Below are 57,671 nucleotides of genomic sequence, written 5' to 3' on the forward strand. Positions count from 1 at the left end.
TTCGCGGTGTTCTGGCGGTACGAGTCCGGGCTCGCCCGGCGCGGCGGCGACCCGCTGATCGCGCCCCGGGTGCTGCGCCACCCCGGCATGGGCCTCGCCGTGCTGCGGATCCTGGCCGCCATGGCGGTCAACGGGGGCTTCCTGTTCGTGCTCACGCTGCACGTCCAGGGCGGCCTCGGCTACAGCGCCCTGCGCGCCGGACTCACCTTCGCGCCGACCGCGGTCGTCTTCGGGGTGGTCGGACTGACCTGGCGGCGCTGGCCCGCCGCATGGCAGCGCGCCCTGACCCCGACCGGGTTCCTGCTCACCGCGGCGGCCGTGGCCGGGGTCGGCCTGGCGCTCGACGGCGGCGGCGACGGCGGAGCGTGGGTGTACGTGTCGTACGCCGGGGTGGGCGTCGGGCTCGCGCTCGCCTTCAGCCCCACCCTGACCCGGGCGCTGGCCACGGTGCGGCCGGAGGACGCGGCGGACGCCAGCGGGCTGCTCGCCACGGTCACCCAGCTCGGCCAGCTGACCGGTGTCGCCGCGTTCGGCACACTGTTCTTGAACCGGCTTGAGTCACTCGGGGCCTTGGAGGCGTATACCTCTGCGGAGGCGCTGTCGGCGTGCATGTTCGCGCTGGCCGGAACGGCAGCCCTGGGGGCCGTGTCCGGACTGGTACTGAGGCGTCGCTGACCGTATTGGTCCGGCCGTGGCAGAATCAAACGGCCGGAAGGGAGCGCGGCCCGACGGGAGGGAGCAGTGATGCCTGCGAGCATCCTCAAGGAGGTCGGCCACCTCCTTGAAGCAGCGTCGACACGGGACACGGTCACCCGGCTCACCTGCCCTTCCTGCGGTTCCCTGCATGTCGCCCAAGTCCTCGGTGACAACGGTGGAATCTCCTACGTGTGCACGGCCTGCGGCCACAGCTGGAGCTGATCGATGGGTGCACACAGGCGAAAGTGCGATTGGTGCGGCAGCGGGACGCCGATCGTCCGTGACATGGAGCCGCTCAATCCCGACTACCAGTACTGGTGCGAGGAATGCGCGCGGGCGCTGATCATAAAGGGCGACCCGATCGAGACGTACCGCGAACTCGAGGGTGAGCCGATCTACGGTCGACTCCTCGAGGAGCACTGCACACTCAAGCGTTTCTACTCGTTCGTAACGGCTTGACCGGTTCGTCCGGTGGGGGTCGGAAACGATTTGGTGTTCCGCCCCGGGGCCGGTTAATGTTGGCGTCGTCGCCGGGGAGAAACCCCCGGGAGACACCGAGCAAGGGGCTATAGCTCAGTTGGTAGAGCGCCTGCATGGCATGCAGGAGGTCAGGAGTTCAATTCTCCTTAGCTCCACAGAGAGATCCCGCCGGGTCATCGCGACCCGGCGGGATTCTTGCGTTTCCAGGGGCAGTTGTCCTCGTGCTCCACGAACGACGAAGGGGCCGCCCTATCGGGCGGCCCCTTCGTGCTGTCGGCTCAGCGGCCCAGCGCCCGGCGGCCGCGGCCCTGGGAGAGGACCGGGAGGTTGCGGGACTGGCCGTTGTCGCGGGGGGCCGACTCCTCCAGGCGCAGGGCGAGGGCGGGGCAGCGGCGCACCGCGCGCAGGGCCTTCGCCTCGGCGTAGCGGGGGACCTGGGCCTGGGCGACCGTGGGGAAGCCGTCGGCGCCGAGCTCGAAGACCTCGGGGAGGATGTCGGCGCACAGACCGTGGCCGCGGCACAGCGTCCAGTCGACGTAGATCTTCTGACGGCTGGGGCCGTTCTCCTCGGCCTCGCCGCCGCCGGGGATACCCACCGGGGTCTTGCCGCCCTCGAAGAGCGGCAGAACGCCCTCCACGGGCCGTCCGCAGCCGTTTCCGAGGACGTGGGCGGCGAGGTCGTCGGTGAACGCCTTGATGGTCGACTCCAGGAACATCGCGGAGCCGTCCGGGTGCGAGCACGCGCCGCGCCGCTTCACGTTCTTGGCGACCTGCTTGAGCGCCTCCAGGGCGGCCGGGCCGCCGCCGTTGAGGATGTCCTCCATGCCGCGCGCGGCGGCCGGCAGTCCGAGGTAGCAGGGGCCGCACTGGCCCGCGCTCTCCTCGGCCAGCCACTTGGCCACCATCAGGGACTCGCCCAGCGGGCAGGTGTCCTGGCTGATCGGCAGGATCGCGCCCGCGCCGAGCGAACCGCCCACCGCGTCCAGGGAGTTGCGGGAGACGATCGCCTCGTTGACCGTCGCCGCGTCGATCCACTTGCCGTGGTAGCCGCCGGTCAGCACACCCTGCGGGACCGGCGGGGCGCCGGCGAGCTGGAGGACGTAGCGCAGCGGCACGCCCGTGGGGACCTCGATGACCATGGGGCGGGCGACCGCGCCGGAGACCGTGAGCATGACGGTGCCGGGCTCGTCGTACAGGCCGGTGTTGCCGTAGCGCTCGGGGCCGATGCGGGCGGCGATCGCCAGCTGGGCGAAGGTCTCGGCGTTCGACAGCAGGGTCGGGGCGCCGCCGACGCCGTTCTGGGAGGCGCTGACCTTGCGGCCGGGCGGGATCGCCGGGCCGCCGTCGATGGAGCGGATCAGCGAGGCCGCGGCTCCGGTGACCATACGGACGGGATTGCGCTGCACGCGCGCGCGGAGAGCCGATCTGCGGCCGTTGCTCAGCCCGCGTTCGGCGAGCGCGGCCTCCATGGAACGCTGCGTGGACTCCCGGGTGACCCCCACCACGAGCGTGCGGGCACCCAGGGCCTCGGCGGCCAGCAGGGCGCCGTCCAGGATGAGGTGCGGGGCACGGTTGATGAGCACCGTGTCCTTGCGGCACGCCGGTTCGTCCTCGCTGCCGTTGACGACGACGACGGGCCGTACCCCGCGCTTGATGGCCGCCTCGGCGACCGAGCGCAGCTTCTTGTGGAAGGGGAAGCCCGCGCCGCCGCGGCCCTTCAGGTTGATGTTCTCGGCGAGCTTCGCGAGTTGCTCGCCGCCCAGGGGTTCGAGCGGCCCGTGCACCTTCAGGTGCATGGGCAGATCGAGTCTTTCGACAAGGTCGAAGCCCGACGTGAGCTGGGGAAGACCGACCACGCGGACTTCTGGGACGTCGGGCAGGGCCTCGTTCACCTATAGCCTCCGGAAGGCATGTTCCAAGGTTCGCCCGAGCCCGGTGCGCCGAAGTCGTAGGGCTCACCGGGCGGTGGATCAGTGGCGGGACCGCTGTTGTACGTGTCGTTCGAGTAGTACGCGCCGGAAACGGTGTTCGACTCACCGGTGTCGTACACGTCACTCGTGCCGTATCCGGGTGTGTCCGTATTGCGGTAGGTCGGGATGTTGTATCCGGTGTCCTGGAGCGGGTCGTAGGCGGACGGGGGCGCCTCGCCGACCGGGGGCGGGGACGGGATCGGCCAGCTGCCCGAGGTGCTGCCGCCGCTGTCGTAGCGGGGCATGGCCTCCGTGGTCTGAAGATCCAGCGGCAGGTCCATGCGGGCGGTCTGGTCGGCGGCGCCGTAGGACGGCTGCTGCGGGATGCGCGAGGTCGGGGTGACGGCCCGGTAGGCGGCCGCGAAGCCGTTCGCGGGTTCCGGGGCCGGGGCGGGGGCGTCGTAGGGGGGTGCCGTGCGCGGCTGTGCGGCGCGGGCGTTCTCGTAGCCGGGCAGCGCGGAGGTGGAGGCCTCGGCGACCCGGGCCCGGCTCGCGTCCAGCTCCTCGCGGCCCGGCCGCTCCTCGGTGCCCAGGATCGCCTGGATGCGGTCGGCGACCTTGCGCTTGACCGGGCGGGGCGCCGAGCGCAGGGCGAGCGCGGCCATGACGCCGGCCAGGGAGAGGCCGTAGAGGATCACGAAGATCGGCTTCGCCTGGCGACCCGCGTAGAGGCCGTGGATCAGGGCGAAGCACCAGGCCGGGTAGGCCAGCATGTGCATGGCGCGCCAGCGGGCCGCGACCGGTGCCGGGGAGGCGAACTGGTTGCGCAGGGCGCCGGTGATGCCCACGAAGATCATCAGCAGGCCGGCCAGCGAGCCGAGGCCGATCAGGCCTCCGATGCCGGTGACGCCGAGCGAGAACGGGATGAGCGCGCCGATCAGCTGCGTGTGGTCGAGGGCGACCTTCGTGGTGATGTGCAGCAGCAGGAAGGCGATCGAGCCGACGGCGGTCGTGCGGTGCACGGCCTGGCCGATGATCCGCTGTTTGGGGTTGAGGAAGATCCGGTCCTGGGCGACCAGACCCCAGATCACCGAGCAGCTGAGGGAGACGAGGGACAGCACGCCCGCGCCGAAGTTCAGGAAGTCACGGACCGTGTCACCTCCTACCAGCACGAACACGGGTATGAAGAGCAGAGCGACAGCCGTCGCCATGCCGTAGGCCGAGCGGCCGGGCCTGGGAAGCGAGCTGTTACTTCGACGAGGGTTCATGGGGGCAACTCCGAGCAGTTCGGGTAGGCGGTCCCGCTGCCGCACTCTAAGTGGAGCCATACCGATCGGTACGGGATTTGAGTTATTGCGCTGTTACCAAAAGGCCGTGGGGTCGTTGTGTTGTCCCTTTAGGGGGCGTTACGCGAAGTAACTTTTGACGTTTGTTCAGTTCGGTACCCGATGTCCGGGGCCATAGGAGGCATACGTACGTGCGTCGCAGCTTGCTCAATGGCTGCGGTACCCTGACGCCATGCGTGCCGTACGCCTTCTGCTTAGCGAGCCGCGCTGATCAGTCCCGACCGCCGGACGAGCCGGCCGGTCGGAGTCAGCGCGGCGTCCCCTCCTGTGCGAGGGGATTTTTCGTTTCCGGAACGAGACAGCCGCTGGCAGAGACGATCGATGGAGCTTGAGGATCATGAGCGAGACGAACCCCGCCGCTGCCGCCGAGGTGGCCGCGCCGCACCGCTACACGGCCGCCGTCGCGGCCGAGATCGAGGCACGCTGGCAGGACTTCTGGGACGCCGAGGGTACGTACGCCGCACCGAACCCCAAGGGTGACCTGGCGGGCGATCCGGAGCTGGTCGCCAAGCCCAAGAAGTTCATCATGGACATGTTCCCGTACCCCTCCGGTGCGGGCCTGCACGTCGGCCACCCGCTGGGCTACATCGCCACCGACGTCTTCGCCCGCTTCCAGCGGATGACCGGCCACAACGTCCTGCACACCCTGGGCTTCGACGCCTTCGGCCTGCCCGCCGAGCAGTACGCGGTGCAGACCGGCACGCACCCGCGGGTCTCCACCGAGGCCAACATCGAGAACATGAAGACCCAGCTGCGCCGGCTGGGCCTGGGCCACGACAAGCGCCGGTCGTTCGCCACGATCGACCCCGAGTACTACAAGTGGACCCAGTGGATCTTCCTGCAGATCTTCAACTCCTGGTACGACGACGAGGCCAGGAAGGCCCGCCCGATCGCCGAGCTGGTCGCCCAGTTCGAGTCCGGTGAGCGCGCCGTACCGGGGCACACGCGCGCGTGGAACGAGCTGACCGCCGCCGAGCGTGCCGACGTCCTGGGCGAGTTCCGCCTGGCCTACGCCTCCGACGCGCCCGTCAACTGGTGTCCCGGCCTGGGCACCGTGCTGGCCAACGAGGAGGTCACCGCCGACGGCCGTTCCGAGCGCGGCAACTTCCCCGTCTTCAAGGCCAAGCTGCGGCAGTGGAACATGCGGATCACCGCCTACGCCGACCGGCTGCTGGACGACCTGGACGCCCTGGACTGGCCCGAGGCGATCAAGCTGCAGCAGCGCAACTGGATCGGCCGCTCCGAGGGCGCCCGCGTCGACTTCCCGATCGACGGCGAGAAGATCACCGTCTTCACCACCCGCCCCGACACCCTGTTCGGCGCGACCTACATGGTGCTGGCCCCCGAGCACCCGCTGGTCGAGAAGTTCACCCCGGCCGCCTGGCCCGAGGGCACCCGTGACGTGTGGACCGGCGGTCACGCCACCCCGGCCGAGGCCGTCGCCGCGTACCGCGCGCAGGCCGCCTCCAAGTCCGACGTGGAGCGGCAGGCCGAGGCCAAGGACAAGACCGGCGTCTTCATCGGCTCGTACGCCACCAACCCCGTGAACGGCGAGCAGATCCCCGTCTTCATCGCCGACTACGTGCTGATGGGCTACGGCACCGGCGCGATCATGGCCGTCCCGGCGGGTGACCAGCGCGACTTCGAGTTCGCGCGCGCCTTCGAGCTGCCGATCACCTGCATCGTCGAGCCCACCGACGGCCGCGGCACGGACACCTCCACGTGGGAGGACGCCTTCGCCTCGTACGACGCGAAGATCATCAACTCCTCCGGCGAGGGCGTCTCCCTGGACGGCCTGCCGGTCGCCGAGGCCAAGGCGCGCATCACCGAGTGGCTGGAGCGGACCGGCGTCGGCGAGGGCACCGTCAACTTCCGGCTGCGCGACTGGCTGTTCAGCCGGCAGCGCTACTGGGGCGAGCCCTTCCCGATCGTCTACGACGAGGACGGCATCGCGCACTCGCTGCCCGAGTCGATGCTGCCGCTGGAGCTGCCCGAGGTCGAGGACTACTCGCCCCGCACCTTCGACCCGGAGGACGCGGACACCTCCCCGGAGACCCCGCTGTCCCGCAACGAGGACTGGGTCAACGTCACCCTGGACCTGGGCGACGGACCGAAGAAGTACCGCCGCGAGACCAACACCATGCCCAACTGGGCCGGTTCCTGCTGGTACGAGCTGCGCTACCTGGACCCGCACAACGACCAGAAGCTGGTCGACCCCGAGATCGAGCAGTACTGGATGGGCCCGCGCGCGGGTCAGCCGCACGGCGGTGTCGACCTGTACGTGGGTGGCGCCGAGCACGCCGTGCTGCACCTGCTGTACGCGCGCTTCTGGTCCAAGGTGCTGTTCGACCTGGGCCACGTCTCCTCCGCGGAGCCGTTCCACAAGCTGTTCAACCAGGGCATGATCCAGGCCTTCGTCTACCGCGACAGCCGTGGCTTCCCGGTGCCCGCCGAGGAGGTGGAGGAGCGCGACGGCGCCTTCTACCACCAGGGCGAGAAGGTCACCAAGCTGCTGGGCAAGATGGGCAAGTCCCTGAAGAACGCGGTCACGCCCGAGTCCATCTGCGAGGACTACGGCGCCGACACCCTGCGCCTGTACGAGATGGCCATGGGCCCGCTGGACGTCTCCCGGCCGTGGGACACGCGCGCGGTGGTCGGCCAGTTCCGGCTGCTGCAGCGGCTGTGGCGCAACGTCGTCGACGAGACGACCGGTGAGGTGACCGTCGTCGACACCGAGGCCGACGAGGACACCCTGCGGGCGCTGCACAAGGCCATCGACGGCGTACGGCAGGACCTGGAGGGCATGCGGTTCAACACCGCCATCGCCAAGGTCACCGAGCTGAACAACCACCTGACCAAGGCGGGCGGCGCGGTGCCGCGCTCGGTCGCCGAGTCGCTGGTGCTGCTGGTCGCCCCGCTGGCCCCGCACATCGCCGAGGAGCTGTGGCGCAAGCTGGGGCACACCGACTCGGTGGTCCACCGGGACTTCCCGGTCGCCGACCCGGCGTACGTCGTGGACGAGACCGTGACCTGCGTCGTGCAGATCAAGGGCAAGGTCAAGGCCCGTCTGGAGGTCTCGCCGGCCATCTCCGACGAGGAGCTGGAGAAGGTGGCGCTGGCCGACGACAAGGTCGTGGCGGCGCTGGACGGGGCGGGCATTCGCAAGGTGATCGTGCGGGCGCCGAAGCTGGTGAACATCGTTCCGGCGTAAGACCCCTTAAGGGTCGGGTACGGGCAGGTTCGGGGTTCTTCTGGAACTTCGGGCCTGCCCGTCGCGTTTACCGTTGAAGAGAGGCGCGGAGCCTCGCGCCCGGTCGGAGGAGGAGCGCTGTGGAGGCACTGTTGACGGTCGTCGCTCTGCTTTTCGTATTCCTCCTGGTGCTGGGCGCCTACGCCACCGTGAAGGCCGTCGGCGCCGCCAAGCGGGGCGTGGACCGCACGATCACCCAGGCCCGGCGCACCGTCGAGGACCACACCCTGCGCGCCAAGTCCATGGTGCAGCCCGGCCCGGCGGGCCAGGTCGCCCAACTGCGGCTGAAACTGCGCACCTCCATGCGCGCGACCCAGGACGCGCTGCACGCGGGTGTGGCCGAGGACGAGTCCCTCAGGGAGTCCCTCGCCCTGTTCGAGCGGCTGAGCGCGCACGGCCACGAACTGGACGCCGAACTGCGCCGGCTGGAGTCCGAACCGGACCGCGCGACCCTCGCCGAGCGGCTGCCCGCCCTGCGCGAGCGCACCGAGACCATCACCCGGTCCGCGGACTCCCTGCGCTGGGCCGCGCGTGACCGGGCCCGCCGTTTCGCGGACGACGACCTGGACTCGCTGAGCACCCAGATCGACATGGAGGCCGGCGCGCTGCGGCACTGGACCACGAGCGAGCCGTCGGACCCCGCCACCGCGCAGTCCTCGCCGCCCTGGCCCGAGGCCCCCGCTGACGGCTCCAGCTCCCAGCAGACCTGGCCGCAGACCCCCCGGTCCCGTACGGCCGAGGAACCGACACAGGCCGCCGCCATCACTCCACCGACCACCCGCCCCACCTACCCCTGGCAGAAGAAGCCCCGCCCCGAGAGCACGACTTGATCCGGCCACGACCCTCCCGGCCGGGAGGGGTCGGACTGCCGCCCGGGCGCTACGCCAGGTAACCTCCAGCTCATGTCCCGCCATGTCGCGATCGTCACCGATTCAACGGCCTACCTGCCGCCGCGGACGATGGAGCGTCACGGCATCACGGCGGTGCCGCTGACCGTGGTCCTCGGCGACCAGGCACTCGAAGAGGGCACCGAGATCTCGACCCGGTCCCTGGCCCAGGCGCTCCAGAAGCGGCGACCGGTCACCACCTCCCGCCCGAGCCCGCAGCTCTTCGCGGAGACCTATCGCAGGGTGGCCGAGACCGGTGCCACCGGAGTCGTCTCCCTCCACCTCTCCGCCGAACTCTCCGGCACCTACGACGCGGCCGTTCTCGCGGCCCGTGAGGCGCCGGTGCCGGTGCGGGTCGTGGACACCGGGATGATCGCCATGGCCCTCGGCTTCTGCGCGCTCGCGGCGGCCGAGGCCGCGGAGGCGGGGGGGACGGTGGACGAGGCGGTCACGGCGGCGGAGAAGCGGGCCGCGGGTACCTCCGCCTACTTCTACGTCGACACCCTCGACTATCTGCGCCGCGGTGGCCGGATCGGTGCGGCGCAGGCCCTCTTCGGCTCCGCGCTCGCGGTCAAACCCCTGCTTCAGCTGCAGGGCGGCCGCATCGAACCGCTGGAGAAGGTGCGTACGGCGTCGAAGGCGATCGCGCGCCTGGAGGAGATCGTGGCCGACCGGGCCGGGAGCGCCCAGGTCGACATCGCGGTGCACCATCTCGCCGCCCCCGACCGGGCGTCGGCCCTGGCGGACCGGCTGCGGGTGCGGGTGCCCGGGCTGGCGGACCTGCATGTGAGCGAGGTCGGGGCGGTGATCGGGGCGCATACGGGGCCTGGGTTGCTGGGGGCTGTGGTCTCGCCTCGGTGACGGTGGCCCTGCGGGGTCAGCGGGTTGTCGGTGGGCTGGGTTCGGTTGGGCTGCTGGGTTGGGCAGGGGTACTGGGCTGAGTTGGGCCGGGCTGCTGGGTTGGGCTGGGGTGCTGGGCTGGGTTGGGCCGGGTTGGGCTGGGGGCGTCCGTCACCCGTGTGAGTGGTGGAGTTATCCACAACTGGGTGGTTGTCCCCGGGAATTGAGCAAGATCATCGCGGCTGGGTGATGTGCCCGATCCTCGTCGCATGGCACTTCGATCACGTTCACGCACAGCGACTCCCACGAGTGGCCCGGGCCGTGGCCCCGGCTCGGATGTCCGCACCCGCCATCGCCGCGCTCCTGCGACCAGGGGCCGGGCACGGCAGCGGTATGCGTCGGCCGAGGAGCTTCGGCGGCGCGCGGAGGTCATCTTCGCCGAACGGGAGGGGGTGGGGCGGGAGTCGGAGGTGGGGCCACCGGGTGCGGAGCGGGATGCGGGGGTGGGCCGTGATGGGTTGGGCGCTCCGGGGGCGTCGCAGGCCTGGCGGTACGGTCCGTCGGCGTCGGAGTCGGAGTCGCAGGCCTGGGTGGATCCTCCGTCGGGCTCGAGCCCGGGCCCGGGCCCGGGCCCGGGCTCGGTGTCGTCGGGTTCGGATTCGAATTCGGGCTCGGGGGCCGGGGATTGGCGGGGGCGGGTCGGGCTTGCCGTGCGGGAGCGGGTGCCGGTGTGGCTGCAGGCCAGGTGTGGTCTGGAGCGGCGGAGCGTCGTCGCGCTGACCGTGCTGCTCGTGGTCGCCGCCGGTTTCGCCGTGCAGCACTTCTGGAGCGGCCGTACACAGTCGGTGCGGGCGCCGGAGGTCGTGCGGGCCGCGGTGCCTTTCGAGGAGCGGCGCGAGGCGGCAGGGTCCGGTGCCGCGAGCGGTGCGCCGAGCGTGGCCGGTACGGCGACGGCCGAGATCGTGGTGGACGTCAGCGGCAAGGTCCGCGAACCCGGCATTCGCCGGCTCCCGGCGGGGGCGCGGGTCGCCGACGCCCTCCGCGCGGCCGGCGGGGTACGGCCGGGTACGGACACCACCGGACTCAACCGGGCCCGCTTCCTGGTGGACGGTGAACAGGTCGTCGTGGGCGCCCCGGCGGGGGCGGCGGGAGCAGCAGCAGGGGCGGCCGGAGTGGCCGGAGGCGCGGCCGGTTCAGGTGGCTCCGCGCCGGGGGCCGGGCCTGCCGTGCCCTTCTCCCTCAACACGGCGACCGTGGACCAGCTCGACACGCTTCCCGGCGTCGGTCCGGTGCTGGCCCAGCACATCGTCGACTACCGCACTCAGCACGGCGGTTTCCGCTCGGTGGACGAACTGCGCGAGGTCAACGGCATCGGGGAACGCCGCTTCGCCGACCTGCGGAATCTCGTGCGGCCATGAGTGGCCTCCCGGGGCCTTCGACGCCCACGCCGACAACGGACCCTCCGCGTCCTGCCGTGCGCGCCACGGCCCGGCCTCGAATGGGAGCGGCCGACCCGCGGCAGGAAGGGCCGACCGATCTACGACTCGTGCCGCCCGCGCTGGCCGCCTGGCTGACGGCGGCGTCGATGCTGGACGCCGCGCCGGAGTGGGTCACCGGTGTCGCCGTCGGGTGTCTGGTCACGGGGGTCGTGCTCCTGTTGTGGCGCGGACGTGCGGGGCGACGCGTGGCGACCGCCGCGGTGCTGCTGTGTGTCGCCGCGGCGGCAGCCTCCGCCGGGCTGCACGGCGCCGACCTGCGTCGGGGGCCGGTTCCCGGGCTGGTGCGGGAGTACGCCACCGTGACCGCCGAGATCGAGGTCACCGCCGATCCCCGGCTCACCCGACCGCGGGTCAAGGGGGACCACATGGCACCGGCCTCCGTGCTGATCGGCGCGGAGGTGCGGAGGGTCGAGCAGGCCGGCGGGACGACGGTGGCGACGCGGACGCCGGTGCTGGTGATCGTTGACGTGGGGGCGGGGGAGGGGAGCGACCGAGGCGGAGAGGTGGCGGACGGGGCCGGCGGTCGCGGGGAAGGGGCCGACGGTCGGGTGGATGGCCATGGCGGTCGGCTGGACGAGCCGGTCGGTCGGTTGGACGGGCCGGTCGGTCGGCTGGACGAGCCGGTCGGTCGGTTGGACGGGCCGGTCGGTCGGGTGGACGGGCCGGTCGGTCGGGTGGGCGAGGTCGGTGGCGGGGTGGGCAGCGGCGGCTGGGCGGACGAGCCCGGTGATCGGGCGGGACGGGGTGGTCGGGGCGGCGCTGCGGATGCCGGGGCGGGGGCGGGGGCGTGGCTTCGGCTGTTGCCTTCCACTCGGGTGCGGGTGAGTGCGCGGCTGGCCCCGACGATGGTGGAGGGGGACCGGGTCGCCGGGGTGGCGCGGGTCTCGGGTCGGGCGGGGCCGGAGATCGTGGCCGAGCCGTCGGGGGTGCAGCGGTTCGCTGGGCGGCTGCGGGCAGGGCTGCGGGCGGCCACAGAGCCGTTGCCCGGTGACGCCCGGGCGCTGTTGCCGGGGCTGGTCGTCGGGGACACCTCGCGGATCACGCCCGACCTCGACGAGGCGTTCAAGGCCACCGACCTCACCCACACACTCGCCGTCTCCGGGAGCAACCTCACGATCATCCTCGCCCTGCTCATCGGACCACCCGGGCTGGCCCAGCGCGTCGAGCGCAAAGGCCTCGCGCCCCGGCTCGGCATTCCGCTGCGGACGACGGCGGTGCTGGGCGGAGTGCTCACGCTGGCCTTCGTCGTCGTGTGCCGGCCGGACCCGAGCGTGCTGCGGGCCGCGGCCTGCGGAGCGGTCGTCCTGCTCGCCCTGGCGACCGGGCGCCGCAGATCACTGCTCCCGGCGCTGGCGACGGCCGTACTGCTGCTGGTGCTGTACGACCCCTGGCTGTCCCGGAGTTACGGGTTCCTGCTGTCCGTGCTGGCCACCGGAGCCCTGCTGACGATCGGGCCCCGCTGGAGCGCGGCCCTGCAACGGCGGCGGGTGCCACCGCGGTTGGCCGAGGCGCTGGCCGCCGCCGGTGCCGCGCAGGCCCTGTGCGCGCCGGTCGTGGCGGTGCTGTCGGCGCGGGTGAGTCTGGTGGCGGTGCCGTGCAATCTGGTCGCGGAGTTCGCCGTGGCGCCGGCCACGGTGCTGGGTTTCGCGGCGCTGGCGACGGCGCCCGTGGCGTTGCCGGTGGCCAAGGCGCTGGCGTGGTGTGCGAGTTGGCCCGCCGGATGGATCGCGGACGTCGCCCGCGCCGGGGCCGCGCTGCCCGGCTCCGGGGTGGACTGGCCCGGCAGCTGGGGCGGGGCGGCGCTGCTCGCCGTGGTCACGGGGGTGGTCGTCCTGGCCGGGCGGCGGTTGTTGCGGCACCCGTGGTGGTGCGGGGCGTGCGGGGTGCTGCTCGTGCTGGTGGTGGTGCAGCCGCCGCCGCTGACCCGGGTGGTCACGGGATGGCCGCCGCCAGGCTGGCGGTTCGCGGTCTGTGACGTGGGGCAGGGAGACGCGACGGTGCTCGCGGCGGGTGACGGCACCGGGGTGGTGGTCGATGCCGGGCCCGACCCGGCGCTCGTCGACCGGTGCCTGCGCACACTCGGGATCACCAGGATCCCCCTGGTCGTGCTGACCCACTTCCATGCCGACCATGTGGCGGGCCTGCCCGGGGTGTTGCGGGGGCGGGCCGTCGGCGCGATCGAGACGACCGGGTTCGAAGAGCCCGTGGATCAGGTGGAGTTCGTCCGGAGAGAGGCGGCACGGCGGCACATCCCGGTCACGCACGCGGTCGCGGGGGAGGAGCGGCGGACAGGGGCGCTGGCCTGGCAGGTCGTGTGGCCGCCTCCGAGTTCCCCGCCGGGGGTGGCGGGAGGACCTGCGGCGCCGGAACCGGATGGACCGAACGACGCCAGCGTCACGCTGCTCGTGCGGTCGGGCGGGTTGCGGTTCCTGTTGCTCGGCGATCTTGAACCCCCGTCCCAGCAAGCGCTGTTGAGGTCACCGGCGGGCGCGTCGCTGGGCGGTGTGGACGTGCTCAAGGTGGCTCACCACGGCTCGGCCTACCAGGATCCGGAACTCATACGGAGGGTGGCCCCTCGGGTGGCGCTGATCTCCTGCGGGCGGGACAACCCGTACGGCCACCCGGCTCCCGGCACGGTCGCGGCCCTGCGGGCTCAGGGCGCGGTGGTGCTGCGCACGGACGAGGACGGGGCCCTGGCGGTCGCCGGCACGGAGGAGGAGCTGACGGTGGTGGGAGGTTGATGTCCGGGAGGGGGGTGTGGCGGAGACTGGGGGCATGGATTCTGTACAGGTCGACGCCTACCTCCGTCGTCTGGGAACCGGCCGCCCGGCGCGGCCCGCCACGGACGCCCTGCGCGAGCTTCAGCTGCGCCATCTGCGGGCCGTGCCCTTCGAGAACCTGTCGGTGCATCTCGGCGAGGAGATCGTGCTGGAGGAGAAGCGGCTGCTGGACAAGGTCGTGGGGGCGAACAGGGGAGGGTTCTGCTACGAACTCAACGGCGCTTTCGGGGCGTTGCTCGGTGCGCTGGGCTTCGATGTGACGTTGCTCGCGGCCCGGGTGTACGGGGAGGAGGGGCGGCTCGGTATCCCGTACGACCATCTCGCGCTGCGGGTACGGACGGTGGACGGGGGCGACTGGCTGGTCGACGTCGGCTTCGGGGCGAACAGTCACCGGCCGCTGGCGATCGGGGCGCGGGACGAGCAGGACGATCCCGCGGGCACGTTCCGGGTCGTAGAGGCGGCGCCGGACGCGGCGGGGGTACGGGGCGGTGGGGTCGGGGCGGCCGAGGCGGCGGACTTGGACGTCCTCAGGAACGGCGAACGCCAGTACCGCCTGGAGGTCCGGCCCCGGGTGCTGCGTGACTTCGTGGCGGGCGCGTGGTGGCACAGCACGTCGCCGGGGTCGCACTTCACGCAGTCACTGGTGTGTTCGCGGGTCGCGGAGGACGGGGGGAGGATCACGCTCAGCGGCCGGGGCCTCACGGTGACGGCGGCGGACGGGACGCGCGAGGTGCGGGAGCTGAAGACGGACGAGGAGGTGCTGGGGGTGTATCGGGAGAGGTTCGGGATCGGGCTGGAGCGGGTGCCGGAGGTGCGGGACTTCGGCCGGGCCAGGGGGTGAGCGCGGCAGGGAGGGGACGTCGTCCGTGGGGGCTGGTGGTGTCTGAGGGGGCGGTCGTCGGTGGGGTGGGTGGTGTCCGAGGGGGCGGTCGTCGGTGGGGTGGGTGGTGTCTGAGGGGGCGGTCGTCGGTGGGGTGGGTGGTGTCCGAGGGGGCGGTCGTCCGTGGTGCGGTTGGTGTCGGGCGGGTGCCGGAGAATGGGCGTGTGAGTGATGTGAGACATGTGCTGGTGCTGCCCGACCGGGATGCCGCCGAGGAAGTGGTGGAGGCGCTCGGGGAGCGGTTCGGGGTGGCCGAGGAGCCGCAGCTGGTGCGGGACGCGTTGGCCGGAGAGGACGACGCGGAGGACGCGCAGTGGCTGGTCGTCCTGCGGGACGAGGACGGACGGCTCGACCCCGGGGAGCTGGACGAGTTCGTGGGCGCGTGGGACGGGTGGCGGGAGGAGCCGTAAGGCTTGTGGGGTGGGTCGTGGAAGGAGCCGTAAGGCCCGTGGGAGGGCGGCGGGAGGAGCCGTAAGGCCGCCGGGGGTGGGTCGCGGGAGGGCCGTAGGGGCCGCGGGGTCGGGGAGAGTGGGCTCGGCGGCGTTCGTTGTCAGTGGTGCGTGCCATGCTTGTCGCGATGGCCAGGAAGACTGCGAATGACGACCCTCTCGCCCCCGTGACGCTTGCCGTGGGCCAGGAGGACCTTCTGCTCGACCGTGCCGTGCAGGAGGTGGTGGCCGCCGCGCGGGCCGCCGACGCCGACACGGACGTACGGGATCTGACCCCGGACCAGTTGCAGCCCGGCACGCTCGCCGAGCTGACCAGCCCCTCGCTCTTCGCGGAGCGCAAGGTCGTGGTCGTACGCAACGCGCAGGATCTGTCGGCCGACACGATCAAGGACGTGAAGGCGTATCTCGGGTCGCCCGCCGAGGAGATCACCCTCGTGCTGCTGCACGCGGGCGGGGTGAAGGGCAAGGGGTTGCTCGATGCCGCGCGCAAGGCCGGGGCGCGGGAGGTGGCCTGCCCGAAGATGACCAAGCCGGCGGATCGGCTGGCGTTCGTGCGGGGTGAGTTCCGGGCGGCGGGGCGGTCGGCGACGCCGGAGGCGAGTCAGGCGCTGGTCGATGCGATCGGCAGCGATCTGCGGGAGCTGGCGTCGGCCGTGTCGCAGCTGGTGGCCGACGTCGAGGGGACGATCGACGAGGCGGTGGTCGGGCGGTACTACACCGGGCGGGCCGAGGCGTCGAGCTTCACCGTCGCCGACCGTGCGGTCGAGGGGCGGGCCGCGGAGGCGCTGGAGGCGCTGCGGTGGTCGTTGGCGACCGGTGTGGCGCCGGTGATGATCACCAGTGCGCTCGCGCAGGGTGTGCGGGCGATCGGGAAGTTGTCGTCGGCGCGGGGCGGGCGGCCTGCGGATCTCGCGCGGGAGCTGGGGATGCCGCCGTGGAAGATCGACCGGGTGCGGCAGCAGATGCGGGGGTGGACGCCGGACGGGGTCGCGGTTGCGCTGCGGGCGGTGGCTGAGGCGGACGCGGGTGTGAAGGGCGGCGGGGACGATCCCGAGTACGCCCTGGAGAAGGCGGTTGTTGCGATTGCCAGGGCGGCGCGGTCGAGGGGGCGGGGTTAGACAGGCGGCGTTGAGTTTGTCCGGGCGGGTGTTGGGGTCGGCCTCGGGGGTTTCTATCGCCCCCGCCGCCCCTACCCGTCCCATCCTCCAGGGGCTGCCGCCCCTTCGACCCCGCGTCCTGGGGGCTGCCGCCCCCAGACCCCCGCTTCGGCCCTGAACGGGCCTCGTCCTCAAACGCCGGACGGGCCATCTCGGCTCGATGCGGGTCCAGCATTCTCAGTCCGCCGGGCGCTGCACCTCTTCAGCGCCGGCCCGCTGCATCCCACCGGCATGCCCGACAGGCTGAAAATGTGTGGTCGTGAGAGGACAATCGGAGCCATCAGCCGCATATCGCCGAGGTCATGGAGAGGTGGCGGTTGTCATGGCTGAACACCCGCACGCAGCGCTCGTCCGCAAGGGCTACGAGGCTTTCCAGCGCGGAGACATGGACACCCTGCGCGGGCTGATGACCGGGGACTGCACCCACCACGTGCCCGGCTCGCACCCGCTCGCGGGGGACTACAAGGGCCTCGACAACATCATCGAGGGGTACTACGGCCGGCTCTACTCGGAGACGGGCGGGACCTTCCGCGTCGAGTTGCTCAATCTGTTCGTGGACGGCCGCGGGCACACCATCTCCGTGCACCGCTTCACCGCCGACCGGGGCGACAAACACATAGAGGAGAGCGGCGGGATCGTCTTCCGGATCGTCGGAGACAAGATCACCGATCTCGACGAGTGCGTCGAGGACATGGACAAGGTGAACGCGTTCTGGTCGTGACCAGGGCACAGCCGCGGACCCGCATGCCGAAGGCCCCGGCCGCCGCCCTGGGGAAGGGCGGGGTGCCGGGGCCTTCGGTTCACGATGTCGAGCCCGTACCCGCGTGGCGAACGCAGGCCGCGTACAGGCTCTGGGGTGCCGGACGGGAGCGGATGAGAGAGGGCCCGCTCGGGTCCCTCCGGCGTCGAATCAAGTGTCAGCCGTTGAGGCCGGCGACCTTCGAAGCAAGCGCCGACTTCTTGTTGGCGGCCTGGTTCTTGTGGATGACGCCCTTCGAGACGGCCTTGTCGAGCTGACGCGCGGCAGCGCGCTGGTACTCGGTGGCCTTCTCGACGTCACCCGCGGCAGCAGCCTCACGGGCCTTGCGGATCGCGGTCTTCAGGGAGGACTTGACGGCCTTGTTGCGCAGCCGGGCCTTCTCGTTGGTCTTGATCCGCTTGATCTGGGACTTGATGTTCGCCACTGATTGAGCCTTTTCAGGTTCAGGCACGGAACCGCGCGGGATCCGGGCCAGGTGATTTCTTGGGGTGTGCCTCGCGCTGAGAGGGCATGAGACACAGCCACCCAGGCTACCAGGGGCCCGGCCGGCGGCCCAAAACGGTCCCCGGTCGCCCGCCGTGGGACCATGGAGCCTACGTATCGATCCGACCCGAGGCATAAGGCGCCTCAAGAGACAGGACCCTGCGTGCCCGCGACCCCTAACAATGTGCCCGAGCCGAGCCGTACCGACCCGGCTCTGATCCGCAATTTCTGCATCATCGCGCACATCGACCACGGCAAGTCCACCCTCGCCGACCGGATGCTCCAGCTGACCGGTGTGGTCGAGCAGCGGCAGATGCGTGCTCAGTACCTCGACCGTATGGACATCGAGCGTGAGCGTGGCATCACGATCAAGTCCCAGGCGGTGCGTTTGCCGTGGGCTCCGACCCACGACAAGAGCAACACGCACATCCTGAACATGATCGACACCCCCGGGCACGTCGACTTCACCTACGAGGTCTCGCGGTCGCTCGCCGCCTGCGAGGGGACCATCCTCCTCGTCGACGCCGCCCAGGGCATCGAGGCCCAGACCCTCGCCAACCTGTACCTGGCGATGGAGAACGACCTCACGATCATCCCCGTGCTGAACAAGATCGACCTGCCGGCCGCGCAGCCCGAGAAGTTCGCCGAGGAGCTCGCCAACCTCGTCGGCTGCGACCCCGACGACGTGCTCCGGGTCTCCGCCAAGACCGGTGTGGGTGTCGACGTGCTGCTCGACAAGGTCGTCAAGGAGGTCCCCGCGCCCGTCGGTGTCGCCGACGCGCCCGCCCGCGCGATGATCTTCGACTCCGTCTACGACTCCTACCGCGGTGTCGTGACGTACGTCCGTGTCATCGACGGCCAGCTCAACAAGCGCGAGCGCATCAAGATGATGTCGACCGGGGCGACGCACGAGCTTCTGGAGATCGGGACCAACTCGCCGGAGATGCTCGGCGCCGACGGTCTCGGCGTCGGTGAGGTGGGCTACCTCATCACCGGGGTGAAGGACGTCCGCCAGTCCAAGGTCGGTGACACCGTCACCAGCCAGCAGAAGGGGGCCACCGAGGCGCTCGGGGGGTACAAGGACCCCAAGCCGATGGTGTTCTCCGGGCTCTATCCGCTGGACGGCTCCGACTACCCCGAGCTGCGCGAGGCGCTGGACAAGCTCCAGCTCAACGACGCCGCGCTCGTCTACGAGCCGGAGACCTCGGCGGCGCTGGGCTTCGGTTTCCGCGTCGGCTTCCTGGGGCTGCTGCACCTGGACGTGATCCGGGAGCGGCTGGAGCGTGAGTTCGGGCTCGACCTGATCGCCACCGCGCCCAACGTGGTCTACCGGGTTGTGATGGAGGACGGCACCGAGCACACCGTCACCAACCCGAGCGAGTTCCCCGAGGGCAAGATCAACGAGGTGTACGAGCCCGTCGTACGGGCCACCATCCTCGCGCCCTCGGAGTTCATCGGGGCGATCATGGAGCTGTGCCAGACCCGGCGCGGCACCCTGCTCGGCATGGACTACCTGTCCGAGGACCGGGTCGAGATCCGCTACACCCTGCCGCTCGCCGAGATCGTCTTCGACTTCTTCGACCAGCTGAAGTCCAAGACCCGCGGCTACGCGTCCCTCGACTACGAGCCCACCGGCGAGCAGGCCTCCAGCCTCGTCAAGGTCGACATCCTGCTGCACGGCGACAAGGTCGACGCCTTCTCGGCGATCACGCACAAGGACGCGGCGTACGCGTACGGTGTGCGGCTCGTCGCCAAGCTGCGTGAGCTCATCCCGCGGCAGGCCTTCGAGGTGCCCATCCAGGCCGCCATCGGCTCCCGGGTCATCGCCCGCGAGACCATCCGCGCCATCCGCAAGGACGTTCTCGCCAAGTGCTACGGCGGTGACATCTCCCGTAAGCGGAAGCTGCTGGAGAAGCAGAAGGAGGGCAAGAAGCGGATGAAGATGGTGGGCTCTGTGGAGGTTCCGCAGGAGGCCTTCATCGCCGTACTGAGCAGCGACGACGCGGCGGGTTCCGGCAAGGGCAAGAAGTAGCGTCGTTTTCCCGTGAAAATAGGGGCCTGTCACGTGTGAGCGTGACGGGCCCCTACGCGTGCGTAACGTCGCGCTCTGTAGGAAGTGACAGGCCGTCGCCCCTTACGCAGGTGGCGGTCGCGCTCTACTCTGATCTCCACTCGATGGTTACTCGTGAGTTAAACAACACTCGAGCAGCACACCAGCCGCACTCAGCCAGCCGCCGCACTGTCGCGGGCCCCGGAGGATGTCGTGAGCGACACACAGACCCTGATCGAGAACCGACCGCCGAGCGTGGCGACCCTCTTCCTGGAGCGCGTTGCGGCCACGCCGGACGCGGAGGCGTACCGCTACCCCGTGCCACCGGCCTCCGGTGAGGGCCCCGACGACTGGAAGTCGCTGAGCTGGGGAGAGACCGCCGAGCGGGTCTTCGCCATCGCCGCCGGCCTGATCGAGCTCGGGGTGCAGCCCGAGCAGCGCGTCGCGCTGTCCTCCTCGACCCGCGTCGAGTGGATCCTCGCCGACCTCGGCATCCTGTGCGCCGGCGCCGCCACGACCACGGTGTATCCGCAGACCAACGCCGACGAGTCGGCGTTCATCGTCTCCGACTCCGAGAGCCGTGTGCTGTTCGCCGAGAACGCCGAGCAGCTGGCCAAGGCGCAGGAGAAGCGCGCCGAGCTGCCCGAGCTGACCCATGTCGTGGTCATCGACGCAGAGGGCGTGGAGACCGGCGACTGGGTGCTCACCCTCGCCGAGCTGGAGGCCCGTGGAGGGGCCCGGCTGGAGAAGGACCCCGACCTGATCAAGGAGAAGGTCGGCGCGATCACCAAGGACCAGCTGGCCACCCTCATCTACACCTCGGGCACCACCGGCCGCCCCAAGGGCGTACGGCTCCCGCACGACAACTGGGCCTACATGGCCAAGGCGATCGCCGCGACCGGGCTGATCAGTGCCGAGGACGTGCAGTACCTGTGGCTGCCGCTCGCGCACGTGTTCGGCAAGGTCCTCACCTCCGGCCAGATCGAGGTCGGGCACGTCACCGCCGTCGACGGCCGCGTCGACAAGATCATCGAGAATCTGCCGGTCGTGCAGCCGACGTACATGGCGGCCGTCCCGCGCATCTTCGAGAAGGTCTACAACGGGGTCGCCGCGAAGGCCCGGGCGGGCGGCGGCGCCAAGTACAAGATCTTCCAGTGGGCGTCCGAGGTGGCCCGCGAGTACGCCAAGGCCAGCCAGGACAACTTCCGCCGCACCGGCACGGCGAGCGCGCCCTTCGGCCTCTCCGCCAAGCACAGGGTCGCCGACGCGCTGGTCTACTCCAAGATCCGCGAGGCGTTCGGCGGCAGGCTGCGGGCGGCGGTCTCCGGGTCGGCCGCCCTGGCGCCGGAGATCGGCTACTTCTTCGCCGGCGTCGGCATCCACATCCTGGAGGGCTACGGCCTCACGGAGTCCTCGGCCGCGTCCTTCGTGAACCCGGGCGAGGCGTACCGCACCGGCACGGTCGGCAAGCCGCTGCCCGGCACGGAGGTGCGCATCGCCGACGACGGGGAGATCCTGCTGCGCGGTCCCGGCATCATGGAGGGCTACCACGGGCTGCCCGAGAAGACCGCCGAGGTGCTGGAGAGCGACGGCTGGTTCCACACCGGGGACATCGGTGAGCTGTCGCCCGACGGCTACCTGCGGATCACCGACCGCAAGAAGGACCTCATCAAGACGTCGGGCGGCAAGTACATCGCGCCGGCCGAGGTCGAGGGGCAGTTCAAGGCGGTGTGCCCCTACGTCTCCAACATCCTCGTCCACGGGGCCGACCGGAACTTCTGCACGGCGCTCATCGCGCTCGACGAGGCCGCGATTCTCGGCTGGGCCGAGGAGAACGGGCTCGGGGGGAAGCCTTACGCGGAGGTTGTGGCGGCGCCGGAGACCGTTGCCCTGGTCGAGGGGTATGTGAAGCAGCTCAACGAGGGGCTTCAGCGGTGGCAGACCATCAAGAAGTTCCGGTTGCTGCCTCGGGATCTCGATGTGGAGCACGGGGAGATCACGCCGAGTCTGAAGTTGAAGAGGCCGGTTGTGGAGCGGGAGTACAAGCATCTGATTGATGAGATGTACGCCGGTACGCGCGAGGCGTAGGGGGTGGTGGGGGACTCGTTGCGGCTGACGGTCCGTTGTGGCTTGTCGCGCAGTTCCCCGCGCCCCTAAAAAAACCTTAGCCCCGGCCCCTGTTCAGAAGTTGACGCAGCTCTCGGATCTGGTCGCGCAGCGCGCGCAGGTCCGGGGGCTGTTCCGCGTCCAACTGCTTCTCCAGTTCCGCCAGTCTGCTCGCCACCTCCCCGTACTCCGCCTGATCCTGCGCCAGCAGCCGCTCCAGTTGCTGGTTCTTTCTGTGCAGGTCCAGGAACACGCTGACCTTCGCCCTCAGCACCCAGGGGTCGAACGGCTTGGTCAAGTAGTCGGCCGCGCCGGTCGCGTAGCCGCGGAAGGCGTAGCCCGAGTCGTCCTCCGCGCCGGTCAGGAAGATGATCGGGACGTCCTTGGTCTGGTCGAGCCGTTTGATGTTCGCGGCGGTCTCGAAGCCGTCCATGCCCGGCATGCGGACGTCGAGCAGGACGAGGGCGAACTGCCGGCGCAGCAGCGCCTTCATCGCCTCCTCGCCCGAACGTGCCCGGACGAGTGGCTCGTTGAGGGACCCCAGGACGGCTTCCAGGGCGATCAGGTTGTCCTCCATGTCGTCGACCAGGAGGATGCTGGCGCGCTCGTCGGTCGTTGCCTCAGCGCTCATGGTGACTGTGCCTCATTCAGTCGTCGGCGGAACCGGCACTTCTCCTGTCGGGTCCCGTTCCTCTACGGCAGTCGGCGCCTCGGGATCGGTGCCGTCCGCGCCCTCGGGGTCGAGGAGTGCGCACACGACGGTCAGCAGCTGGTCGACGTCCACCGGTTTGGGTACGTAGTCGTTGGCGCCCCGCGCGATCGATTTCTCCCGGTCCCCGGGCATCGCCTTCGCGGTCAGCGCGACGATGGGCAGGCCTGTCCAGCGGGGGGTGCGGCGGATGGCGGCGATGGTCTCGTAGCCGTCCATCTCCGGCATCATGATGTCCATCAGGACGAGTTCGACGTCCGGGTTGCGCTCCAGCGTCTCGATGCCCTCGCGGCCGTTCTCGGCGTAGAGGACGGGCATGCCGACCCGGCCCAGGACATGGGTCAGCGCGAAGACGTTGCGGATGTCGTCGTCGACGATCAGCACCCGGCGCCCGGGGAGCACCTGCCCCGCCCGGCCCGACTTCCACGCCTCCAGCTTGGTCGGCGCGGGCCAGGCGTCGTCCACGTCGTGGGTGGCCGTGAAGGGCTCCGCGGACAGCTGTTCCGGCACCGCGGGCAGGGAGCGGTCCTCGGGGACCGGGCCGGTCGCCGAGTGGCCGGGGCTGACGACGGGGACGTAGAGCGTGAAGGTGGAGCCCTGGCCGGGTTCGCTCTCGGCGACGATACGGCCGCCGAGCAGGCCGGCGATCTCGCGGCTGATGGACAGCCCGAGGCCGGTGCCGCCGTACTTGCGGTTGGTGGTGCCGTCGGCCTGCTGGAACGCCTCGAAGATCACCGGGAGTTTCTCGGCCGCGATCCCGATCCCGGTGTCGGAGACGGCGAAGGCGACCACGTCGTCGCTCTCGCGGATGAACCGGTGTTCGGGGTCCTTGATGCGGTTGACCCGGAGTTCGACCCGGCCGGTCGCGGTGAACTTGATCGCGTTGGACAGCAGGTTGCGCAGGATCTGCTGGAGGCGCTGTTCGTCGGAGTACATCTCGCGCGGCACGTCCTCGCCGACGGACACCTCGAAGGCGAGGCCCCGGTCGAGGGTGAGCGGGCGGAAGGTGGCGTGGACGTAGTCGAGGAGCTTGATCAGCGGGAGCTTCTTCGGGCGGACGTCCATCCGGCCCGCCTCGATCTTCGACAAGTCCAGGATGTCGTTGATGAGTTGCAGGAGGTCGGAGCCGGAGCGGTGGATCGTCGTCGCGAACTGCACTTCCTGGTCGGAGAGATGACCGTCCGGGTTGTCGGAGAGCAGCCTCGCCAGGATGAGCAGGGAGTTGAGCGGGGTGCGCAGTTCGTGGGACATGTTCGCCAGGAACTCCGACTTGTACTGCGAGGACGTGGCCAACAGGGCGGCCTTCTCCTCCAGTTCGGCGTTCGAGCGCTGCAGCTCCGCCTGCTGCTTCTGGAGTTCGTCGGAGCGTTCCTGGAGCTGCATCGCGAGGCGCTGGGACTCGCCGAGCAGCGACTCGGTGCGGGAGTTGGCGATGATGGTGTTGATCGCGACGCCGATGGTGTTCACGAACTGGTCGAAGAACGCCAGGTGCACATCGGAGAAGCGGGAGAACGAGGCGAGTTCGATGACGCCCAGGAGCTTGTCCTCGAAGAGGATCGGGATGATGACGACGCTCGTGGGGGCCGCCTCGCCCAGACCACTGTTGATCTTGATGTAGTCCGGCGGGGCCTCCTCGACGAGGATGCGTTTCTTCTCACGCGCCGCCTGCCGGACCAGGCCGTGCACGGGAAGGCCGCCGGTCTCCACGGTCGCGCCCTGGGCCGAGCCGTAGCCCGCGATGAACGCCAGTCCCTTGGTGGGAACCGTCGTGCGGATGGAGGCGCCGTCCTCGTCCGGGTCGGCCAGGAAGAACGCCCCGTACTGGGCGTTCACCAGCGGCGTCAGCTCGCGCAGGATCAGGTCGGCGACCTCCATCAGGTCGCGGTGGCCCTGCATCAGCGCGGCGAGGCGGGCCAGGTTCGACTCCAGCCAGTCCTTCGCGCGGGTCGTCTCGCGGAGGTTGGCCACCATCAGGTTGATGTTGTCCTTCAGCTCGGCGACCTCGCCCTGGGTCTCCACGGTGATCGAGCGGGACATGTCGCCCTGCGCCACCGCGGAGGCCACCTCGGCGATCGCGCGGACCTGGGTGGTCAGGTTGGAGGCGAGTTCGTTCACGTTGGTCGTCAGGCGCTTCCAGGTGCCGTACACGCCCTCCACCCGGGCCTGGCCGCCGAGTTGGCCCTCGGAGCCGACCTCGCGGGCCACGCGGGTCACTTCGGAGGAGAACGAGGACAGCGTGTCGACCATGGTGTTGATGGCCGTCTTCAGCTCCAGGATCTCGCCGCGCGCGTCCACGTCGATCTTCTTGGAGAGGTCGCCGTTGGCGACGGCCGTGGTCACCTGGGCGATGTTCCGCACCTGTGACGTCAGGTTGTCGGCCATGTAGTTGACGTTGTCGGTCAGGTCCCGCCAGACACCGCTCACGCCCAGCACCTGGGCGCGCCCGCCCAGCCGGCCGTCGGTGCCGACCTCGCGGGCCACGCGGGTCACCTCGTCGGCGAAGGCCCGCAGCTGCTCCACCATCGTGTTGACGGTGTCCTTGAGTTCGAGGATCTCGCCACGGGCGTCGACCGTGATCTTCTTGGAGAGGTCGCCGTTGGCGACGGCGGTGGTCACCTGGGCGATGTTGCGGACCTGTGACGTCAGGTTCAGGGCCATGAAGTTGACGTTGTCGGTGAGGTCCTTCCAGACGCCGGACACGCCTCGCACCTGCGCCTGGCCGCCGAGGTTTCCTTCCGTGCCGACCTCGCGGGCGACGCGGGTGACCTCGTCGGCGAAGGCGGAGAGCTGGTCGACCATGGTGTTGATCGTGGACTTCAGTTCCAGGATCTCGCCCTTGGCCTCGACCGTGATCTTCTTGCCGAGGTCGCCCTGGGCCACCGCGGTGGAGACCAGGGCGATGTTGCGGACCTGCGACGTCAGGTTGTCCGCCATGAAGTTGACGTTGTCGGTGAGGTCCTTCCAGACGCCGCTCACGCCCCGCACCTGGGCGCGTCCGCCGAGGTTTCCTTCGGTGCCGACCTCGCGGGCGACGCGGGTGACCTCGTCGGCGAAGGCGGACAGCTGGTCCACCATCGTGTTGATGGTCGACTTCAGCTCCAGGATCTCGCCCTGCGCGTCGACCGTGATCTTCTGCGAGAGGTCGCCGTTGGCGACGGCGGTGGTGACCTGGGCGATGTTCCGCACCTGGGACGTCAGGTTCGACGCCATGAAGTTGACGTTGTCCGTCAGGTCCTTCCACACGCCGGACACGCCCCGCACCTGGGCCCGCCCGCCCAGCTGGCCCTCGGTGCCGACCTCGCGGGCGACGCGGGTGACCTCGTCGGCGAAGGCGGACAGCTGGTCCACCATCGTGTTCACGGTCAGCTTCAGTTCCAGCAGCTCACCGGTGGCCTCGACGGTGACCGTGCGGGTCAGGTCGCCGCGCGCGACGGCCGTGGTCACCAGGGCGATGTCACGGACCTGCGCGGTCAGCCGGGACGCCATGGTGTTGACCGCCTCGGTCACATCCCGCCAACTGCCCGACAGGCCCGTCACCTTGGCGCGTCCGCCGAGCCGCCCCTCGGTGCCGACCTCGCGGGCCACCCGCGTCACCTCGCCGGTGAACAGGGACAGCTGGTCGACCATCTTGTTCACGGCCCGGCCCAGCCGCCGCAGATCGCCCCGCAACTGCCGGTTGCCGTCGTGCAGATCGACGCGCTGCGTCAGATCACCGCCCGCCACCGCGTCCAGCACCCGGGTCGCGTTGGCGGCCGGGGCGACCAGGGCGTCCAGCAGCTGGTTCACGTCGCTGACCCGGGAGGCCCAGGCACCGGCGCCGGGGCTCGGGGAGAGCCGCTCGTCGAGCCGGCCGTGCCGCACCAGCTCCCGCTTGACCCGCTGGACCTCCGTCGTGAAATGGACGTTCCGGTCCACCAGCTGGTTGAAGATCGCGGACAGCTCGGCCACGACGGGGCCGTGCCCCGTCTCCGGCACCTTGGAGAAGTGCCCGTCCCGCGCGGCCGTCATCGCGGCGAGCAGCGGACGCAGATCCGATGCTCGAATGTGGTCCTGAATGTGTCCGTCTTCGAGCACACGCGTAGCACTGTTCTCACTCATGGCGGCCCACTTCGGTAACTCGGCGCTTATGGGCGCAGCCAGTCTGTCACTCTGTCCGCATCGACCGAGGCGTATTCGTCCGAACTGCTCGGGGAGCTCGACATGGGGGCCATTCCGGCGCAACGGGAGAACGACTCCCGTGCCTCTGATGCGCCTGTGCCCGACCGCGTGCCCTCGTGCGCCCGGGCGCATGCCGTCCTCCCCGGTAGCTCCCAGGCGCCGGGCGCCGCCCGCGCACTGCTGCGCGCCGCGTTCACGGAATGGGCCGAACTCGCCCTGCCCGGCGCGGAACTGCTCACCGAACGCGTCACCGGCGACCTCGCCATCGTCACCAGTGAACTCGTCACCAACGCGGTCGTGCACGCGGGCACCGACGTCGAACTGGACTGCCGTATGGAGGACACGGGCGCGGTCGTCGTGGAGGTCACCGACCACCACCCGTCGCGCGCCCCGCGCGCCGGCGCCCCCGAAGCGCCGGACCCGGCACCGGAGTACGCCCCCGGGACCCCCGAACTCGGCCGGGGCACACCCGAGTACGGGCGCGGTCTGCGTCTCGTCGCCACCCTCGCCGAGTCCTGGGGCGTCACCTACCGCACCGGCTCCAAGACGGTGTGGGCCCGGCTCACCGACGAGGACGACGCGACCGCCGGCGACCTGGACACGTACCCGGGGGAGCACGGCCTGCGGGTCGCCGAGATCCTCGCCCCCGAACCCGCGCGCGCCGAGCGCGACCGGGAGTGGCTCAACCGCGGTGCCCTGTCCTTCCTCGCCGAGGCCTCCGACCTGCTCGCCGGGCAGCTCGACGAGGACCTGGTGGCCGCGCTCGCCGGACAGCTGATCGTGCCGCGGCTCGCCGACTGGTGCGCGGTGTGGCTGGAGGACGAGCTCATGGGCCGCTGGGGCTCCCCGCGCACGACCGAGGCCGACGGCGGGGGCGGCATCGGAGGCTGGGGCGCCGACGGGATCGCCGGACCGGGACCGCGGCTGGCCCGCGTCTGGCACGGCAGCGAGAACCTCATCGAGGACCTGCGCCGGGCCCTGGAGAAGGAGGTGCCGCGGCTGCCGGACCCGCCCCGCTCGGGCCCCGTCCCCTTCCCCTGGCCCGGCGAGGCCCTCGGCCCGCACGGACTGCACGGCGCGGCCCTCGCGTACCGCCTGATCGCCGGCGGCCGTCCGCTCGGCACCCTGGTCATCGGGCGGGCGGGCCTGCTGCGCTTCCCCGACGAGATCACCGGCCTGGTCGAGGACCTCGGCCGCCGCGTCGCCCTCGCCATCAGCGCCGCCCGCCAGTACGCCCGCCAGGCCACCATCAGCGCCGTCCTCCAGCGTGGACTGCTGCCCGGCGCGGTCGCCGAGATCCCCGGCGTGAGCAGCGCCCTCGTCCACGAACCCTGCGACAAGGCGGGCCCCAGCGGCGACTTCTACGACCTGTTCCCCTGCGGCGACGGCCGCTGGTGCTTCGCCATCGGCGACGTCCAGGGGAAGGGACCCGAGGCCGCCGTGGTGATCGGCCTGGCCCGGCCCTGGCTGCGGCTGCTGGCCCGCGAGGGATACGCCGTCGCCGAGGTCCTCGACCGCCTCAACCAGCTCCTCCTCGACGACGCCACCGAGGCCGCGGACGCCGCCGCCCGCGCCTTCGTCGGACCGGTGGGCCCCGCCGGCCCCGCCGACGGCCCGCAGACCCGTTTCCTGTCCCTTCTCTTCGGCCAGCTGCGCCCCTTCGACGGCGGCGTCCAGTGCACCCTCGCCTCCGCCGGCCACCCCCTGCCGCTGCTCCTCGGACCGGACGGCAGGGTCCGCACGGTCGCGCAGCCGCAGACCCTCCTCGGGGTCGTCGAGGACGCCGTGTACTCCAGCGAGATCATCGAGTTGCGCCGGGGCGACACCCTGCTGTGCGTCACCGACGGGGTGACCGAGCGGCGCAGCGGCTCCCGTCAGTTCGACGACGGCGACGGACTCGCCGCGGCCCTCGCCGGCTGCGCGGGCCTGACCGCCCCGCTCATCGCCGAGCGCATCAAACGCCTGGTCCACGAGTTCGGCGTCCGTCCGCCCGACGACGACCTGGCCCTGCTGGTGCTGCAAGCGGAGTAAAGCTGACGGGCCGTCATCACCCGCACGTTCCTTCGAATGGCCCGATTGGCAGTTCTTCACACTTTCCATACATGAGCGGTGGGGGCCGTTTTCATGAGACGAGGGAAGCGTGCTGCACAGAAACTGGAAAGCGCCCGGACTGGGCGGCATCAGTCTGGCGCTGCTGGCGGCGGGAACGCTCGCCGGTTCGGCCGGAACCTCGGTGGCCCTGGCCGCCGGAGCGGGCGACGGCACGGTCACCGTGCGCGTGGTCACGGAGGTCGACGCCGACGGGGCGTACGACAGTGTCCTGGAACCCGGCCTGTCCGGTGTCAAGGTGACCCTGACCGACGACGCCGGCGCGACCCTGACCGCGACGACCGGCGCCGACGGCACCGCCGTGTTCACCCCGGCGTCCACGGCCCTGACCGGCGGCAAGTACCGCATCCAGGTCACCAACCCCGCCCCGGGCACCCTCTCCCCGGCCGTCGCGGGGCTCGGCACCGGCGCCGACGTCATCCGCTCCGGCGTCGGCTTCGTCGATGTCGGCGGCGGCAGGAACGTCACCTACACCACCGGCTTCTGGGAGCCGGACCTGTACTGCCAGGAGAACCCGGCCCTGGTCACCTGCGGCCTGGCCAAGGGCGACGCGACCGGACAGCAGGGCCTGGTCTCCTTCGCCTCGAACTTCGCCGGCTACCAGGACGGCCCGCTCACCCAGCTGACCGACAACACCCAGCAGCAGGCGGTGTTCGGCATCGGCACCGACCGCACGGGCAACGTCTACGCGGGCACCTCGGTCAAACGCCACACGGAGTACGGCCCGGCGGGCCCCGTCAACGCGATCTACCGCTACAACGCCGGCAGCAAGGCGCTGAAGCCGTTCGTCACCCTGCCCGGCACCCTGACCGCGCACGACAGCGGCGACCACTACCTCCACGACGACGCCGTCTACGCCAAGGTCGGACGCGAGGGCCTCGGCGACGTCGACGTCTCCGGCGACGGCAAGACGCTCTACGCCGTCAACCTCAACGACGCCAAGCTCTACGCCGTGCCCATCCAGGGCACCGGCGACGCCGTCACCGCCGGCACCCCGGCGTCGTACGCCATCCCCAAGCCCGCCTCCTGCGTCGGCGACTGGCACCCGTACGGCATCGGCGTGCGCGGCGCCCGGGTCGTGGTCGGCGGGGTGTGCGGCGCCGAGACGACCGTGTCCAGCGATGTGGCCTGGGGCGACCCGTCCAAGCTCAGCGCGCACGTCTACGAGTTCAAGGGCGGGCAGTTCAGCGAGCTGTTCAGCCACGGACTCGACTACGCGCGTGGCTGCGCCTACCGCTTCACCGGCTCCCCGTCCGTGTTCTACCGCTGCGACGACAACACCACCGTCGGCCAGTGGATGAGCGCCGACTGGGAGGCCTGGAACCAGCGGGTCCCGCTCAAGGAGGAGCACGGCTTCGTCTCCGCCCCGCAGCCGATGCTGGCCAACATCGAGATCGCCGACAACGGCGACCTGATCCTCGGCTACCGCGACCGCTTCGCCGACATGCAGGGCAACCGCACCTACTCCTACCGTTCCACGGACACGCAGGTCTCGGCCGTCGCCGCCGGTGACACTCTGCGGGCCTGTCGGTCCGGCACGACGTACACGCTGGAGAACAACGGCGGCTGCGGCGGGCTGACCGGCGCCCTGCCGGGCGACAAGCGCGGTCCCGGCGGCGGTGAGTTCTACACCGACTTCACCACCCTCGCCGACGCCCAGCACGACCAGATCGACGAGGGCGGCCTGGTCCTCCAGCCGTACCGGAACAAGCTGTGGACCACCGCCTACGACCCGTACACCAACCAGGCGTACGAGCAGGGCGTACGGCGCTGGACCGCCGACTCCGGGGCCATCGAGGCCAACCTGAAGCTCAAGTCCACCTGGAGCGACGGCGCCAACCTCTTCGGCAAGGGCAACGGCCTCGCCGACCTGGAGATGATCTGCGACCAGGCACCCGTCCAGATCGGCAACCGGGTCTGGTACGACACCGACGGCGACGGCATCCAGGACCCCTCCGAGCCGCCCGTCGCCGGGGTGAAGGTCACCCTGAAGGACAAGGACGGCAACACACTCACCACGACCACGGACGCCAACGGCGAGTACTACGTCGGCACCGCGGACGGCCTGAAGCCGAACACCGACTACCAGGTCGCCTTCGACTACAGCGGCATCGACACCTCGAAGCTGCCCGGCAAGCCGGCGCTCGACGAGATCAAGTGGACGCTGAAGGGAGCCGGCTCGAACCGGGCGATCGACTCGAACGTCGACGCCGCCGGCAAGACCGCCGTCAAGGTCGGCGACCCCGGCCACGTCAACCACGACGTCGACGCGGGCCTGGTCGGGCCGGTCAACAAGCTCGGCGACTACGTCTGGTACGACACCGACGGTGACGGCATCCAGGACAAGGGCGAGAAGGGCGCCGCGGGCATCACGGTCAAGCTCGTCGACCCGAAGACCGGCAAGGTCATCAGGACGACCACGACCGACGAGAACGGCAAGTACCTGTTCACGAACCTGCCGGACGGCGACTACCGGGTCTGCTTCGTCAAGCCGGACGAGTACGACTGGACCAGGCAGAACGCGGGCAGGGACGGCGACGACTCCGTCGTGGACCCCGCCACCGGCTGCTCCCCGGTCGTCACCCTCGGGCCCGGCAAGCGCGAGAACCTCACCCTCGACGCCGGTCTCGTCAAGGAACTGGGCCTGACGATCGTCAAGACCGACGCCAAGACCCACAAGCCGCTCGCCGGCGCGGTCTTCCAGCTCTGGCGGGACGGCAACGGCCGCCCCGGGCTGCAGCGCGGGGGCCCGGAGAAGGACACGTTCGTCGGCGACTGCGCCACCAGCCGCAAGGGGCGCTGCTACTTCGACGACCTGCCGGCCGGCACGTACTACCTGGTGGAGACGGACGTTCCCGAGGGCTACGTCCTGCCGAAGAAGGCGATCACCGGGCCGTACGCGGTCACGCTGCGGACCGCGTCGTCGAAGGACGGCCTCGTCGTGAAGATCGCCAACAAGCGAGGGGAGCCGTGCAAGGGCAAGTGCTGACACGCCCGCGTGGGTGAACGTCGGGTGGGCCGTGCGCCGGTGTCGACCGGTGGGCGGCCCACCCGGCTGTAGAGACGAGCCATGCGTATCAAGGTGAAGACGCTCCTGGTGACGGGAGCGGTCCTCGCGGCGGCCGGACTCACCGCCACGACCGCCGTGCTCGTCTCCGGCTCCGACGAGGGCCCGCGCCCCGTCTCCGCCGCCGAGGCCCAGCGGATGGCCGTGACCCGCTTCCGCATGTACCGGGCCAGTCCGTCGGCGGTCACCGTGCGGGTCACGACGCCGACGGGTACGACGGTGATCCGCGCGGTCGTCGACCACCGGCGGCATCGGGCGGTCGGCGCGTACGAAGCCGGGGACGAGGCGGCGCGGGGGCTGCTGGCCTGGGACATGTCGGGGGTGGCCGTCGCCCGGGGTGGGGCAGCGGGAGCTGTGCGGTCCGGGGGGTCGGGGGAGTTGGGCGGGGCTGGGGGATCGCGCAGGCCGGGGGAGTTGGGCGGGCCGGCGTCCGGTGGGGAGGTGGGAGCTGTGCGGTCGGGGGAGTCGGGCGGGGCTCGGGGGTTGGGCGGGTCGAGGGGGTCGGGCGGGCCGGCGTCCGGTGGGGAGGCGGGAGTTGTGCGGTCGGGGGAGTCGGGTGGGGCTGGGGGATCGGGCAGGCCGAGGGGGTTGGGCGGGCCGGCGTCCGGTGGGGCAGCGGGAGTTGTGCGGTCGGGGGAGTCGGGCGGGGTGGCGGCCGGCGCGGACGCCTCGGTGTCCGCGGTGCTGGGGTCGGTGCGCGCGGTGCGGGCGGGCGGGTGGACGCGGCGGGGGTTCGTCGGCGGGCCGCTCGACACGGGGCTGCGGCTGGTCCTCGGCCTGGCCGCCGACCGGCCCGACAACGCCCAGCTGCTCGCCCAGTCCGGCCCGTCATGGCTGCGCGGCGACCGGATCGACGGGCGTCCCCTGGACGTCTTCTCCGGCCCCCGGCCCCGCCCCCAGGGCTCGGCGCCGCCCGCCGGCCGCTCCCCGCTGGCGTACTGGATCGACGCCGACGGCGACCTGCGCCGCGTGACCGCGACGCTCGGCACCGGCCGGACGGTCACCGTCGACGTGACGGCGGCCCATGTGACGAAGGGGAGCCTGCCGGAGGGGCCCTGGAAGCCGCGCCGACACTGAGCGGGCCGGGTGACGTCGGCTGCGGTGGGGCAGTGCCCTGAAGGGGCGCGGGGCCGTATCGATATGCGGCTCCGCCGCGTGGGCACGGCCGGCGAGGACGGCGCCGCAGCCGATCGACGGCCCAGCACCGCCCTTCCGGCAAGTGCTCAGCGTCGCGGCACCGCCTGCGCCGACCCCGGCAGCGGGAAGGCCTCCGGGTTCACCCGGCCCGGCAGGCCCACGGCCGGGCGCGGTGGCGCCGTACGGGGGCCCGGCTGGTTCGGCTGGGCGGGGGGTGCCGGGGCGTCCTGGAAGGAGATGCCGGGCGGGGGCCGGAGCGGGTGGGCGCGGCCCAGGGGGCGGCGGCCGGTGCCGGGTTCGGCGGGGAGCGGGGTCTCCGTACGGGTGGCGCGGCCGCAGGGGGTCAGCGTGCTCAGGTTCGCGGGGCTGGTGACCGGCTCCCCGTTATCCGCGAAGCAGTTGCCCGCCGGGGCGCCGGTGGCCAGCACCAGGTCCGTGCCGTTGCCGGTGACCCGGTTGCCGCGGACGGTGTTGTCACGCGCCGGGTAGCCCTGGACGTCGCTCAGCAGGACACCGGCCGCCCGGTTGCCGGAGATCAGGTTGCGCTCGATGACATTGCCCCGGCCGCCCCCCGCCCCGACGCCGATCCCGAAGCCCCCGTCGGCCTGTTCGGGGCTGCGGTCGTCGTTGTTGTCGGTGAGGACGTTGCCGGCGATCACCGCGTCGTGCTGGGGGCCGAGGGCCTCCAGGTCGTTGGAGTTGAGAGTCAGGCCCACCCGGTTGCGGGCGGCCCGGTTGCCCAGCAGATACAGCCCCTCGGACGCGTTCGTCACCTCCAGGCCGACCGCGTTGTGCTCCACGGTGTTGTGCCGGACCACCGTGTCGCAGGGGCGGCACTGGCCGACGTAGATCCCGGAGTCGGCCTGCCCGGAGGCGTAGGAGTGCTCGATGACGCCGGAGCGGGCGTCGAAGGCGTAGATGCCGTACAGGGCGTTGTTGTAGGCGGTCACATAGGACGCCCGGAAGCCCTTCAGCGGCGGGAACGCGACCGTGTCCAGCGGGTCGTAGCCCGCGCCGCCCGCCCCGCCCGCCTGGAGGCGCTCATCGGTCACGCCGGTGAACAGGACCCCGTTGGCGAGGTGGTCACGGACCGTCAGGTTCTCCACGACCGAGCCCGCCCCGGTGACCGTGATCCCGTTGGACCGCTCGAACTCCCCGTCCACCACGACCTTCGAGCGCTCCGTCCCGCGCAGCACCACGCGCGGCTTGGCCACGACGACGCTCTCCCGGTAGACGCCGGGCGAGACCAGCACCAGCCCGCCGGGGCGCACCCGGTCCACCGCCCGCTGGACGGAGCCGGCGTCCTGCGGCACCCGGACCACGGCGGGGCCGGCCGTGCCGCCCGAGCTGCCCGGCGAGCCGCCGCCGGGCGCGCAGGAGACGAGGAGGAGGACAAGCGCGGCCAGCCACGGGACGGGGCGCGGGAAACGGTTCGATCGCACGCCGCAGATGTATCGTCCCGTTCGTGCCCAAGGCAACGAATGCCGGATTCGACACGCTTGACGGTTCCTCAGCGACCGGCCCCGCCCGCCGGACCCTCCTCGCCGTCGCCACCGGCCTCGCGGTGACCGGCTGCACGGCCGACCCCCGGTCCGGCCGCGAGGGCCCCGGCCCCGACGGCGTACGCCAGCCCGGGGTGACCACCGCGCAGCAGAGCGCCGCGCTCGTCCTGTCGTACGACCTCACCGCGCGCCCCCGCCGGCTGCGCACCGTGCTCGGCGCCTGGGCCCGGGCCCTCGCAGCGGACCGCACCCCGTCCCTGACCGCCACCGTCGGGCTCGGCCCCCGCCTCGCCCCGGACGCCCTGCGGGAGCTGCCGCCCTTCCCCGGCGACCGGCTCGACCCCGCCCGCTGCGGCGGCGACCTCCTCGTCCAGCTCTGCGCCGACGACCCGGACGCCCTCACCCGCACGGCGGCCCGGCTCGCCCATCCGGACCTGCGGCCGCGCTGGCGGCAGCCGGGCTTCCTGCCGCCGCACCGGACCGGCTCGGTGCCCCGCAACCTGCTCGGCTTCAAGGACGGCTCGGCGAACCCGACCGCCGAGGAGTGCGAGCGCTGGGTGTGGCACCAGGACGGGGGCACCTTCCTCGTCGTCCGCCGCATCCGGCTGCGCGTCGACGACTTCGCCCGCCTCACCCCGCGGCGGCAGGAGGAGATCATCGGCCGCCGCCGGGCCGACGGCGCCCCGCTGGACGGCGGGCGGGAGGACGACGACGTGGACATCTTCGCCAAGACCCCGCACGGCCGGTACATCACCCCGCTCGGCGCCCACGTCCGCGCCGCCAGCCCCCGCCTCGACGGCGGCGCCCGCATGCTGCGCCGCGGCTACTCCTACGACGACGGCCCCGACGACCGCGGCCTGCTGTTCCTCGCCTTTATGCGGGACCCGGCCCTGTTCGTCCGCGTCCAGCGGCGGATGGCGGCGCAGGACGAGCTGAGCCGGTTCAGCGAGCACCGGGGGTCGGCGGTGGCGTATGTGCCGCCGGCGACGGAGCTGTGGGGGCCGTCACCCGTCCGAGGGTGCGTTCCGTGCCCGGCTTGACGCCCCACACGAACACCGAGTCGTCCTCGGCGAGGGTGTCCCACAGCCGCCGCGCGTCGTCGAGCCGCAGATTGACGCAGCCGTGCGAGCCGCCGCTGTACAGGTCGCCGTTGCTGCCGTGGAAGGCCTGGCCCTCGTCGAAGAACTGGGCGTAGGGCATCGGGGCGTCGTACAGGTCGGAGTAGTGGTCGATCTCCCGCCAGTAGACGGTGTGCCATCCGGTGCGGGTCTCGTAGCCGTCGCGGCCGGAGCGGATCGGCACCGGCGCGAACACCACCCGGCGCCCGCTCTGCACCCACATCAGCTGCCGGTCCAGGTCCACACAGGCGACCCGGTGGTCGCGCACCGGGCAGCGGCCGGCCGCGTTCGGGTCCGGACGGGCCTCCACCACCAGCATGGTCCGGTACGTGGCGAGGCCCGCGTACCCGTCGGCGGGCCGGACGCCGTTGCGGGACTGGAAGGCGCGGATCGCCTCGCAGTCGGCCGCCGACTGCCGCCCGTCCACCCCGAGCCGCAGATGCCGCTCCAGCTCGCGCTGGTAGGGACCGGTGCCGGTGGTGCAGGGCGCGGTGGCGGGGATGGGGGATGCGGTGGCGGGGCTGGGGGACGTGGTGGCGCCGGCGGGGTCGGGGACGGGGGATGCGGTGGCGGGGCCGGCGAGGGCGAGGGTGAGCAGGAGGCCGGCGAGGGTGGTGGAGGTGGCGGTGCGGAGCGGCCTGGACGTGCCCATGACGGTCTCCTGTCTCGATGCGTCCGGACCTCCAGCAATACGGCAGCGGGCCCCGACCGGCGGCCCGGACTGAGCCATCCGGGCCCGTCGCCGACGTACGGGACAATGGGACACATGCCTTCCGCACTCCCCGACGGCGAGCCCGTCCCCGACGACGGCGCACTCCCCGCGCACGCGCTCTCCGGAGCCGCCGAGCGCCCCCTCGGGTTCTATCTGCACGTCCCCTACTGCGCGACCCGCTGCGGGTACTGCGACTTCAACACCTACACCGCGACCGAGCTGCGCGGCACCGGCGGCGTCCTCGCCTCCCGCGACAACTACGCCGACACCCTGACCGACGAGATCAGGCTGGCGCGGAAGGTGCTCGGCGACGACCCGCGGCCCGTCCGGACGGTGTTCGTCGGGGGCGGCACGCCGACGCTGCTGGCCGCGGGTGATCTCGTACGGATGCTCGCCGCGATCCGCGACGAGTTCGGCCTCGCGGCGGACGCCGAGGTCACCACGGAGGCGAACCCGGAGTCGGTGGACCCGTCCTATCTGGCCACCCTGCGCGAGGGCGGCTTCAACCGGATCTCCTTCGGCATGCAGAGCGCGAAGCAGCATGTGCTACGGGTGCTGGACCGCACCCACACGCCGGGGCGCCCGGAGGCATGCGTGGCGGAGGCGCGCGCGGCGGGCTTCGAGCACGTCAACCTGGACCTGATCTACGGCACCCCGGGAGAGTCGGACGACGACTGGCGGGCGTCCCTGGACGCGGCGATCGGCGCCGGCCCCGACCACGTCTCGGCGTACGCGCTGATCGTCGAGGAGGGCACCCAGCTGGCCCGGCGCATCCGCCGCGGCGAGGTGCCGATGACGGACGACGACGTCCACGCGGACCGCTATCTGATCGCGGACGAGGTGATGTCGGCGGCGGGCTTCGACTGGTACGAGGTCTCCAACTGGGCGACCTCCGAGGCCGGGCGGTGCCTCCACAACGAGCTGTACTGGCGTGGCGCCGACTGGTGGGGGGCCGGTCCCGGAGCGCACTCGCATGTGGGCGGGGTGCGCTGGTGGAACGTGAAGCATCCCGGCGCGTACGCGGCGGCACTGGCGGCGGGGAAGTCGCCGGGGGCGGGGCGCGAGGTGCTGTCGGAGGAGGACCGCAGGGTCGAGCGGATTCTGCTGGAGCTGCGGTTGAGGGAGGGCGTGCCGTTGTCGCTGCTGCGGGAGGAGGGGCTGGCGGCTTCTCGGCGGGCGCTTTCTGAGGGGCTGCTTCAGGAAGGGGCGTACGCGGAGGGACGGGCGGTGCTGACGCTTCGTGGGCGGCTGCTGGCGGATGCGGTGGTGCGGGACCTGGTGGACTGAGAGGCCGCCGGGCGGCTGCGGGTGCGTGGGGGCCGGTCGCGCCCACGCGGCGGAGACGCACATTGGCACAGCCCCGCGCCCCTGAGGCGGGTGCAGTGCGGCCTCTCATGCCGTGACGAAGTCGATCAGCTCTTCCACCCGGCCCAGCAGCTCCGGCTCCAGGTCCCTGTAGGAGGTCACCCGCTTCAGGATCGCCTGCCATACCGCGCCCGTGTTCTCCGAGGGCCAGCCCAGGGCCTTGCACACGCCTGTCTTCCAGTCCTGGCCGTGGGGGACCCTGGGCCACGCCTCGATGCCCAGGGACGACGGCTTCACCGCCTCCCAGATGTCGATGTACGGGTGGCCGACGACCAGGGCGTGTTCGCTGGTGACCGATGCCGCGATACGGGACTCCTTGCTGCCCGGCACCAGGTGGTCCACCAGGACGCCCAGCTTCGCGTCCGGGCCCGGCGCGAACTCCGCGACGATCGCGGGGAGGTCGTCCACGCCCTCCAGGTACTCCACCACCACGCCCTCGATGCGCAGGTCGTCGCCCCACACCTTCTCGACCAGTTCGGCGTCGTGCCGGCCCTCGACGTAGATGCGGCCGGCGCGGGCCACCCGGGCGCGGGCGCCGGGGACGGCCACCGAGCCGGAAGCCGTACGGGTGGGACGTACCGGAGCGGGCGACGTCGGGCGGACGAGCGTCACCACCCTGCCCTCCAGCAGGAAGCCCCTCGGCTCCAGCGGGAACACCCGGAGCTTGCCGAAGCGGTCCTCCAGGGTCACCGTGCCCGCCTCGCAGCGGATCACCGCGCCGCAGAAACCGGTGCCCGGCTCCTCCACCACCAGGCCGGGCTCGGCCGGGACCTCCGGGACGGGCTTCGGCTTCTTCCACGGCGGGGTCAGATCGGCGGAGTACTGGCGCATTCGGATGACGATAGGAGAAGCCCGCGGCCGGTCAGGGCGACACGCCGAAGCGGGCCGCCAGGGCGTCGCGCTGTGCCCGTACGAACGCCGCGTCCACCACCGCTCCGTGACCGGGCACGTACAGCGCGTCCTCGCCGCCGAGGTCCAGGAGCCGGTCCAGAGCGGCCGGCCAGTGCGACGGTACGGCGTCCGGGCCCGCCTGCGGCTCGCCGGACTCCTCGACCAGGTCGCCGCAGAACACCACCTCGGGCGAGCCCGGGACGAGGACGGCGAGGTCGTGGGCGGTGTGTCCGGGGCCCACGTTGGCGAGCAGGACCTGCCGGCCGCCGCCGAGGTCGAGGGTCCACTCGCCGGAGACCAGGTGGCGGGGACGGGGGAGGGCGTCGACCGCCTCGTCGGCCAGGTGCTCCGCCAGCCCTTCCCGTACCGCGTCCGTGCGCAGCTCCGCGCGGGCCTGCTGCTGCTCGAGCAGCGTGTCCATGCCCACCGGCCCGAACACCTCCGCGCCCGCGAACGCCGCCGCGCCGAAGACATGGTCGAAGTGGGGGTGCGTCAGCGCGAGATGGGTCACACGGTGCCCGGTGAGCGCCTCCGCCTGCGCCCGTAGCCGCGCCCCCTCCGCGAGACTCGACCCGGCGTCCACCAACAGGGCCGTGTCCTTGCCGACGACCAGCCCCGCCGTGCAGTCCCAGACCGGCAGCCGGCACCGGCCGACCCCGGCCGCCACCCTCTGCCACCCCAGCTCTTCCCAAGTCACCGTCATACCGCGACGCTAGCGGTACAGGCGGTCACACCCGGGCCGACCTTGCCCGGGTGGTACCCCGCCGCCGTACACTGGGCCGCGGGGATCGCTGGCACTCGGACGGACAGAGTGCCAGGCGGGGGCCTGGGGAACGACTTCTGGAGGTGTGCGCGGATGCTGAGTGAACGCAGGCTTCAGGTGCTGCGCGCGATCGTCCAGGACTACGTCGGCACCGAGGAGCCCGTCGGTTCCAAGGCCCTCACCGAGCGGCACAACCTCGGCGTCTCCCCGGCGACCGTGCGCAACGACATGGCCGTACTGGAGGACGAGGGGTTCATCGCCCAGCCGCACACCAGCGCCGGGCGCATTCCCACGGACAAGGGATACCGGCTGTTCGTCGACAAGCTCGCGGGCGTCAAGCCGATGACCGCGCCCGAGCGGCGCGCGATCCAGAACTTCCTCGACGGCGCCGTCGACCTCGACGACGTGGTGGCCCGGACCGTGCGGCTGCTCGCGCAGCTCACCCGGCAGGTGGCGGTGGTGCAGTACCCGTCGCTGACCCGGTCCACCGTGCGCCATGTGGAGCTGCTCTCGCTCGCTCCCGCGCGCGTGATGCTCGTCCTGATCACCGACACGGGCCGGGTCGAGCAGCGCATGATCGACTGCCCGGCGCCCTTCGGGGAGGCCTCGCTGGCCGATCTGCGGGCGCGCCTCAACAGCAAGGTCGCGGGGCGCCGGTTCACCGATGTGCCGCGACTGGTCGAGGACCTGCCCGAGGGCTTCGACGTGGAGGATCGGGGTACGGTCGCGACGGTGCTCTCCACGCTGCTGGAGACACTCGTCGAGGAGAACGAGGAGCGGTTGATGATCGGCGGAACCGCCAATCTCACCCGCTTCGGACATGACTTCCCCCTCACCATCCGGCCCGTCCTGGAGGCGCTGGAGGAGCAGGTCGTCCTTCTCAAGTTGCTTGGCGAGGCAGGGGATTCGGGCATGACCGTACGCATCGGTCACGAGAACGCCTATGAGGGACTCAACTCAACTTCGGTGGTGTCGGTCGGCTACGGTTCGGGCGGCGAGGCAGTAGCCAAGCTCGGCGTGGTCGGACCGACCCGCATGGATTACCCGGGAACGATGGGAGCGGTACGCGCAGTGGCACGGTACGTCGGACAGATCCTGGCGGAGTCGTAAGTGGCCACGGACTACTACGCCGTTCTCGGCGTGCGCCGCGACGCGTCGCAGGATGAGATCAAGAAGGCGTTCCGCCGGCTCGCGCGCGAGCTGCACCCGGACGTCAACCCGGATCCGAAGACCCAGGAGCGGTTCAAGGAGATCAACGCCGCTTACGAGGTGCTGTCGGACCCGCAGAAGAAGCAGGTCTACGACCTCGGTGGCGACCCGCTGTCCCAGGCGGGCGGCGGCGCGGGCGGCTTCGGCGCCGGCGGGTTCGGGAACTTCTCGGACATCATGGACGCGTTCTTCGGTACGGCGTCGCAGCGGGGTCCGCGGTCGCGTACGCGGCGGGGCCAGGACGCGATGATCCGGCTGGAGGTCGAGCTCGACGAGGCGGCCTTCGGCACGACGAAGGACATCCAGGTCGACACCGCGATCGTCTGCTCCACCTGCAACGGTGAGGGTGCGGCGCCGGGGACCTCCGCGCAGACGTGTGACATGTGCCGGGGCCGCGGTGAGGTCTCGCAGGTCACCCGGTCCTTCCTGGGCCAGGTCATGACCTCGCGGCCCTGCCCGCAGTGCCAGGGGTTCGGCACGGTCGTGCCGACGCCGTGCCCCGAGTGCGCCGGCGACGGCCGGGTCCGCTCGCGGCGCACGCTGACCGTGAAGATCCCGGCCGGTGTCGACAACGGCACGCGGATCCAGCTCGCGGGTGAGGGCGAGGTCGGGCCCGGTGGCGGTCCCGCCGGTGACCTGTACGTCGAGATCCATGAGCTGCCGCACGCGATGTTCCAGCGGCGCGGCGACGATCTGCACTGCACGGTGACGATCCCGATGACGGCGGCGGCGCTCGGCACGAAGGTGCCGCTGGAGACGCTGGACGGCCTGGAAGAGGTCGACATCCGCCCGGGCACCCAGTCCGGGCAGTCGATCCCGCTGCACGGCCGGGGCGTCACGCATCTGCGGGGCGGCGGGCGCGGCGACCTCATCGTCCACGTCGAGGTGCAGACCCCGAACAAGCTGGACCCGGAGCAGGAGCGACTGCTGCGCGAGCTGGCCAAGCTGCGGGGCGAGGAGCGGCCTCAGGGTCAGTTCCAGCCGGGGCAGCAGGGGCTGTTCTCGCGGCTGAAGGATGCGTTCAACGGGCGCTGATGTGAGCTGGGCGTGCTGCTGGGGGTCCGGGGGTCGGCCCCCGGGCAGACGCAGTCAGCCGGGGCAGCAGGGGTTGTTCTCGCGGCTGAAGGACGCGTTCAACGGGCGCTGAGACGGGCCGGGCGCCGGTGCCGCCAGGTGACCGGCGCCCTCTCGTGCCAGCGGACTATGCCCGCGGAAGGCCGGATTCGGACTTGTTCGGGGGACGTGACAACATGCGGGCATGTCCTCCGCGCTGACCGATCTCTTCCCTCACCCGATCGTGCAGGCCCCCATGGCGGGCGGGGTCTCCGTCCCGCAACTGGCCGCGGCCGTGTCCGATGCCGGGGGGCTGGGGTTCCTCGCCGCCGGGTACAAGACGGCGGACGGCATGTACCAGGAGATCAAGCAGCTGCGCGGGCTGACCGGGCGGCCCTTCGGCGTCAACCTCTTCATGCCGCAGCCCGAGTACGCCGACCCCGCGGCGGTCGACGTGTACGCGCACCAGCTCGCCGGGGAAGCGGCCTGGTACGAGACCGAGCTCGGCGACCGCGACAGCGGGCGGGACGACGGATACGACGCCAAGCTCGCCGTGCTCCTCGACAACCCCGTCCCCGTCGTCTCCTTCCACTTTGGCGTGCCGAACGGTGAGGTGCTGGAGGCGCTGCGGCGGGCCGGGACCTTCACGCTCGTCACCGCGACCACCCCCGACGAGGCCCTCGCCGTGGAACGGGCCGGGGCCGACGCGGTCATCGCGCAGGGCATCGAGGCCGGCGGGCATCAGGGCACCCACCGGGACGTCCCCGAGGCCGACGGCGCCGGGCTCGGACTGCTCTCACTCGTCGGGCAGATCCGGGAGACCGTCCGGATTCCCGTCGTCGCCGCCGGCGGCCTCATGCGCGGCAGCCAGATCGCCGCCGTCCTCGCCGCCGGCGCCAGTGCCGCCCAGCTCGGCACCGCCTTCCTCGCCACCCCCGAGTCCGGCGCCGCCGACCTCCACAAGCAGGCGCTGACCAACCCCCTCTTCGTGCGGACGGAACTCACCCGGGCCTTCTCCGGCCGGCCGGCCCGCGGGCTCGTCAACCGGTTCATGCGCGAGCACGGCCCGTACGCCCCCGCCGCCTACCCCGAGGTCCACCACCTCACCGCGCCGCTGCGCAAGGCCGCCGCCAAGGCCAAGGACGCGCAGGGCATGGCCCTGTGGGCGGGACAGGGGCACCGGATGGCCCGCCCGCTGCCCGCCGGGCAGCTCGTGGAGGTGCTGGCCGCCGAACTGGCCGACGCCACGACAGCGTTGTCGGTGTTCCACACCCCCGGAGGTGAGCTGCGATGACCGCTCCCGTTTTCGTCGTCGACCACTTCGACGCCGGTGGCGGCGGCCACTACGTCCTCGACGGGCCCGAGGGACGCCACGCCGTCTCCGTGAAACGCCTCCAGCCCGGCGAGGACGTCATCCTCACCGACGGGGCCGGACGCTGGGCCGACTGCGTCGTGCTCGGCACCGAGGGCAAGGACCGGCTGATCGTCAAGATGGACGGCGTCAGCGAGGAGCCCGCCGCGCAGCCGCGCATCACCGTCGTCCAGGCCCTGCCCAAGGGCGACCGGGGCGAACTCGCCGTCGAGACCATGACCGAGGTCGGCGTCGACGCGATCGTGCCCTGGCAGGCGGCCCGTTGCATCACCCAGTGGAAGGGCGAGCGGGGACTGAAGGCGCTCGGCAAGTGGCGGGCCACCGCCCGCGAGGCCGGCAAGCAGTCCCGGCGCGTCCGCTTCCCCGAGGTCGCGGACCTGGCGACGACCAAGCAGGTCGCGGCGCTCCTCGCCGGCGCCGACTTCGCCGCCGTGCTCCACTCCGACTTCGAACGCGGCAGCCGGCCGCTCGCGACCGCCGACCTCCCCGACGAGGGCGAGATCGTGCTCGTCGTCGGACCCGAAGGGGGCGTCGCCAAGGACGAGTTGGCGCTCTTCGAGGAGGCGGGTGCGCAGGCGTACGTGCTGGGCCCTACCGTGTTGCGTACCTCGACCGCCGGGACGGCGGCCGCGGCCCTGCTCCTCGGCCGCACCGGCCGCTGGTCCTGACCGATCCCCCGGGGGAAACACCGTGGAACTCGCCCAAGTACGGCTCCTCGTCACCGACTTCGCCGCCTGCTACCGCTTCTACGCCGAAGTCCTCGGCCTGAAGCCGCAGTCGGGGGCGACCGAGGGACCGTACGAGAAGTTCAGCCCCACCACCGGCTCGGCCGGCATCGCCCTCCAGGACCGGGCCATGATGGCCGGCATCCTGGGCGAACTGGGCGACGAGGCCAGCGGGCACCGGTCGCTGGTGGTGCTGCGGGTCGACGACCTGGACGCCTACTGCGAGCAGATCACGTCCCGAGGCGCGGTACTCCTGCACGGCCCCGCCCCGATGACGGACCGCATGCGCGTCGCCCACCTCAAGGACCCGGAGGGCAACCTGGTGGAACTCCAGGAGTGGCTCCTGCTGCGCGCCTGAAGGTTTCATCGCCTGGGTGTCACTCGATTGTGGGACGAGTGTCCGTATGTGCTCTACCGCGTCGGGCGGGACAGTGGGAAGCTGCCCTCCATGGGGGTATTGAGGAGGATTTGGCGGCACCGGGGCCGGCGTATCGGCGCGGTGGTCGCGTTCGGTGTGGTGGCCGTCGGCGGGGTCGTCGCCTGTGATCCCGCGGGGCTGAGTTCCGCGTCGGTGGCGTACACCACCGATCGGACCGTCACCAAGGAGCTGGAGCGGCAGCACGCGAAGGTGCAGTGGCTCACCTGCCAGGCCTCCTACGGCAACCGCCCCACGCCCACCGCGACCGAGAACGCCGTCGCCGAGGTGCACTGCACCGGCGAGACCAACGACGGCAAGGACATCAAGGTCGACGGGAAGATCACCCGGGTCGTCAACGGGCAGTGCGTGCGCGGGGAGTTGACCGCGAAGATCGACGGGAAGCAGTGGTTCCAGGTGAACGGGCTGGGCAACTGCAATGCCACGCCCGAGCCCGCCGGTGGCAACAACAACCCCGGGGCCACGGTCACCGTCACCGTCACGGAGACCGTGTGGTGCGACAAGTACCCGGACTGCCGCCCGGTGCAAGGAAAATGACCTTAGGGTGATCGGGTGACCCAGCCCGCGACGCCCGCCTATCTCCGATACCCGCACCTGCACGGCGATCTGGTCGCCTTCACCGCCGAGGACGACGTCTGGATCGCGCCCCTCGACGGCGGCCGCGCCTGGCGGGTCAGCAGTGACAACGTACCGGTCTCCACACCCCGCATCTCACCCGACGGCACCACCGTCGCCTGGACCTCGACGCGCGACGGGGCGCCCGAGGTGCACATCGCCCCGGTCGACGGCGGGCCCGCCGAACGGCTGACGCACTGGGGGAGTTGGCGTACCCAGGTGCGCGGCTGGACGCCCGACGGGCAGGTCCTCGCCCTCACCACCCACGGCCAGGCCAGCCTGCGCCGCTCCTGGGCGCACACCGTCCCGCTGGACGGCGGACCGTCCACCGTCCTGCCGTACGGGCCGGTCGGCGCCGTCGCCCAAGGGCCGGCCACCGTCCTGCTGTCGGCGCCCATGGGGCGGGAGGCGGCCTGGTGGAAGCGGTACCGGGGCGGGACCGCGGGGAAGTTGTGGATCGATCGAGCGGGGGACCGGGAGTTCGTACGGCTGCATGAAGAACTCGACGGGAACATCGAGTTCCCGGTGTGGGCGGGGGAGCGGATCGCCTTCCTCTCCGACCACGAAGGGGTCGGGGCTGTCTACTCGTCCCTCGCGGACGGGGCCGATCTGCGCCGGCACACCCCGGTCGACGGCTTCTACGCCCGGCACGCCGCCGGGGACGGCCACCGGGTCGTCTACGCCTGTGCCGGTGAGCTGTGGGTCCTCGACGACCTGGACGGGGCGGAGCCGCGCCGGCTCGACATCCGGCTGGGCGGCTCCCGCGCCGACCTCCAGCCGTACACCCTGAACGCCTCCCGCTGGGTCGAGTCCGCCTTCCCCGACCACACCGCGCGCGGCAGCGCCGTCTGTGTGCGCGGAGCCGTGCACTGGGTCACCCACCGCTCCGGACCGGCCCGCGCGCTCGCCGCCGAGCCCGGGGTGCGGTCCCGGCTGCCGCGGGCCTTCCGCGCCGACGGGGAGGAGTGGGTGGTGTGGGTGACGGACGCCGACGGCGACGACGCCCTGGAGTTCGCGCCCGCCACCGGCCTCGCCCCCGGCGCCACCCCGCGCCGGCTCGCGGCGGGGCAGCTCGGCCGGGTCCTCGACCTGGCCATGGCACCGGACGGCAGCCGGGCCGCCGTCGCCGCGCACGACGGACGCGTCCTCCTCGTCGAACGCGAGACGGGCGAGGTCCGCGAGCTCGACCGCAGCGAGGACGGCGACGCCTCCGGGCTGGTCTTCTCCCCCGACTCGGCCTGGCTCGCCTGGTCCCACCCCGGCCCGCGCCCGCTCAGCCAGCTCCGTCTCGCCAACACCACTGACCTGTCGGTCACCGAGGCGACCCCGCTGCGCTTCCAGGACTACGCCCCCGCCTTCACCCTCGACGGCAAGCACCTGGCGTTCCTCTCCACCCGCTCCTTCGACCCGGTCTACGACGAGTACGTCTTCGACCTGGCCTTCGTAGAGGGCGCCCGCCCGCACCTCATCACCCTCGCCGCCACCACCCCGTCCCCCTTCGGACCGCAGCGGCACGGCCGCCCCTTCGACGCGCCCGACAAGGACGAGACCCCGGACAGCGAGGGCGCCCCGGCCACCCGGATCGACCTCGAAGGCCTCGCCGACCGGATCGTGCCGTTCCCGGTGGAGGCCGCCCGCTACTCCGACCTGCGGGCCGCGAAGGACGGCGTGCTGTGGCTCCGGCACCCGGTGCGCGGAGTGCTGGGCGCCTCCCGGGCCACGCCCGACGCGCCCGACCCCAAGACCGAACTGGAGCGCTTCGACCTCGTCCAGCAGCGCGTCGAGCATCTGGCCGCCGACGCCGAGGACTTCACCGTCAGCGGCGACGGCAAGCGGGTCCTGCTGAGGACCGACGGCCGGCTGAAGGTCGTACCGAGCGACCGCCGCGCCGCGAACGACGACGACAGCGACACCAACATCACCGTCGACCTCACCCGGATCCGGCAGACCATCGACCCGGCGGCCGAGTGGCGGCAGATGTACGACGAGACCGGCCGCATCATGCGCGACCACTTCTGGCGCCCCGACCTCGGCGGCACCGACTGGGACGGTGTCCTCGACCGCTACCGTCCCGTCCTCGACCGCGTCGCCACCCACGACGACCTCGTCGACCTCCTCTGGGAGGTCCAGGGCGAGCTGGGCACCTCGCACGCCTACGTCGTCCCGCGCGGCGGCTACGGCAGCGGCGCCCGGCAGGGCCTCCTCGGCGCCGACATCTCCCGCCACCCGGACGGCAGTTGGCGCATCGACCGCATCCTGCCCTCGGAGACCTCCGACCCCGACGCCCGTTCCCCGCTCGCCGCGCCCGGCGTCGCGGTCCGCGCCGGGGACGCGATCGTGGCGATCGCGGGCCGTCCGGTCGACCCGGTGACGGGCCCGGCACCGCTGCTCGTCGGTACGGCGGGCAAGGCGATCGAACTGACCATCTCCCCGTCGGGCGGCGGCGAGGCACGGCACGCGGTCGTCGTCCCGGTCGCCAACGAGGAGCCGCTGCGCTATCACGCCTGGGTCACCGACCGCCGCGCCTACGTCCACGAACGCTCCGGCGGCCGTCTCGGCTACCTCCACGTCCCCGACATGCAGGCCCCCGGCTGGGCCCAGATCCACCGCGACCTGCGTGTCGAGGTGGCCCGCGAGGGGCTCGTCGTCGACGTCCGCGAGAACCGCGGCGGCCACACCTCCCAGCTGGTGGTGGAGAAGCTGGCCCGCAGGATCGTCGGCTGGGCCAGCCCGCGCGGCATGCGCCCCTACAGCTACCCGCAGGACGCCCCGCGCGGCCCGGTCGTCGCCGTCGCCAACGAGTTCTCCGGTTCGGACGGCGACATCGTCAACGCGGCCGTCAAGGCCCTCGGCATCGGCCCCGTCGTCGGCACCCGCACCTGGGGCGGTGTCGTCGGCATCGACAGCCGCTACCACCTCGTCGACGACACGCTCGTCACCCAGCCCAAGTACGCCTTCTGGCTGGAGGGTTACGGGTGGGGCGTGGAGAACCACGGCGTGGACCCGGACGTCGAGGTCGTCCAGCGCCCGCAGGACCACGGGGCGGGCAGGGACGTCCAACTGGACGAGGCCATAAGGATCGCGCTGGAGGCGCTGGAGACGAATCCGGCGAAGGAGCCTCCGTCGCTTCCCTGACCTGCTCGATACGATGCCCCCGAGACCGTAGGCCGAAAGGGAGACCATGCCAGGGGAGCCGCAGGCCGACTGCCTGTTCTGCAAGATCGTCGAGGGCCAGATCCCGGCCACGATCGTCCGCGAGTCGGACACCACCGTCGCCTTCCGGGACATCAACCCCCAGGCGCCGACGCATGTCCTGGTCATCCCCAAGGCGCACTACGAGAACGCCGCCGCCCTCGCCGTCGCGGAGCCGGCCATCGCCGCCGACGTGCTGCGCGAGGCGCAGACCGTCGCCGACGAGGAGAAGCTGGAGAGCTACCGCATCGTCTTCAACACGGGCGCCGGCGCGGGACAGACCGTCTGGCACGCGCACGCGCACGTCCTCGGCGGCCGCGGCCTCGAATGGCCCCCCGGGTAAGTCACCGTGTCCGTACGTGAATTGGTGGTCCTCGGCACCGCCAGCCAGGTCCCCACCCGGCACCGCAACCACAACGGCTACCTCCTGCGCTGGGACGGCGAGGGCATCCTCTTCGACCCGGGCGAGGGCACCCAGCGCCAGATGCTGCGCGCCGGGGTCGCCGCGCACGACCTCAACCGGATCTGCGTCACGCACTTCCACGGCGACCACTCCCTCGGGCTCGCGGGCGTCATCCAGCGCATCAACCTCGACCGCGTCCCGCACGAGATCACCGCCCACTACCCGAAGTCCGGCCAGCGCTTCTTCGACCGGCTGCGGTACGCGACGGCGTACCGGGAGACGGTCGCGCTCACCCAGGCGCCGGTGAGCGAGGACGGGGCGCTGGGCGGGTCCGCCTCCTACACGCTGGAGGCCCGCAAGCTCTCCCACCCCGTCGAGTCGTACGGCTACCGCCTCGTCGAACCCGACGGCCGCCGCATGCTGCCCGACCGCCTCGCCGCGCACGGCATCAAGGGGCCGGACGTGGGCCGTATCCAGCGCGAGGGCACGGTCGGGGACGTGACCCTGGCGGACGTCAGCGAGGTCCGCCGCGGGCAGCGGTTCGCGTTCGTCATGGACACCCGCCTGTGCGACGGCGTGTACGCGCTCGCCGACGGCTGCGACATGCTCGTCATCGAGTCCACGTTCCTCGACGAGGACACCCACCTCGCGGTCGAACACGGCCACCTCACCGCCGGGCAGGCCGCGACCGTCGCCCGGGACGCCGGCGTACGGCATCTCGTCCTCACCCACTTCAGCCAGCGCTACACCGAGCCCGACGAGTTCGAACGGCAGGCGCGGGCGGCCGGGTTCGAGGGGGAGCTGACGGTGGCGCACGACCTGCTGCGGGTGCCGGTTCCGAAACGGCGGTAAAGCGGCCGTACGATGCTTTGATGCCCCTCCCCAAAGCTGAACTGCACCTGCACATCGAAGGCACGCTGGAGCCCGAGCTGGCGTTTGAGCTGGCCGCGCGCAACGGCGTCCCGCTGCCGTACGCGGACACCGAGGAGCTGCGCAAGGCGTACGACTTCGAGGACCTGCAGTCCTTCCTGAACCTGTACTACGAGCTCATGGCCGTGCTCCGCACCGAGCGGGACTTCGAGGACCTGGCGAACGCCTACCTCGCGCGCGCCGCCGCGCAGGGCGTGCGGCACGCGGAGATCTTCTTCGACCCGCAGGCGCACATCGCGCGCGGTGTGGGCATGGGCACGGTGGTGGAGGGGCTGTGGCGGGCGCTCGGCGAGAGCGAGGCCCGGCACGGCGTCTCCACGCAGCTGATCATGTGCTTCCTGCGGGACGAGTCCGCGGAGAGCGCCCTGGAGACCCTGGAGGCCGCGAAGCCGTACCTCGACCGGATCGTCGGCGTCGGGCTCGACTCCGCCGAGGTCGGGCATCCGCCGGCGAAGTTCCGCGAGGTGTACGAGGCGGCCGCCGCGCTCGGGCTGCGACGGGTCGCCCATGCGGGCGAGGAGGGGCCGCCGGAGTACATCACCGAGGCACTGGACGTGCTCGGGGTGGAGCGGATCGACCACGGGCTGCGGTGCATGGAGGATCCGGCGCTGGTGGAGCGGCTCGTGCGGGACAGGGTTCCGCTGACCCTGTGCCCGTTGTCCAATGTGCGGTTGCGGACCGTTGACGTGCTTGCGGATCACCCACTTCCGGCGATGTTGGACGCGGGGTTGCTGTGCACCGTGAACTCCGACGACCCCGCCTATTTCGGCGGGTACGCCGGGGACAACTTCGATGCGGTGCGCTCCGCGCTGGGGCTGGGGGAGGAGCGGTTGCGGGAGCTTGCCCGGAACTCGTTCACGGCGAGTTTCCTTGAGCATGATGAGGAGCGGAGGGCTCGGTATCTCGCTGAGGTGGAGGCGTATCGGTTCTGAGTTTCGGCTGCGGGCCGGTGGGGGCTTGTCGCGCCCACGCGGCGGAGCCGCAAATCGATACAGCCCCGCGCCCCTGAAAGCAAAAGCCTCTACGCAGCCGTTGCCTTGTCGTAGGACGGCGCCTCCACCGGGATCTCCACCACCGGCAGGGGGCGCCTTCCCTTGCCCATGGCCACCGCCGTCATCGGGGCGGCGATCAGAAGCAGGCCCGCCGCCAGTACCAGGCCCATCGTCCCGAACCCCGCCTGCGCTGACAGCAGGCTTCCCGCCAGCGGGCCCGCCGCCGTCCCCAGGGACGACGCCGAGCCGACCAGGACCGCCCAGCGGCCCCTGGGGTCCAGGGAGGCGGCCAGGCCGATGACGTACGACAGGACGATCGGGTAGAGCGTGTTCCATGCGATCTCGCCGGTCGCGAACGTCGGGAGGTCGGTCGCGGAGGCGCTCAGAGCGATGCAGGCGGCGATCAGGGCCGTGCCCGCGCCGATGGGGAGGGCCCTGCCGAGACGGGGGCCGAGCGCGCTCGCGCCCATGACGCCGAGCAGGCCGGCGCCGAGGGCGATCGCGAAGACCGCGCCGACGGTCGCCTCGGTGAGGTGGGCCTGGTCGAGGCCGATGCGGCCGCTGACGCCCCACAGGGCGTTCTGGGCGAGGGACCAGCACGGCAGGGTGAGAGCGAGGAGCAGTCCGGCGCGCAGGTGCGGGAGGGGGGTCTTCGGCTGCTGCCGGGTGCGGCGGGGGGCCGTGGCGGGGGAGAGGCGGGCGGTCAGGGGCCAGACCGCCGCCGCCGTGAGGGCGATCGCCGCCAGTGGCTGGCCGTGGCCCGGGCCGAGGTGCGGGACCGTCAGATAGACGGCGCCGGCGAGCGCGGAGACGCCGAGCAGGCCGAGCGTCGTGGTGCGGTGGGGGTCGGGCTGGGCGGCGATGCCGGTGGCGGCCACCGCCGTCGCCGTACCCGAACCGAAGCCGCCGATGAGCACGCCCGCGATGACGGCCCCCACGGTGTGGGTGAGCGCGGCGCCGCCGTAGCCGAGGACGGCGAGGACGAGGCCGGCGCGGGCGAGGAGACGGGGGCCGAACCGGTCGACGCGGGAGGCGAGCAGGAAGCCCGCCGAGGCCGAACTCAGCAGCAGCGCGCTGCCGACGGCGCCCGCCTGGGTGGCGGAGAGCGGAAGCCCCGAGTCGAGCCTGCCGACGGTGGTCGGGAGGAGGTACGGGGCGAGGTACCCGGCCGTGAAAAGGGAGACGAGGGGCCAGGGCAGGGTGGAGCGGGGGGCGGACACGGGCGTTCCCAGGGCATGCGAAAGAAGCGGCTCAGAAAAGGGGGTTGGGCGACGACCGTCGACGGACAGGAACGCGCGGGCAATTTGTATCAAGCACGCGGTTCGAGAAGAAGAGTGGGGGGTGTGATGTGGGGCACTTCGTGTTTGGGGTGGGGAAGGGCGGGTAGAAGTGGCGCCCGTGGCCGGTGGTCGGCGCCTTAACGCCAGTGGACCGTCGCGCCGCCCGCCGCCGGTACCGTCGCCTCGATCTTGCCCCTGATCTCCCGCATCACCGCCACGATCCGCCCCTCGTGCTCCGGCGTCAGCCGGGCCACCGGCACCGAGCAGCTGATGGCGTCCTGGGCGGGGGAGTCGTAGCGCAGGGCGAAGCCGAAGCCGACGATGCCGGGGACGCCTTCCTCGCGGTCGACCGAGTAGCCGCGGGCCCGGGTCTCGGCGAGGTCCGCCGTGAGGGCCTCGCGGGTCGTGCGGGTGCGGGACGTGAGCGCCTCGTACGGGCCCTCGGGCAGGTCCGCGTCGGGGTGTTCGGCGAGCAGGGCCTTGCCGAGGGCGCCCGCGTGGGCGGGGAGGCGGCGGCCGACGCGGCTGATCGTGCGCAGGTATTCGTGGGACTCGCGGGTCGCCAGATAGGCCACGTCCCGGCCGTCGAGCCGGCCCAGGTGGATGGTCTCGCCCAGCGCGTCGGACGCCTCGTCGAGATACGGCCGTACGACCCGGACGCGCGGGTCGGAGTCGAGGTAGCTGGTGCCGGTCAGCAGGGCGTGGATGCCGATGCCGTAGAGGGAGCCGGTGATGTCGGTGCGGACCCAGCCGCGCGAGATCAGGGTCTGCAGGAGGGCGTACATCGAGCTGCGGGGGACCTGGAGCTCGTCGGCCAGCTCCTGGAGGCGCGCCGGGCGGTCCCCGCGGGCCGCGAGCAGTTCCAGCAGCTCGACCGTCCGCGCCGCCGACTTCACCTCGCGGACGCCCGCTGTCTCTGACATGTGCCGATCGTAATCCGACGGGGAGGCGTCATTGACGGCTGTTGTCCGCGTATCTAGCCTCCATCTCTATGTGTGGATATCATCTACATAGGGAGATGGAGAGGGGTCGCTCTGTGCGTCTCACGATCGCCGACGTACGGCTGACGCCGATCCTCGTCGCCGACCCGCCGCTGCTCAACACGCAGGGCGTGCACCAGCCCTACACACCCCGGCTGATCGTCGAGGTGGAGACGGCCGACGGGGTGGTGGGGTTCGGCGAGACCTACGGCGACACCAAGTACCTGGAACTGGCGCGGCCGTTCGCGACCAAGCTGATCGGGCGTCAGGTGACCGACCTGAACGGCCTGTTCGCGGTCGCCGACGAGGTGGCCGTGGCCGAGACGCGGGTCTCCGGGCAGGTCGACGTGGGTGGGCTGCGCGGTGTGCAGACCGCCGACAAGCTGCGGCTGTCCGTGGTCTCCGGGTTCGAGGTCGCCTGCCTCGACGCGCTCGGCAAGGCGCTGGGGCTGCCCGTGCACGCGCTGCTCGGAGGCAAGGTGCGGGACGCCGTCGAGTACAGCGCCTACCTGTTCTACAAGTGGGCCGACCATCCGGCGGGCATCGCCGCCGAGAAGGACGACTGGGGGGCCGCCCTCGATCCGGCCGGGGTCGTGGCGCAGGCCCGGCTCTTCAAGGAGCGGTACGGGTTCACGTCGTTCAAGCTCAAGGGCGGGGTGTTCCCGCCGGACGAGGAGATCGCCGCGGTGCGGGCGCTCGCCGAGGCGTTTCCCGGACATCCGCTGCGGCTCGACCCCAACGGTGCCTGGTCCGTGGCCACTTCGCTGCGGGTGGCGGAAGAGCTCGGGGACGTTCTGGAGTATCTGGAGGATCCCGCGCTCGGTACGGACGCCATGGCGGAGGTGGCCGCCGGGACCGGGGTGCCGCTCGCCACGAACATGTGCGTGACGACGTTCGCGGAGATCGCGGAGGCGTTCGGGAAGGGGGCCGTGCAGGTGGTGCTGTCCGATCACCACTACTGGGGCGGCCTGCGGAACACACAGCAACTCGCCGCGATCTGCCGGACCTTCGGGGTGGGGGTGTCCATGCACTCCAACACCCATCTGGGGATCTCGCTGGCCGCGATGACGCACGTGGCGGCCACCGTGCCCGGCCTTCACCACGCGTGCGACTCGCACTACCCGTGGCAGACGGAGGACGTGCTGACCGAGCGGCTGGTGTTCGAGGACGGGAAGGTGGCCGTGTCCGACGCGCCGGGGCTGGGCGTCGAGGTCGACCGGGAGCGGCTGCGGGCGCTGCATCAGCGGTGGGCCGACGACGACGGGGGGCTGCGGGAGCGGGACGACGCGGCCGCCATGCGGGTCGCGGAACCGGGGTGGGTGACGCCGGGGGTGCCGCGCTGGTAGGGCGGGGCCGAAGGGTACGGGCCGGTGTTGACACCCCTGTTGTCAGTGGTGTGGTGCAGACTGGCTGAATCCGTACCACTCGCAGGGAGCGCCCCGTGATCGCGTCCAGCGCATCCGTCGGAAAGGGACCGTCGCACCTCGGAGCGGCCGAGCCGGGTCAGGCCCAGGTCGACCCGCTCGCCGCGCTGCGCACCCCCGACGACCCCCCTTGGGACGTCTATCTCACCGGCACCGTCTTCCTCGACATCATCTTCACCGGCCTCGACTCCGCACCCGTGCGCGGGACCGAGTCCTGGGCGCGCGGGATGGGGTCGAGCCCCGGCGGTGTCGCCAACATGGCCACCGCGCTCGCCCGGCTGGGGCTCAGGACGTCCCTCGCCGCCGCCTTCGGCTCCGACCACTACGGCGAGTACTGCTGGGACGCCCTGGCCCAGGGCGAGGGGATCGACCTCTCGCCGTCGCGCACGGTCGCGGGCTGGCACTCGCCCGTCACCGTCTCCATGGCGTACGAGGGCGAGCGGACGATGGTCTCCCACGGCCACGAACCGCCCCCGGAGGAGCCCGCGCCCGACTGCCCGCCCCGCGCGCGTGCCGCCGTCGCCTCCCTCGTGCCGGGCAAGCGCGCCCCCTGGATCGCGCAGGCCGCGAGCAAGGGCACCCGTGTCTTCGCCGACGTCGGCTGGGACGACACCGGCGCCTGGGACCTGGCGGGCCTCGCCGACCTCGAACACTGCGAGGCCTTCCTGCCCAACGCCGAGGAGGCCATGCGGTACACCCGCACCTCCTGCCCGCGCGAGGCGGCCCACGCCCTCCTCGACCATGTGCCGCTCGCCGTGGTCACCCTCGGCGCGGAGGGCGCCTACGCGGTAGACCGGCGCACCGGGGAGTCCGCCGAGGTGCCCGCCATCGCCGTGGAGGCCCTCGACCCCACCGGCGCCGGTGACGTCTTCGTCGCCGGGTTCGTCACCGGCACGCTGGCGGGCTGGCCCCTCGCCGACCGGCTCGCCTTCGCCGGGCTGACGGCCGCGCTCTCCGTCCAGGAGTTCGGCGGCTCCCTGTCGGCACCGGGCTGGTCGGAGATCGGCGCCTGGTGGCGCAAGGTCCAGTCACTGCCGGGCCAGGACCCCGCGGCCCTGCGGCGGTACGGCTTCCTGGCGGAACTCGTACCGACGGAACAGGCCCGCCCGTGGCCGCTGAGACGAGCGGTACCGACGATCGGGTTCCGGCGGTCGGCGTAAGAGGATCTCAGGCCGAGGCGCGGCCCAGAACATCCGTGACCTGGGTGCGTACCGCCTCCCGTGCCGCTCGGGGCAGGGTGCCGAGCGAGGTGCTGGACAGGGTGTCGAGGGCTCGGTCGGGGTCCCGGTCGTAGGGGATCGCCGCGGTCAGCACGTCGTAGCCGTCCCGTACCGCCACCCGCAGCAGCGGCCTGGACTCGCCGGCGGGTGTCACGGCCGCCGCGATCACCAGCGGGGGCTCGCCGGTCTCCGGGAGCTTGCGGTGGGTGCTGGCCAGCGGAGTGCGCCAGCGCAGGCTCAGCAGGAGGGGGCGCTTCGCCGTGAGTTCGGTGAGGTCGGTCTCGAAGGTGCCCTCCGTGTCCAGGGCCGTGGCGCGGGCGTCCAGCACCAGGGCGGCGGGCAGGAGACAGCGCAGGGTGCTGCCGACGATGTTGCCGCCGACCGTCGCGGTACGGCGTACCGCCCCGGTGCCCACCCGCGAGGCCGCCTGGTGCAGCACCTCCGGCACCCGCTCGTCGACCCGGTGGAGCAGCACCGCCGCCCCCAGCTCCCCGACGCCGAGCACATTGGCCTCCGGCACCTCGCGCAGACTCATCGCCTGCCGGGGGAAGCCGTCCCGCTGCCAGACGGCCCACTGGAGGGTGGCGCCGCCGACGGGTATCGCTCCCTCGGACAGGCACTGGCGTGCCTCGGACACGGACGTGGGCAGACGCAAGAGCACGGCCGACCTGCTTTCCCCGGACTGGCGCGACGAGAACCCGGTGCGCGCGTAGCGGTGTCGGCGCGCATTCTCCCCACGCGCGCGGGGGGCGTATGCAGGGCTCATGGCGGCACTGAGGGCGCCCGTACCCGCGGTCACCGCGGGCGGAAAAGCCCTTCGGCGTTGTCAGTCCCCCGGCGTACCCTGGAAATCGCCAGGCCGCCCATGTGGCGGGCGAGTCGTTTCGAGGAGGACGAGCAAGGCCTACAGAGCCGGCCCATGACTCAGACACCCACAGATCGCACCCCCGCGCAGGGACAGGCGAGAGCACAGTTCACCGTCCCCGCCCAGCACCCCATGGTGACCGTGCTGGGGTCCGGCGACTCCCTGCTGCGCGTGATCGAGAAGGCCTTCCCGGCGGCCGACATCCATGTCCGGGGCAATGAGATCAGCGCGGTCGGCGACGCCGCCGAAGTGGCCATCGTCCAGCGCCTGTTCGACGAGATGATGCTGGTGCTCCGCACCGGACAGCCGATGACGGAGGACGCAGTGGAACGCTCCATCGCGATGCTCAGAGCGAGCGAGAACGGCACCAACGACGGCCAGGAGACCCCGGCCGAGGTGCTCACCCAGAACATCCTCTCCTCGCGCGGCCGGACGATCCGCCCCAAGACCCTGAACCAGAAGCGGTACGTCGACGCGATCGACAAGCACACCATCGTCTTCGGCATCGGCCCCGCCGGTACCGGCAAGACCTATCTGGCCATGGCCAAGGCGGTGCAGGCCCTGCAGTCCAAGCAGGTCAACCGCATCATCCTGACCCGTCCCGCGGTGGAGGCCGGTGAGCGCCTCGGCTTCCTGCCGGGCACGCTCTACGAGAAGATCGACCCCTACCTCCGCCCGCTGTACGACGCGCTGCACGACATGCTCGACCCCGACTCCATCCCGCGCCTGATGGCCGCGGGCACGATCGAGGTCGCCCCGCTGGCATACATGCGCGGACGTACGCTCAACGACGCCTTCATCATCCTCGACGAGGCCCAGAACACCTCCCCCGAGCAGATGAAGATGTTCCTCACCCGCCTCGGCTTCGACTCGAAGATCGTGATCACGGGTGACGTGACCCAGGTCGACCTGCCCAACGGCACCAAGTCGGGTCTGCGTCAGGTCCAGGACATCCTCGAAGGCCTCGACGACGTCCATTTCTCCCGCCTGTCGTCGCAGGACGTCGTACGGCACAAGCTCGTCGGCCGTATCGTCGACGCGTACGAGAAGTACGACAGCACGCACGGCACCGAGAACGGCACGCACAAGGACACCAAGGGCGGCCGGGGCAGGGCCGGGCACAAGGGGAAGTAGACACCGCAGCACCATGTCGATCGACGTCAACAACGAGTCCGGAACCGAGGTCGACGAGCAGGCGATCCTCGACATCGCCCGCTACGCACTCGCGCGGATGCGCATCCACCCGCTCTCCGAGCTCTCGGTGATCGTCGTGGACGCCGACGCCATGGAGCAGCTGCACATCCAGTGGATGGACCTGCCCGGCCCGACCGATGTCATGTCCTTTCCGATGGACGAGCTGCGGCCGCCCGGCAAGGACGACGAGGAGCCCCCGCAGGGGCTGCTCGGCGACATCGTGCTCTGTCCCGAAGTGGCCAAGAAGCAGGGGGAGGACGCGCCCACGCAGCACTCCATGGACGAGGAGCTCCAGCTCCTGACCGTCCATGGCGTGCTGCACCTGCTCGGCTACGACCACGAGGAACCGGACGAGAAGGCCGAGATGTTCGGCCTCCAGGCCGCCATCGTCGATGGCTGGCGCGCGGAGAAGGGGCTGACCGGTCCGTCGCCGGCCCCGACCGTGTCATGAGCCTTCCCCTCGTCTCCGGCGCGATCGCCCTGGTCGTCGTCGCCTGGCTCGCCGCCTGCGCGGAGGCGGGCCTCGCACGCGTCTCCAGCTTCCGTGCCGAGGAGGCCGTCCGCGTCGGCCGGCGCGGCAGCGCCAAACTCGCGCAGGTCGCCGCCGACCCGACCCGCTATCTCAACGTGGCGCTGCTGGTCCGCGTCGCCTGCGAGATGGCCGCGGCGGCGATGGT

At 71.7% G+C, this 57,671-nt stretch carries 46 protein-coding genes and 1 tRNA gene (2 of these 47 cut by a window edge); 35 read left to right on the forward strand and 12 right to left on the reverse strand.

The features are described 5' to 3' along the window. From ACFUO4_RS13150 to ACFUO4_RS13165, 4 genes are all read left to right on the forward strand, one after another. A protein-coding gene (locus ACFUO4_RS13150; protein ID WP_383485646.1) for an MFS transporter crosses the window boundary here: on the forward strand, window positions 1-675 show its 3' end. Its footprint begins 690 nt before the window's first position; only the last 675 of its 1,365 coding nucleotides appear in the window; its start codon lies off the left edge, out of view; it ends in the stop codon at window positions 673-675. 69 nt (window positions 676-744) lie between these two features. Beyond that, the gene (locus tag ACFUO4_RS13155; RefSeq protein ID WP_107080567.1) at window positions 745-918 is read left to right on the forward strand and encodes a hypothetical protein; all 174 of its coding nucleotides are present in this window, start codon (window positions 745-747) and stop codon (window positions 916-918) included. 3 nt (window positions 919-921) lie between these two features. Beyond that, window positions 922-1,155, forward strand: coding sequence for a hypothetical protein (locus tag ACFUO4_RS13160; protein ID WP_019523121.1), 234 nt, complete (start codon window positions 922-924; stop codon window positions 1,153-1,155). 103 nt (window positions 1,156-1,258) lie between these two features. Continuing rightward, window positions 1,259-1,331, forward strand: a tRNA-Ala gene (locus tag ACFUO4_RS13165). A gap of 123 nt (window positions 1,332-1,454) precedes the next feature. Here the strand turns inward: ACFUO4_RS13165 and ACFUO4_RS13170 are convergent. Then, window positions 1,455-3,068: an NADH-quinone oxidoreductase subunit NuoF family protein gene (locus ACFUO4_RS13170; RefSeq protein ID WP_126271859.1), complete on the reverse strand. Its 1,614-nt coding sequence runs from the start codon at window positions 3,066-3,068 to the stop codon at window positions 1,455-1,457. Next, window positions 3,065-4,297 carry a cytochrome b/b6 domain-containing protein gene (locus ACFUO4_RS13175; RefSeq protein ID WP_383483464.1) on the reverse strand — a complete coding sequence of 411 codons (1,233 nt, stop codon included), beginning with the start codon at window positions 4,295-4,297 and terminating at the stop codon, window positions 3,065-3,067. Before ACFUO4_RS13175 ends, ACFUO4_RS13170 begins: the two co-directional genes overlap by 4 nt. 472 nt (window positions 4,298-4,769) lie before the next feature. Here ACFUO4_RS13175 and leuS point away from each other — a divergent pair, with 472 nt between their 5' ends. The 9 genes from leuS (at window position 4,770) to ACFUO4_RS13220 (ending at window position 16,895) form a co-directional block, all read left to right on the forward strand. Beyond that, window positions 4,770-7,643: a leucine--tRNA ligase gene (gene leuS / locus ACFUO4_RS13180; protein WP_383483467.1), complete on the forward strand. Its 2,874-nt coding sequence runs from the start codon at window positions 4,770-4,772 to the stop codon at window positions 7,641-7,643. 128 nt (window positions 7,644-7,771) lie between these two features. After that, the gene (locus ACFUO4_RS13185) at window positions 7,772-8,512 is read left to right on the forward strand and encodes a hypothetical protein (RefSeq protein ID WP_383485649.1); all 741 of its coding nucleotides are present in this window, start codon (window positions 7,772-7,774) and stop codon (window positions 8,510-8,512) included. A 72-nt stretch (window positions 8,513-8,584) separates the two neighbouring features. Beyond that, window positions 8,585-9,430: a DegV family protein gene (locus tag ACFUO4_RS13190; protein ID WP_383483470.1), complete on the forward strand. Its 846-nt coding sequence runs from the start codon at window positions 8,585-8,587 to the stop codon at window positions 9,428-9,430. A gap of 248 nt (window positions 9,431-9,678) precedes the next feature. Beyond that, window positions 9,679-10,827: a helix-hairpin-helix domain-containing protein gene (locus ACFUO4_RS13195; protein ID WP_383483473.1), complete on the forward strand. Its 1,149-nt coding sequence runs from the start codon at window positions 9,679-9,681 to the stop codon at window positions 10,825-10,827. Window positions 10,828-10,907: 80 nt separating this feature from the next. Next, window positions 10,908-13,649, forward strand: a complete 2,742-nt coding sequence (locus tag ACFUO4_RS13200; RefSeq protein WP_383483476.1) for a ComEC/Rec2 family competence protein — start codon at window positions 10,908-10,910, stop codon at window positions 13,647-13,649. A 34-nt stretch (window positions 13,650-13,683) separates the two neighbouring features. Further along, window positions 13,684-14,529, forward strand: a complete 846-nt coding sequence (locus ACFUO4_RS13205; protein WP_383483479.1) for an arylamine N-acetyltransferase — start codon at window positions 13,684-13,686, stop codon at window positions 14,527-14,529. A 203-nt stretch (window positions 14,530-14,732) separates the two neighbouring features. Continuing rightward, window positions 14,733-14,978 (forward strand): hypothetical protein, encoded by a 246-nt coding sequence (locus ACFUO4_RS13210; protein ID WP_383483482.1) that lies wholly within the window; start codon window positions 14,733-14,735, stop codon window positions 14,976-14,978. Between the two features lie 167 nt (window positions 14,979-15,145). After that, a complete protein-coding gene (holA, locus tag ACFUO4_RS13215; protein ID WP_383483485.1) occupies window positions 15,146-16,135 on the forward strand; it encodes a DNA polymerase III subunit delta in 990 nt (329 codons plus the stop codon). Window positions 16,136-16,496: 361 nt separating this feature from the next. Continuing rightward, complete coding sequence (locus ACFUO4_RS13220) at window positions 16,497-16,895, forward strand: nuclear transport factor 2 family protein (protein WP_079313049.1); 399 nt, start codon at window positions 16,497-16,499, stop codon at window positions 16,893-16,895. Between the two features lie 196 nt (window positions 16,896-17,091). On the opposite strand, the gene rpsT is transcribed toward ACFUO4_RS13220, so the two are convergent. Next, window positions 17,092-17,358 (reverse strand): 30S ribosomal protein S20, encoded by a 267-nt coding sequence (gene rpsT / locus ACFUO4_RS13225; protein ID WP_059191727.1) that lies wholly within the window; start codon window positions 17,356-17,358, stop codon window positions 17,092-17,094. 222 nt (window positions 17,359-17,580) lie between these two features. On the opposite strand from rpsT, the gene lepA reads away from it, so the two are divergent. Together lepA and ACFUO4_RS13235 are read left to right on the forward strand one after the other, a co-directional pair. Next, window positions 17,581-19,449: a translation elongation factor 4 gene (gene lepA / locus ACFUO4_RS13230; RefSeq protein WP_079313051.1), complete on the forward strand. Its 1,869-nt coding sequence runs from the start codon at window positions 17,581-17,583 to the stop codon at window positions 19,447-19,449. 231 nt (window positions 19,450-19,680) lie between these two features. After that, window positions 19,681-21,555, forward strand: coding sequence for an AMP-dependent synthetase/ligase (locus tag ACFUO4_RS13235; protein WP_383483490.1), 1,875 nt, complete (start codon window positions 19,681-19,683; stop codon window positions 21,553-21,555). Between the two features lie 76 nt (window positions 21,556-21,631). On the opposite strand, the gene ACFUO4_RS13240 is transcribed toward ACFUO4_RS13235, so the two are convergent. Next, a complete protein-coding gene (locus ACFUO4_RS13240) occupies window positions 21,632-22,204 on the reverse strand; it encodes a two-component system response regulator (protein WP_383483493.1) in 573 nt (190 codons plus the stop codon). A 12-nt stretch (window positions 22,205-22,216) separates the two neighbouring features. Next, window positions 22,217-26,380: a HAMP domain-containing protein gene (locus tag ACFUO4_RS13245; protein WP_383483496.1), complete on the reverse strand. Its 4,164-nt coding sequence runs from the start codon at window positions 26,378-26,380 to the stop codon at window positions 22,217-22,219. Window positions 26,381-26,482: 102 nt separating this feature from the next. Here ACFUO4_RS13245 and ACFUO4_RS13250 point away from each other — a divergent pair, with 102 nt between their 5' ends. The 3 genes from ACFUO4_RS13250 to ACFUO4_RS13260 all read left to right on the forward strand — a co-directional run bounded on the left by ACFUO4_RS13250 (window position 26,483) and on the right by ACFUO4_RS13260 (window position 32,693). Further along, window positions 26,483-28,471 (forward strand): SpoIIE family protein phosphatase, encoded by a 1,989-nt coding sequence (locus ACFUO4_RS13250; protein WP_383483499.1) that lies wholly within the window; start codon window positions 26,483-26,485, stop codon window positions 28,469-28,471. 109 nt (window positions 28,472-28,580) lie between these two features. Further along, a complete protein-coding gene (locus ACFUO4_RS13255; RefSeq protein WP_383483502.1) occupies window positions 28,581-31,538 on the forward strand; it encodes an SdrD B-like domain-containing protein in 2,958 nt (985 codons plus the stop codon). 81 nt (window positions 31,539-31,619) lie between these two features. Next, window positions 31,620-32,693: a hypothetical protein gene (locus ACFUO4_RS13260; RefSeq protein ID WP_383483505.1), complete on the forward strand. Its 1,074-nt coding sequence runs from the start codon at window positions 31,620-31,622 to the stop codon at window positions 32,691-32,693. 146 nt (window positions 32,694-32,839) lie between these two features. Here ACFUO4_RS13260 and ACFUO4_RS13265 read toward each other — a convergent pair whose 3' ends face one another. After that, window positions 32,840-34,195 carry a right-handed parallel beta-helix repeat-containing protein gene (locus tag ACFUO4_RS13265; RefSeq protein ID WP_383483508.1) on the reverse strand — a complete coding sequence of 452 codons (1,356 nt, stop codon included), beginning with the start codon at window positions 34,193-34,195 and terminating at the stop codon, window positions 32,840-32,842. A 23-nt stretch (window positions 34,196-34,218) separates the two neighbouring features. Between ACFUO4_RS13265 and ACFUO4_RS13270 the strand changes: the two genes are divergently transcribed. After that, window positions 34,219-35,295 carry a Dyp-type peroxidase gene (locus tag ACFUO4_RS13270; protein WP_383483511.1) on the forward strand — a complete coding sequence of 359 codons (1,077 nt, stop codon included), beginning with the start codon at window positions 34,219-34,221 and terminating at the stop codon, window positions 35,293-35,295. On the opposite strand, the gene ACFUO4_RS13275 is transcribed toward ACFUO4_RS13270, so the two are convergent. Continuing rightward, window positions 35,198-36,025, reverse strand: coding sequence for a L,D-transpeptidase family protein (locus ACFUO4_RS13275; RefSeq protein WP_383483514.1), 828 nt, complete (start codon window positions 36,023-36,025; stop codon window positions 35,198-35,200). The genes ACFUO4_RS13270 and ACFUO4_RS13275 overlap by 98 nt on opposite strands. A gap of 114 nt (window positions 36,026-36,139) precedes the next feature. On the opposite strand from ACFUO4_RS13275, the gene hemW reads away from it, so the two are divergent. After that, the gene (hemW, locus tag ACFUO4_RS13280; RefSeq protein WP_383483517.1) at window positions 36,140-37,372 is read left to right on the forward strand and encodes a radical SAM family heme chaperone HemW; all 1,233 of its coding nucleotides are present in this window, start codon (window positions 36,140-36,142) and stop codon (window positions 37,370-37,372) included. A 105-nt stretch (window positions 37,373-37,477) separates the two neighbouring features. On the opposite strand, the gene ACFUO4_RS13285 is transcribed toward hemW, so the two are convergent. Together ACFUO4_RS13285 and ACFUO4_RS13290 are read right to left on the reverse strand one after the other, a co-directional pair. Further along, window positions 37,478-38,281, reverse strand: coding sequence for a DUF3097 domain-containing protein (locus ACFUO4_RS13285; protein WP_079312892.1), 804 nt, complete (start codon window positions 38,279-38,281; stop codon window positions 37,478-37,480). A 31-nt stretch (window positions 38,282-38,312) separates the two neighbouring features. After that, entirely contained in the window at window positions 38,313-39,044 is a 732-nt protein-coding gene (locus tag ACFUO4_RS13290; RefSeq protein ID WP_383483520.1) for an MBL fold metallo-hydrolase, read from the reverse strand. Window positions 39,045-39,197: 153 nt separating this feature from the next. Here ACFUO4_RS13290 and hrcA point away from each other — a divergent pair, with 153 nt between their 5' ends. From hrcA to ACFUO4_RS13340, 10 genes are all read left to right on the forward strand, one after another. Beyond that, on the forward strand, window positions 39,198-40,214 hold the full coding sequence (gene hrcA, locus ACFUO4_RS13295; RefSeq protein ID WP_079312888.1) for a heat-inducible transcriptional repressor HrcA: 1,017 nt from the start codon (window positions 39,198-39,200) through the stop codon (window positions 40,212-40,214). Then, window positions 40,215-41,348: a molecular chaperone DnaJ gene (gene dnaJ / locus ACFUO4_RS13300; protein WP_079312886.1), complete on the forward strand. Its 1,134-nt coding sequence runs from the start codon at window positions 40,215-40,217 to the stop codon at window positions 41,346-41,348. It begins immediately after the preceding gene. A gap of 223 nt (window positions 41,349-41,571) precedes the next feature. After that, the gene (locus ACFUO4_RS13305) at window positions 41,572-42,660 is read left to right on the forward strand and encodes a nitronate monooxygenase (protein WP_383483525.1); all 1,089 of its coding nucleotides are present in this window, start codon (window positions 41,572-41,574) and stop codon (window positions 42,658-42,660) included. Further along, on the forward strand, window positions 42,657-43,406 hold the full coding sequence (locus tag ACFUO4_RS13310) for a 16S rRNA (uracil(1498)-N(3))-methyltransferase (protein WP_383483528.1): 750 nt from the start codon (window positions 42,657-42,659) through the stop codon (window positions 43,404-43,406). The genes ACFUO4_RS13305 and ACFUO4_RS13310 overlap by 4 nt, the downstream gene beginning before the upstream one ends. 22 nt (window positions 43,407-43,428) lie before the next feature. Beyond that, the gene (locus ACFUO4_RS13315) at window positions 43,429-43,821 is read left to right on the forward strand and encodes a VOC family protein (RefSeq protein ID WP_383483531.1); all 393 of its coding nucleotides are present in this window, start codon (window positions 43,429-43,431) and stop codon (window positions 43,819-43,821) included. A gap of 90 nt (window positions 43,822-43,911) precedes the next feature. After that, complete coding sequence (locus ACFUO4_RS13320; RefSeq protein ID WP_128112401.1) at window positions 43,912-44,436, forward strand: hypothetical protein; 525 nt, start codon at window positions 43,912-43,914, stop codon at window positions 44,434-44,436. A 15-nt stretch (window positions 44,437-44,451) separates the two neighbouring features. Then, window positions 44,452-47,649 (forward strand): S41 family peptidase, encoded by a 3,198-nt coding sequence (locus ACFUO4_RS13325; RefSeq protein WP_383483535.1) that lies wholly within the window; start codon window positions 44,452-44,454, stop codon window positions 47,647-47,649. A 46-nt stretch (window positions 47,650-47,695) separates the two neighbouring features. After that, window positions 47,696-48,049, forward strand: coding sequence for a histidine triad nucleotide-binding protein (locus ACFUO4_RS13330; protein WP_079313077.1), 354 nt, complete (start codon window positions 47,696-47,698; stop codon window positions 48,047-48,049). A gap of 6 nt (window positions 48,050-48,055) precedes the next feature. After that, a complete protein-coding gene (locus ACFUO4_RS13335) occupies window positions 48,056-48,961 on the forward strand; it encodes a ribonuclease Z (RefSeq protein ID WP_383483539.1) in 906 nt (301 codons plus the stop codon). A gap of 20 nt (window positions 48,962-48,981) precedes the next feature. Next, window positions 48,982-49,971 carry an adenosine deaminase gene (locus ACFUO4_RS13340; RefSeq protein WP_383483541.1) on the forward strand — a complete coding sequence of 330 codons (990 nt, stop codon included), beginning with the start codon at window positions 48,982-48,984 and terminating at the stop codon, window positions 49,969-49,971. A gap of 89 nt (window positions 49,972-50,060) precedes the next feature. Here ACFUO4_RS13340 and ACFUO4_RS13345 read toward each other — a convergent pair whose 3' ends face one another. Both ACFUO4_RS13345 and ACFUO4_RS13350 read right to left on the reverse strand, forming a co-directional pair. Beyond that, window positions 50,061-51,251, reverse strand: a complete 1,191-nt coding sequence (locus ACFUO4_RS13345; RefSeq protein WP_383483544.1) for an MFS transporter — start codon at window positions 51,249-51,251, stop codon at window positions 50,061-50,063. A 197-nt stretch (window positions 51,252-51,448) separates the two neighbouring features. Next, entirely contained in the window at window positions 51,449-52,234 is a 786-nt protein-coding gene (locus tag ACFUO4_RS13350) for an IclR family transcriptional regulator (RefSeq protein WP_383483547.1), read from the reverse strand. 95 nt (window positions 52,235-52,329) lie between these two features. Between ACFUO4_RS13350 and ACFUO4_RS13355 the strand changes: the two genes are divergently transcribed. Then, complete coding sequence (locus ACFUO4_RS13355; RefSeq protein WP_383483550.1) at window positions 52,330-53,637, forward strand: glucarate dehydratase family protein; 1,308 nt, start codon at window positions 52,330-52,332, stop codon at window positions 53,635-53,637. 95 nt (window positions 53,638-53,732) lie between these two features. Next, window positions 53,733-54,875, forward strand: coding sequence for a carbohydrate kinase family protein (locus ACFUO4_RS13360; protein WP_079308273.1), 1,143 nt, complete (start codon window positions 53,733-53,735; stop codon window positions 54,873-54,875). Window positions 54,876-54,882: 7 nt separating this feature from the next. On the opposite strand, the gene ACFUO4_RS13365 is transcribed toward ACFUO4_RS13360, so the two are convergent. Next, complete coding sequence (locus tag ACFUO4_RS13365) at window positions 54,883-55,596, reverse strand: FAD binding domain-containing protein (protein ID WP_383483553.1); 714 nt, start codon at window positions 55,594-55,596, stop codon at window positions 54,883-54,885. A 258-nt stretch (window positions 55,597-55,854) separates the two neighbouring features. Between ACFUO4_RS13365 and ACFUO4_RS13370 the strand changes: the two genes are divergently transcribed. The 3 genes in view from ACFUO4_RS13370 to ACFUO4_RS13380 are tightly spaced (at most 13 nt apart) and all read left to right on the forward strand, a layout consistent with a single transcriptional unit that may run on beyond the window. Continuing rightward, window positions 55,855-56,934 (forward strand): PhoH family protein, encoded by a 1,080-nt coding sequence (locus ACFUO4_RS13370; protein WP_059191700.1) that lies wholly within the window; start codon window positions 55,855-55,857, stop codon window positions 56,932-56,934. A 13-nt stretch (window positions 56,935-56,947) separates the two neighbouring features. Continuing rightward, complete coding sequence (ybeY, locus tag ACFUO4_RS13375) at window positions 56,948-57,445, forward strand: rRNA maturation RNase YbeY (protein WP_079308275.1); 498 nt, start codon at window positions 56,948-56,950, stop codon at window positions 57,443-57,445. After that, window positions 57,442-57,671, forward strand: the beginning of a protein-coding gene (locus ACFUO4_RS13380; protein WP_383483558.1) for a hemolysin family protein. It continues 1,060 nt past the right edge of the window; the window shows 230 of its 1,290 coding nt (coding positions 1-230); it begins with the start codon at window positions 57,442-57,444; its stop codon lies off the right edge, out of view. The genes ybeY and ACFUO4_RS13380 overlap by 4 nt, the downstream gene beginning before the upstream one ends.

The organism is Streptomyces sp. NPDC057280, assembly GCF_042668605.1.
GTDB lineage: Bacteria > Actinomycetota > Actinomycetes > Streptomycetales > Streptomycetaceae > Streptomyces.

Coding starts and splice junctions, on each gene's coding strand:
- ACFUO4_RS13155 (WP_107080567.1), top strand. CDS start 745: ATGCCTGCGAGCATCCTCAAGGAGGTCGGCCACCTCCTTGAAGCAGCG.
- ACFUO4_RS13160 (WP_019523121.1), top strand. CDS start 922: ATGGGTGCACACAGGCGAAAGTGCGATTGGTGCGGCAGCGGGACGCCG.
- ACFUO4_RS13175 (WP_383483464.1), bottom strand. CDS start 4,297: ATGGCGACGGCTGTCGCTCTGCTCTTCATACCCGTGTTCGTGCTGGTA.
- leuS (WP_383483467.1), top strand. CDS start 4,770: ATGAGCGAGACGAACCCCGCCGCTGCCGCCGAGGTGGCCGCGCCGCAC.
- ACFUO4_RS13190 (WP_383483470.1), top strand. CDS start 8,585: ATGTCCCGCCATGTCGCGATCGTCACCGATTCAACGGCCTACCTGCCG.
- ACFUO4_RS13195 (WP_383483473.1), top strand. CDS start 9,679: ATGGCACTTCGATCACGTTCACGCACAGCGACTCCCACGAGTGGCCCG.
- ACFUO4_RS13200 (WP_383483476.1), top strand. CDS start 10,908: ATGGGAGCGGCCGACCCGCGGCAGGAAGGGCCGACCGATCTACGACTC.
- ACFUO4_RS13205 (WP_383483479.1), top strand. CDS start 13,684: ATGGATTCTGTACAGGTCGACGCCTACCTCCGTCGTCTGGGAACCGGC.
- holA (WP_383483485.1), top strand. CDS start 15,146: ATGGCCAGGAAGACTGCGAATGACGACCCTCTCGCCCCCGTGACGCTT.
- ACFUO4_RS13220 (WP_079313049.1), top strand. CDS start 16,497: ATGGCTGAACACCCGCACGCAGCGCTCGTCCGCAAGGGCTACGAGGCT.
- ACFUO4_RS13240 (WP_383483493.1), bottom strand. CDS start 22,204: ATGAGCGCTGAGGCAACGACCGACGAGCGCGCCAGCATCCTCCTGGTC.
- ACFUO4_RS13245 (WP_383483496.1), bottom strand. CDS start 26,380: ATGAGTGAGAACAGTGCTACGCGTGTGCTCGAAGACGGACACATTCAG.
- ACFUO4_RS13250 (WP_383483499.1), top strand. CDS start 26,483: ATGGGGGCCATTCCGGCGCAACGGGAGAACGACTCCCGTGCCTCTGAT.
- ACFUO4_RS13260 (WP_383483505.1), top strand. CDS start 31,620: ATGCGTATCAAGGTGAAGACGCTCCTGGTGACGGGAGCGGTCCTCGCG.
- ACFUO4_RS13275 (WP_383483514.1), bottom strand. CDS start 36,025: ATGGGCACGTCCAGGCCGCTCCGCACCGCCACCTCCACCACCCTCGCC.
- hemW (WP_383483517.1), top strand. CDS start 36,140: ATGCCTTCCGCACTCCCCGACGGCGAGCCCGTCCCCGACGACGGCGCA.
- ACFUO4_RS13285 (WP_079312892.1), bottom strand. CDS start 38,281: ATGCGCCAGTACTCCGCCGATCTGACCCCGCCGTGGAAGAAGCCGAAG.
- ACFUO4_RS13290 (WP_383483520.1), bottom strand. CDS start 39,044: ATGACGGTGACTTGGGAAGAGCTGGGGTGGCAGAGGGTGGCGGCCGGG.
- hrcA (WP_079312888.1), top strand. CDS start 39,198: ATGCTGAGTGAACGCAGGCTTCAGGTGCTGCGCGCGATCGTCCAGGAC.
- ACFUO4_RS13305 (WP_383483525.1), top strand. CDS start 41,572: ATGTCCTCCGCGCTGACCGATCTCTTCCCTCACCCGATCGTGCAGGCC.
- ACFUO4_RS13310 (WP_383483528.1), top strand. CDS start 42,657: ATGACCGCTCCCGTTTTCGTCGTCGACCACTTCGACGCCGGTGGCGGC.
- ACFUO4_RS13320 (WP_128112401.1), top strand. CDS start 43,912: ATGGGGGTATTGAGGAGGATTTGGCGGCACCGGGGCCGGCGTATCGGC.
- ACFUO4_RS13330 (WP_079313077.1), top strand. CDS start 47,696: ATGCCAGGGGAGCCGCAGGCCGACTGCCTGTTCTGCAAGATCGTCGAG.
- ACFUO4_RS13340 (WP_383483541.1), top strand. CDS start 48,982: ATGCCCCTCCCCAAAGCTGAACTGCACCTGCACATCGAAGGCACGCTG.
- ACFUO4_RS13350 (WP_383483547.1), bottom strand. CDS start 52,234: ATGTCAGAGACAGCGGGCGTCCGCGAGGTGAAGTCGGCGGCGCGGACG.
- ACFUO4_RS13355 (WP_383483550.1), top strand. CDS start 52,330: ATGGAGAGGGGTCGCTCTGTGCGTCTCACGATCGCCGACGTACGGCTG.
- ACFUO4_RS13370 (WP_059191700.1), top strand. CDS start 55,855: ATGACTCAGACACCCACAGATCGCACCCCCGCGCAGGGACAGGCGAGA.
- ybeY (WP_079308275.1), top strand. CDS start 56,948: ATGTCGATCGACGTCAACAACGAGTCCGGAACCGAGGTCGACGAGCAG.